Origin of the sequence: Mesorhizobium sp. CO1-1-11 (assembly GCF_020164995.1) — a bacterium.
Lineage (GTDB): Bacteria > Pseudomonadota > Alphaproteobacteria > Rhizobiales > Rhizobiaceae > Mesorhizobium > Mesorhizobium australicum.
Map to the genome: position 1 here is coordinate 113537 of NZ_JAIUHE010000007.1, position 57671 is coordinate 171207.

Consider the following 57671-nt stretch of genomic DNA (forward strand, 5'->3'; position numbering starts at 1 on the left):
ATGTAGCCGCGACAACCGCAAGGCTCCTCCCGAGCCATGACGCCGCGTCCCGTGCCGCCCTTGGCACGGGACGCGGTTCAGATAAATTCCATGACAGAGACGAACGAAGTGACCGAAGCAGGACTGACCATGCTCAATCGGACCGCGGAGACCGTTGCCCGGGCGACCCCGGAACCGTTGGCCCGCAAGGTCCGGGGCATCAGCGACAAGGGCCTCGCCTGGCTGTTCATCTCGCCGACGATCCTGTTGCTGCTCGCCATCAACATCTTCCCGCTGTTCTGGGCGATCTACCTGTCGTTCACCAATTTTCGCGCGAACCGGCCAAACGAGGTGGTGAAGAACCTCGGCTTCGCCAATTACCAGCGCATCCTTGGCGACCAGGACATCTGGATCGCCATGCAGACGACGGCGCATTTCGTGTTCTGGACCATCCTCTTGCAGACGCTGATCGGCTTCACGCTGGCCTGGCTGATCGACCGCAAGTTTCGCGGCCACGCTTTCTGGACGACGCTGATCCTGGTGCCGATGATGCTGTCGCCGGCGGTGGTCGGTAATTTCTGGCGCTTCCTCTACGAGCCGCAGATCGGCCTGTTTTCCTATGTCATCTCGTTCGTGTCGGGCATTCCGCCGACAAGCATCCAGATGCTTTCCAACGTCTCGCTGGCGCCGTGGTCGATCATCATCGTCGATACCTGGATGTGGACGCCCTACGTGATGCTGATCTGCCTCGCGGGCCTGCGCTCGATCCCCGAATATATTTATGAAGCGGCCGAGGTCGACCGCGCCTCCAACTGGCGGCAGTTCTGGTCGATCACGCTGCCGATGGCGCTGCCCTTCATCATGCTGGCGGTGCTGTTTCGCGGCATCGAGAACTTCAAGATGTTCGACATGGTCAACCTGCTCACCGGCGGCGGGCCGGGCTCGACCACCGAAGTCGCCTCGATCACGCTGAAACGGCAGGCCTTCGAGAGCTGGCGTACCGGCTATTCCTCTGCCTTCGCCATCATCCTGTTCGTCGCGGTGTTCGGTCTCGCCAACATCTACGTCAAGGCGCTCAACAAGGTGAAGCAGAGATGAGCCTGACCACAGCCCATTCGGTCGTCGCGCCCTCGTCGAATTCGAAGCGCATCGCCGGCGCCATCATCATCGCCTACGCGTTGATCTCGATCGTGCCGCTCTTGTGGATCTTCGCCACCAGCTTCAAGACGCCGCCGGATTCGATCGCCTATCCGCCCAAGATCGTGTTCCAGCCGAGCATCGAGGGCTACTGCAACCTGTTCACGACGCGCACCAGGCAGACGCCTGAATATATCAACTCGCTCGGACCGGCGACGGGCTTCTGCGACGAGACCGTGCGCAAGCGCAACATGGTGATCGCCGGACCATCCAACTTCCTGCCGCGCTTCATCAATTCGCTGATCATCGCCTTCGGCTCGACCTTCTGCGCCGTCTTTCTCGGGACACTGTCGGCCTACGGCTTCTCGCGCTTCAAGGTGCCGCTGGCCGACGACCTTCTGTTCTTCATCCTGTCGACACGCTTCATGCCGCCGATCGCGGTCGCCATTCCCATCTACCTGATGTACCGCGAGCTTGGCCTGTCGGACACCGCCCTCGGCATGATCCTGCTCTACACGGCGGTCAACGTGTCGCTCGCGGTGTGGCTGCTCAAGGGCTTCATCGACGAAATCCCGCGCGAATATGAGGAAGCGGCGATGATCGACGGTTACACGCGGCTGCAGGCCTTCTGGCGCACCGTGCTGCCGCAGGCGACCACCGGCATTGCCGCCACGGCGATCTTCTGCCTGATCTTCGCCTGGAACGAATATGCCTTCGCCGCACTGCTGACTTCCGGCACGGCACAAACAGCGCCGCCCTTCATCCCGACCATCATAGGCGAAGGCGGCCAGGACTGGCCGGCCGTGGCGGCCGGCACGACGATCTTCCTGGTTCCAATCCTGGTCTTCACCATCCTGCTCCGCAAGCAATTGCTGCGCGGCATCACCTTCGGTGCGGTGCGCAAATGATTAGTGTGGAAGGGCGCGAACTTGATTCAGCCAGGCTCCCTTCCTCTCCCTCTGAGGGGGGGAGAGGTGGCGCTGCGGAGCAGCGACGGAGTGGGGGAACCACCGGGCAACCATCTCTCCCTTTGAACGGGGAAAAGGGAGGACGCTACGCATGACGCGCCCCACCATCTTCAGGAAATCGCGCTGGCCCCGCTGGGCCAGGCGCGGGCTGATGGAAAACATTGCCACGGCGCTGATCGCCATCGGCTTCCTGATGCTGTTCCAGCCCTTCGCGCTGTCGCTCTACACCTATTCCTTCATCACCATGCTCGCCGGCACGGTGATGTTCATCATCGTCTCGAAGTTCCCGGAATAATCATGGCCGAAATTCGCGTCCAACATCTGAGAAAGGCCTTCGGCGATTTCGTCGCCGTCCAGGATTCCAACTTCGTCGTCGAGGACGGCGAGTTCTTCGTCATGCTGGGGCCATCGGGCTGTGGCAAGACGACGACACTGAGAATGATCGCCGGGCTCGAACTGCCGACCGGCGGCCAGATCCTGCTCGGCGGCGACGACGTCACCATGCTCAGGGCCCGCGAGCGCGACATCGCTTTCGTCTTCCAGCTGTTCGCGCTCTATCCGCACATGAATGTGCGCAAGAACATCGGCTTCCCACTTTTGGCGCAAGGCATGCCCTCGGCCGAGATCCGCACCCGCGTCGAGGAAACGGCGAAGCTTCTGCGCATCGACCATCTGCTCAACAAATCCGTATCCGGCCTTGCCGGCGGCGACCGCCAGCGCGTCGCGCTTGGCCGCGCCATCGTGCGGCGGCCGAAATGCTTCCTGATGGACGAGCCACTCGGCACGCTCGATACCGAATTCCGTGACCTCATGGTCCATGAGCTGCGCGAACTGCACAACCGCATCCACGCGACGACCGTGTACGTCACGCATGACCAGATGGAAGCCATGTCAATGGCCGACAAGATCGCGGTGATGAACCACGGCGTCATCGAGCAGTTCGGCACGCCCCGCGAGATCTACGACCGCCCCGCTACCATGTTCGTGGCCGACTTCATCGGCTCGCCGCCGATGAATTTTTTGAAATTTGGCGGTGGACTCACAAAAGGCGCTAAGGAGGTGGTCGTCCAAGGGGCGACAGTGGCAGTGCCAGAGGTGCGCGAGGACGTAGCACCTGCCGACATGGCGCTCGGCATTCGCCCCGAACACATCCGCTTCGACGATACATCCAAGCTGCGCGGCGCCATCTACGGCACCGAATATCTCGGCACCACCCAGATCGTCGCGGTGGAAACGGCGGACGGCATCATCAAGGCGCGGGTGCCGGCCGAAATCCGGCTCAATGCTGGCGACCATGTCGGCCTGACACTGAACGGCGCGCGGCTGTCGCTGTTCGAAAAAGGCTCCGGGCGCGCGGTGAGAACGGCAATCCACGACACCGCCTCTCAGGGGAGAGCGCAGCATGGCTGACGTGCACATCAAAGGCGTGACCAAAAGCTTCGGCGACCATGTCGCCGTCAGCGGGCTCGACCTGCATATATCGGACGGCGAATTCGTCGTGCTCTTGGGGCCGACCGGCGCCGGCAAGACGACCACACTGCGGCTGATTGCAGGGCTGGAACGGCCGGATGCAGGCACGATCGAGATCGGTGGCCACAATGCCACGACCCTGTCACCGGCCGAGCGCGACACAGCCTTCGTCTTCCAGCAATATTCGCTCTATCCGCATCTGTCGGTGTTCGACAACCTCGCCTTCCCACTGCGCTCGCCGGCGCGGAAAATACCGGAAGACCAAATCCGCCGCCGGGTCGAGGAGGTCGCGAAGATGGTGCGCATCCATCACAAGCTTGCCAACCGTTCGACCAAATTGTCGGGCGGCGAAATGCAGCGTGTCGCCATCGGCCGCGCGCTGGTGCGCAAGCCTTCCATCTACCTGATGGACGAGCCGCTGTCGTCACTCGACGCCAAGCTGCGCGCGGATCTCAGGCTCGAATTGAAGCGCATCCAGTCCGAGCTCGGTGCCACCATGCTCTACGTCACGCACGACCAGATCGAGGCGATGACCATGGCCGATCGCATCGGCATCCTCGCCGACGGCGTGCTGGTACAGATCGGTTCACCACGAACCATTTATTCGGAACCGGCAAATCTGCATGTCGCGGCAAGGCTCGGCCAGCCGGCGATCAATCTTTTGCCGACGGGGCTACTTCCCGATAGCGGCGCGCCGGCCGGCACCAGGACAATCGGCGCGCGCACCGAGCACCTGGCGATCGAGAAGGCCGTGAATGGCCATGCTGATGGCGTCGTCGACTGGGTCGAGCATCTCGGCGATCAGAACCATCTGCACGTGACGGTGGGGCCGAAGAAGCTGGTGACGCTGACCGATCCCGACACCGATCTGGCGCAAGGCGACGAGGTGGTGATCCGCTACCGCTCGCCGCTCTATTTCGGCGCCGACGGACAACGATTGATGTGAGCGGCTTCGGCGCCCCCGCCAAGGGGACGCCGGCTTCCGATTGAGATTGCGAATACGGGACGAATTCGATGAAGCACTTTTTCAACCGCAGGGAAACGATCGTCACCGAGGCCCTGGACGGCCTGTTGCGCACCATTGGCTCAGGCGACCTCGCGCGCCTCGACGGGTATCCCGAGATCAAGGTCGTGCTGCGCGCCGATTGGGACAAGTCCAAGGTTGCCGTCGTCTCCGGCGGCGGCGCCGGGCACGAGCCGTCGCATGCCGGCTTCGTCGGCAAAGGCATGCTGACGGCGGCGGTCTCGGGCGAGATCTTCGCCTCGCCGAGCGTCGAAGCGGTGCTGGCGGCCATTCGCGCGGTCACCGGACCAGCCGGTTGCCTGCTGATCGTCAAGAACTACACCGGCGACCGGCTCAATTTTGGCCTCGCTGCCGAGAAGGCGCGCGCCGAAGGTTTTGCCGTCGAGATGGTGATCGTCGCCGACGACATCGCGCTGCCCGACATCGCCCAGCCGCGCGGCGTTGCCGGCACATTATTCGTGCACAAGATATCAGGCCACCTGTCGGAAGCCGGCAAGGACCTGGCATCCGTCGCGGCGGCCGCGCGTGCGGCGGCAAAGGATATCATCTCGCTCGGAATGTCGTTGTCGTCCTGCTCCATTCCCGGCCAGCCGCACGAGGACAGGTTTGGCGAAAACGATGGCGAGCTCGGCCTCGGCATCCACGGTGAGCCGGGCGTCGAGCGCATCGCGGTGCAGAGTGCCGACAAGCTGGTGGCTGTCATGGCGGAGCGCCTCGCGGGGCGGCTCGACACGAAGGCCGATCATGCCTTGCTGATCAACAATCTCGGCTCCGTGCCGCCGCTCGAAATGTCGCTGGTTGCCAATGCGGTGCTTGCCTCACCGCTGGCAAAGACAGTGAAGTTCACAATCGGTCCCGGATCGTTGATGACGGCACTCAACATGAACGGGTTCTCGCTGTCGCTGATCCGGCTCGATGCGGCACGCGAGGCCGCGTTGCTGGCGCCGGTCGGCCCGCACGCCTGGATGCCGGCCAAGCCGCTCGTTGCGCCCGCTGTCGTACCGATGGCAAAAGCAGCCGGACAAAGCACGGCACACAGGGCTAGCCAGGATGCCGGGACGAGGCGCCTGATCGTCACCGTCTGCGAGAAGCTGATTTCGCTCGAAGCGGCATTGAACGGACTGGACGCCAAGGCGGGCGACGGCGACACCGGCTCGACGGTGGCGACCGGCGCACGAAGCGTTCTTGATCGGCTCGACACGCTGCCGCTTGCCGACCCCGCGGCGACCCTAGCTGCAGTGGGCGACATATTGAGCGCATCGATGGGCGGCTCCAGCGGGGTGCTGCTGTCGATCTTTTTCACAGCGGCCGGACGGGCCCTGGACGGTGGCGCCGGTGTGCCCAAGGCCCTGCTCGCCGGGCTTGAACGCATGACCTTCTACGGTGGCGCCAAACCCGGCGATCGCACCATGGTCGATGCGCTGGAGCCGGCCTTGAAGGCCCTCGACGGCAACGGCCTTGGCGACGCGGCGACAGCAGCCCGGCGCGGTGCGGAGGCCACCGCGGCCATGGAGAAGGCAAAAGCCGGGCGGTCCGCCTATGTCGGTGCCGGATTGCAGGGCGTGGTCGATCCGGGTGCTCATGCCGTGGCAGAGGTGTTCGCGGCCGCCGCCACACTGCTTGTCACGGCCTGACGCATGCATCAGTTGTCGAACGACCGTTCTTTCGCTACTGCCGGCAAGGTGCAAACCGGGAATTCGGGCGACATGACGGCGCTGGACCTTTCGAGGCTTATCACGGCCGCCGCGGATGCGATTGCCGCGCACGCCGAGGAATTGACCGCGCTCGACCAGGCGATCGGCGACGGCGACCACGGGCTGAACATGAAGCGCGGCTTCGACGCCGTACGGGCCGAGGCCGACGTGTTCGCCGCGAAGCCGCTGCCGGACGCCCTGAAGGCAATTGGCACCAAGCTGGTGATGACGGTGGGCGGCGCTTCCGGCCCGCTGTTCGGCACGCTGTTCATGGCGCTCGGCAAGGAGATTTCGGCGGAACCCGACCGCGCCAATCTGTCGGTTGCCTTCGGCAAGGCGATCGAAGCGGTGGCCGCGCGCGGCAAGTCGCAGGTAGGACAAAAAACCATGCTCGATGTGCTGCGGCCGGTGCATGATGCCTTGGCCGGGGGAAGGACGGCGGCTGAAATAGCCAACGTCGCCGACGCCGCGGCCGAAGCCACCGTGCCGATGAAGGCACTGCGCGGCCGCGCCTCGTTCCTCGGAGACCGCTCGATCGGCCATATGGATGCCGGCGCGCGCTCGACCGCGCTGCTGGTGCGCACGCTGGCGCAAATCATCGGGGGCAAGGCATGAGCAATGTCGGGATCGTGATCGTATCGCATTCGCCGCTGGTCGCCGAGGGCACGGCCGACATGGTACGCCAAATGGTCGGCGACGAGGTGCCGCTTGCGTGGTGCGGCGGAAACGGCCATGGCGGGCTCGGCACCAATGTCGAGGCGATCATGGGCGCCATCGACAAGGCCTGGTCGGACGCCGGTGTCGCCATTCTTGTCGATCTCGGCGGCGCCGAGACCAATTCGGAAATGGCGGTGGAATTGATCGGCGAGCCGCGTGCGCACAAAATCATCGTCTGCAACGCGCCGATCGTCGAGGGCGCGGTGATGGCGGCGACCGAAGCATCCGGCGGCGCCTCGCTCCGGGAAGTGGTGGCGACGGCGCACGAATTGTCGCCATCGTGAGCGAACGGGATTTTTGAAGATATGTCCGCAACCGCCGAAGCGACCGTCCTGATCACCCACGATGTGGGCCTGCATGCGCGTCCTTCGGTGAAGTTCACCAAGCTGGCCAAGAGCTTTGCCGCCGAGGTGGAGATTGCACTCGCCGCCAACGGCCCATGGTTCGATGCAAAAAGCATCGTCAAAGTGATGGCGGCCAAGGCGCCGAAGGGCACGGTGCTGCACATCAGGGCCAACGGCGATGGCGCCGATGATGCTATCCGGGCGCTGGTCGAACTGGTGCAGCGCGATTTCGACGAGGACGCCGGCCATGTCCGCTCGGCTTGAGGCCGATCCGCGCCTGCGCTCACCCGCTGGGAACGCGTGCCATGCGTATTGAGGGTGTTCCTGCCTCGGCCGGCTATGCCGAGGGACCTCTGTTCGACCTCGGCCAGCCCGCGGGCATTTACGTTAGCAAGGCAAGCTCCGTCGAGGAGAGGACGTCCCTGCGGGCCGCGATCGGCAAGGCGGTGAACCGGCTCGTGGCCATGGTCGGAACCGCCGAGAAAGATGCGGCCGACATACTCGAATTCCACATCGCCATGCTGGAAGACGACGCGCTGAGCGGGCCGGCCTTCGCATCGATCGCTTCCGGAACACCCGCCGACACGGCCTGGCGGCAGGCGCTCGATGCCGAGATCGCCGGCTACGAGGCTTCGGACCAGGATTATTTCCGCGCCCGCGCCACGGACCTTCGGGATATCAGGGACCAGGTGCTGCGTGCCCTGACCGAGGACAGTGACCAAGCCGCGCCGTCCGGCGCCATCCTCTACGGCGAGGACATCGCGCCGACGCGCTTTCTCGAAACCGACTGGAGCCATGGCGGCGGCATCGCTCTGAAGGCAGGCAGCACCGCCAGCCATGTCGCCATGCTGGCGCGCTCGCGTGGCGTGCCGATGGTCGTGGGCCTGCGCGAGCCGCTCACCGCCGTTGCCGACATGGCACTGCTCGACGCGGAGCACGGCAGCATCGTCCTGGCGCCCTCGCCGGCCGAGATCGGCTCGTTCCGGCAGTCATCCTCTTCCTTCACCGCCGGCCAGGGTAAGGCACTGACTTTTCTGGCGCGGCCGGCCGTGACAAAAACCGGCACGGCGGTGCGCGTACAGGTCAATATCGCCGATCCTGGGGATGTCGATGCCATCGACATCGCGACCTGCGACGGTGTCGGCCTGATGCGCACCGAATTCCTGTTCGGCAAAACGCTGCCGGATGAGGAGACGCAGTATCGTGCCTATCGCAAGGTGCTGGAATGGGCCGGCGAAAAACCGGTGACGATCCGTACCGTCGATGCCGGCGGCGACAAGCCGGTGCCAGGCTTCACCGTCGAGGAAGGCAATCCATTCCTTGGCCTGCGTGGCATCAGGCTGTCGCTGGCCAGGCCCGATATATTCCGGATTCAAATCAGGGCATTGCTGCGCGCCGCGCCACACGGCAATCTCAAAATCATGTTTCCGATGATCGCCACATCAGCAGAGTATGAAAGCGCCGCCGCCTTGTTCGCCGAGGAGCGGGTAGCCCTTGCCGCGCGCGGCATCGCGCACAAGATGCCGCCGCTCGGCATCATGGTCGAAGTGCCTTCGGTGGCCATCGCGCCGGAGGCGTTTACCGGCGTCGCTTTCCTGTCGATCGGTTCCAACGATCTGACGCAATATGTGATGGCGGCCGCGCGCGACAATGCCGCTGTGGCACACCTGAATTCAGTCCGCCATCCTGCGGTGTTGAGGCTGATCGCCTCGGTCGCGGCCTTTGGACGGGAGACCGGGATTGCCGTCAGCCTGTGCGGCGATGCCGGCGGCGACCCGGTCTCTATTCCCTCGCTGCTGGAAGCCGGTCTGCGCGATCTTTCCGTGGCGCCGGCGCAACTCGCCATGGCCAAGGCGGCCATAGCCGACGTTCCGGTCTAGGCACGGCAGGCATGGCCGACATCAAACCCGAACCCGGTTCCGAAGAAGCGATCCGCGCCTACAAGACGATCCTGTCGCAGGTTATCGACCAGCGGCCGTCCGGCATGCGCCAGCGGCTCGCCGATGCGCTTGGCAAGCACCGCAGCTTCGTCACGCAGATTTCGAGCCCGAGCTACTCGATTCCCATTCCGTCGAAACATCTGCCGGCCATCTTTTCCGTCTGCCATTTCAGCCAGGCCGAGCGGGACCAGTTTCTTGCCGCCTATCACCAGGCACATCCCGGGAAGATCTCGGTCGCCGCGGGCGCGCGCAAGACAAGGCACGTTTCGCTCATCGTGCCGGATTTCGGCGACGACAAGCAGAATGCGGCGCTCGACCGAGCGATCAACGAATTCATCCAGAAGGTCACCAGCATCACCGGCAAGAGCGGCTGAACGACCCTTGATGCTGGCTATTTCGGGAGGAGACGGCCGTGAAGAAATTCATGAACTCGGTGGACATGGTACTGACCGAGAGCCTTGACGGTTTCGCGGCCGCCCATGCCGACATCCTTGTGCTTGGCGAGGAGCACAAATTCATCCGCCGCAAGATGCTCAAGCCGGGCAAGGTGGCGCTGATCTCCGGCGGCGGCTCCGGCCACGAGCCGCTGCATGGCGGCTTTGTCGGCCGTGGCATGCTGGACGCCGCCTGTCCCGGCCAGGTGTTCACCTCGCCGACACCGGATCAGATGCTGGCGGCCGCGCAAGCCGTCGACACCGGCGCCGGCTGCCTGTTCATCGTCAAGAACTACGAAGGCGACGTGATGAACTTCGAGATGGCGGCGGAGATGTCCGATGGCGTGCTGCAGGTCGTCACCAATGACGACGTCGCCGTCGAGAATTCGTCCTACACAACCGGGCGGCGCGGCGTGGCGGGCACGCTGGTGGTGGAAAAGATCGTTGGCGCCGCCGCCGAGCACGGGGTGGCGTTGCCGGCGTTGAAGGCGCTGGGTGACCGCGTCAACGACGCCACCCGCTCGATGGGCGTGGCATTGACCAGCGGCACCGTGCCGGCTGCCGGCAAACCGACCTTCGACATCGGCGAAGGCGAGATGGAATTCGGCGTCGGCATCCATGGCGAGCCCGGCCGCCGGCGCGACAGGCTGAAAAGCGCCGATGCAATTGTCGAAGAAATCTGCGCTGCGATCCTGGGCGATCTCGACGACAGGGCGAAAGGACCCGCGCTGCTGTTCGTCAACGGCTTCGGCGGCACGCCGCTGATGGAGCTCTATCTGATGTACAACAGCGCCCGCCGGATTTTCGAGCAACATGGCGTGACGGTTACCCGGTCGCTGGTCGGCACCTATGTCACCTCGCTCGACATGGCCGGCTGCTCGATCACGCTGACCTTGCTCGACGACGAACTGACGGAATGGTGGGACGCACCTGTCCACACCGCCGCGCTGCGCTGGGGCGTGTAAGGCTGGCTTCAGCCGCCCTTTTCTGCAACCATTCCGGACAATCCACTTAACGATGGATTTGTCCGGATCGATGCTGCCGTCTCTTACTCCAGCTGAAGAAAAACTGCTGCTGCGCTTCGTCGATCCGGAAGCTGCGGCGGTCGGGGACAATTTATCGGCGAAGGCCCTGTCTGCCCTGCTCGACAATGCCGAATTCCACGGCGTCCTGCCAATCATGCTGCGCAAGCTCGGGGAGCCGTCGGATACTGGCCTGCGGGACAAACTCGACGACCTGCGCCAGAGGGCGACGATCGCCACCGGCCAGTCGATGCTGCTTCAGTACCATGGCGACCGCATCATGAAGGGAATGGCGGCGGAGGGTATTCCGGCGCGGATCGTCAAGGGGCCGGTCTTCGCGCGAAAACTCTATCGCAATGTATCCGACCGGCCTTTCACCGACATCGACATCCTGGTCGAGCCCGCCAACCTTGCGCGGGCAAACCGAGTGATTGCGGCATGCGGCTTCGAGCTTGCCAGCAACGAGGCCGAATCCTACCGGCTGCAGGAATTCAAATGGCTGGAAAAGGAGAATTCCAGCCTGCTGGTCGAGTTGCATGGCGACCTTGTGCACGACATCGGCATGCGGCGGCGCCTGTCGCTGGGTTTTCGCGAGCTTGGCATCATCGATGGCGACGCGACGGATACGCCGGCCGCCCTTCTGACGATCGCCATCGTGCATGCCGCCGGCGGCCACAAATTCCACCGTCTGCAGCTTTGCGTCGACGTGCTGCAAGGTGTGAGGGCGCTGCAATCCCCGGTTTCGGAAACCCGCCTGCTCGACGCCGCGCGCATGACCGGCATCGAACTCGAACTTGCGATCGTGCTCAACGTAACCGGGCGGCTGTTCGACGAACCGCATGCGCTGGCACTCGCCGGGCGAATAAAGCCCGACCTGTCGATCCGACTGGCCAAGAAGCTGATCACGACCAACACGCTGCTCAGGGTCAATTCCCGGGAGAAGATCGGCTCGCGGCTACGCCGCGATGCCTTTCGCTGGATCCAGCGGCTGGCCAAGGCCAGGCCATACGCCGCTTGAGCGGACCGTCAGTCCAGTGATGCCAACCTAGCGCTTATCAGCGCCGCCGCATCGGCCGGACGCACGCCTACTTCCAGGGTAAAGGTCGGCACCGACGACACCAGTCCGCGGATCGCCGTCAACCTGCGCTTCTGCAGCGGCAGCAGACCGGTCGCGCCGGTGCGGACATTGTCCATCGCCAGCGCCACCATCGCGTCGGTCCGGGCCATGGGCGCGAGCCGGGTCTCTTCGTCGCCGGATCGCGCAAGATGCAGGAGCGCTGCGACCGGACGGGCGGTCGGACTTTCGATTTTTACGATCCCACTCAGCTTTTCCAGCGAAACAGCCTGTTCGCCATTGCGGTCCCATGACAGACCGAGGCATGGCGCCACAAGCGGGATCATCCGCGCGGTCTTCTCATGGATCTTGACATGGCGCGGCAAACCCCAGGCGGCAGGCGTGGGGGAAGCGAGATTCAGGATCATGGCGTCGTCGGAGCACAGGCCGAATCCTCGCGTTGCCAAGGCCAGCGATGTGGTGGTCTTGCCGGTGCCGCTCGGGGCATGGACCAGCACGACGGCGTCGCGGCCCGGCAGCGTCAGCCCGGCCGTGTGCAGCATATGCTGGCCGCCTGCGTCGAGTGCTGCGTCCAACACCAGCATCGATGGCGTCCAGGCGGCCTTCGCACCGGGGCGAACCCGGAGTTCGGCCCAACCCTCCTCGTCATTGACGACAACGGCTTGGCGTTCGGGAAAGACGAGATGGACCGTGCCGCCATCCGCGATCATCCGGCAGTAGCCGTCCTCCGGTATCTCGCCCTCGAAGACGAGCGATCCGCCGGGCGCTTCGTCCAGAACGTCCGCCTCTGTGATCTCGAGACGAAAATCCGGCTCGACGGGACCTGTGACACGCAAGGTGCCCAGCATCCCGTCGAAATCCTGCCACAGGCCGGGGCGCTCGGCCGATATGCCGAGGATCTGGCCATTGAGGTCATAGAATACTGAAGGTCTGGTCAAGCGGAGCGCACCTTCGTGGCGGCGGTGGCGGGGTGACGGTAGATCTCGACCATGCCGGGAAGGCTGTCACTGACCACCGGCTTGCCGTCCAGGCACACCCAGCAATGCGCCGCCAGCCGCGACGCTTGCAGCGACTTCGGATCGACGCCGAAACGCAGCTGCGGATCGAAACCGGCAAGGCGCAGGAAGCGATGGCCGAGCAAGCCCTCCCGCAAGCATCTGCGGTCACGCATCAGCCAGGGATGACGCACGGCACGGTTGACGCGGGCGACAATGTAGGGGGCAGGCAGGCCGCGATAGGGCGCCGGCGAGGCGAGCGGCGCCCATTTCAGCACGTCCTCGAAGCTGCGATTGGCAATGAGAATTGGCATCAGCCGCGCGCTTGCCCAGAGATGACAGCGGAACAAGGCGCGCAGGAGAGGACCGTCCACCATCAAGCGGTGCCTTCAGCCATCAAGCCTGGAGCAGCGAGAATGCCTTCCGAGACCAGATCGCTGGCCAGCGCCGCCATGTCCTCGTCAAGCGTGCCCTTGTCGATTTCGAACTCCTCGCAAAGCAGGCCGACGATCTGGCCGAGGCTGCGCGCGCCATCCACCTTGTCGAGAAAGGCTTCGGTCGTCCCGTTGCAGGTATAAAGCTGGCCGCTGCGCGCCAAAAGCACAACCGCGCCGTCGCCGACATGCTGAACCGAGGCATCGTCCGCCAGTCGCAGAACCGTTCCAGAGGCAATTTCCATAACGGACCCCAAAAGCCATGCAAAACCCGGAAATGAGATAGCGCGGTGGTGGGGCGCTGTCTATTGGTCGGCCGGGATGGCTCGCGTGGCTTTATTTTGCGGACATACTCTCGTGAGGCCGCAACATCCATCCAGAGTCGAAAATCGTCCCAGAAATAGTCGCCGGAAAGGCGCGCCAGGCAAGCATGCTGACCGGCGGCACCGTTGCTTTTCTTCCCTGAGATAAGGTAAGAACTCCTCGGGTCTTGGGGAGATAGCGTATGCGTTACAATTGGGAGCGAGCTCCGACGACTTTCGAACGTCATCGAAAAGCTCTGGCGACAGCCATTTTGATCTTCGGCGGCGTCGGTCTCATGCTGGTGGCCTTGCCGATCTAGCGCCGTCGACATTCGCCCAACGAATCCGGCTTGTTAGACGGCAATCGACGAATTGTTCAGCGGGTTGTTCGGTCACCGCTATGAAGCGGCGATCGCACCCTTAAAAAAGCCCTGGCTGAAGCGCTGCACCAGCACGACGATCACCGCCGGCTTGCCGGCCGGTGTTCACAGGATCCGACAGGCTGTAGGAGGTCGGACGGTTCCTCGAGCCTGGCCTCGATCGACCATTGATGGCGCATGCGCTCACATCCTCTCGCTCGATATCGTCGGACAGCGGGCATCCCGGTCAGGACAAGACCGGTTCAAACGAAAATCAGGGAAGACAGCGCCGGAAAAAACAGCATAGGCTGTTTGCAAAGACGGCAAATGGTTTCCGGGAGGGTACGGATGGCTTCACGCTATCACGAGATCTATGACGGCTGGAAACGCGACCCGGAAAAATTCTGGGCCGACGCGGCCGGCGCCATCGACTGGTATTCGCCCTGGAACAGGGTGTTCGATGCCACCGCCGGCGTCTACGGCCGCTGGTTCACCGGCGCGACCTGCAACACCTGCTACAATGCCCTTGACCGGCATGTCGCCGGCGGGCGGGCCGACCAGATCGCGCTGATATACGACAGCGCCATCACCGGCACGGTGAAAAAGTTCACCTATGCCGAACTGAAGCGCGAGGTGGTGGCGCTGACCTCGGTGTTAAAGAACCGCGGCGTCGGCAAGGGTGACCGCGTCATCATCTACATGCCGATGGTGGCGGAAGCGGCCATCGCCATGCTCGCCTGCGCCCGCATCGGCGCCGTGCATTCGGTCGTCTTCGGTGGTTTTGCCTCGCATGAGCTCGCCACCCGCATCGACGACGCCAGGCCGAAGCTGATCATCTCGGCGTCCTGCGGCCTGGAACCCGGCCGCGTCGTCGCCTACAAGCCGCTGCTCGACAAGGCGATAGAGATATCCCGCCACAAGCCGGACGCCTGCCTGATCCTGCAGCGCGACCAGTTGCGCTGCGAGCTCAGGGAAAACTACGACATCGACTATGCGGACGCGGTCGCGCGGGAGCGGGCGGCCGGCGCCAATGTCGACTGCGTTCCGGTGCTTGCCACCGATCCACTCTACATCATCTACACATCAGGCACGACCGGCCAGCCCAAGGGCATCGTTCGCGACAATGGCGGCCACATGGTGGCGCTGAAATGGACGATGGAAAACGAGTTCGGCGTGAAGCCCGGGGAAGTGTTCTGGGCGGCGTCCGATGTCGGTTGGGTGGTCGGCCATTCCTACATCGTCTACGGCCCGCTGCTGCATGGCTGCACCAGCATCCTGTTCGAAGGCAAGCCGATCGGCACGCCCGACGCCGGCACCTACTGGCGCGTTATCGCGGAACATGGCGTGGTTGCGTTGTTCACCGCGCCGACTGCCTTCCGCGCCATCAAGGGGCAGGATCCCAAAGGCGAGTTCGTGCCGAAATATGATCTGTCGAAATTCCGCACCCTGTTCCTGGCCGGCGAACGCGCCGACCCCGAAACCATCAAATGGGCGGAGCAGAAGCTGAACGTGCCGGTGGTCGATCATTGGTGGCAGACCGAGACCGGATCGCCGATGACCATCAACCCCGCCGGGCTCGGCCTGCTGCCGGTGAAGTACGGCTCGCCCGGGGTACCGATGCCCGGCTACGACATCCGCGTGCTCGACGATGCCGGCCATGAGGTGCCGCGCGGCACGCTTGGCAATGTCGTGGTCAAGCTGCCGCTGCCGGCGGGCTGCCTGCCGACCCTGTGGAACGCCGATGCCCGCTTCCGCCAGGCCTATCTCGATGAGTTCCCCGGCTTCTACAAGACGGCCGATGCCGGCATGATCGACGAGGACGGGTATCTCTACGTGATGGCCCGCACCGACGATATCATCAACGTTGCCGGCCACCGATTGTCGACGGGCGCCATGGAAGAGGTGCTGGCCGCCCATCCCGATGTCGCCGAATGCGCCGTCGTCGGCATCGCCGATGCGATGAAGGGCCAGATTCCGCTCGGCTTCGTGGTGCTGAACGCCGGTGTCGCGCGCGACGGCGCCGCCATCGAGAAGGAGGTCGTCGCGCTGGTGCGCGAGCGCATCGGCCCGGTGGCCGCCTTCAAGACCGTGGTGACGATTAAGCGCCTGCCCAAGACGCGCTCGGGCAAGATCCTGCGCGGCACCATGCAGAAGATCGCCGACAAGGAAGCGTGGATGATGCCTGCAACCATCGACGACCCCGCCATCCTCGATGAGATCACCGCTGCCCTGACGGAGCGCGGAATCGGCGTCTAAGGAGCACTGCCGGGACCTGACTGGAGCTACCGTTGCGCGATGTTGCGACGCGGCGAACTTTGTGATGACCGCTGGGCGCAATCGTAGATTGTGCGATGCAACATTCCGCCCTACAGTTCCCGCGGGGGGCCATTCGATTGGATCGCATGGCTCAGAAAAAAATAACCTTTGGCGGTATCGACATCCTGCGGTTTCTCGCCGCCGTGCTGGTCATGGTCTATCACTACGGCTTCTGGGTGTGGGCCTATCCCGACGGCATCTCGGCGCAAGCGACTGGTGGCGTTCCGGCGCAGCCTGGGGTCGGCGCCTGGGTCGGGTCTGGCTGGGTCGGCGTCGAGATCTTCTTCGTCATCAGCGGTTTCGTCATTGCCTTCAGCGCCGAGAATTCGACGCCGCTGCGGTTTTTCGAGGCAAGGGTCAAAAGGCTGGCGCCGGCGGTCTGGATTTGTGCCCCGATCACCACGGCGCTGTTGCTGCTGATCGGCTTGAGCTGGCCGACCGATGCGGTGGTTCGGCTCGTGCGCACCGGCCTGTTCGCGCCTTATGGTCCCTGGGTGGACAGCGTCTACTGGACGCTCGGCATCGAAATCGCCTTCTACGCCATCGTCTGGATCCTGCTGCGGCTCGGCCGTTTCAACCTGATGGAAAGGGTTGCCATCGTCATCGGCATGGTCAGCACGCTGTTCTGGTGCCTTTATTATCCGCTCGGCTGGTCCGCCTTCGCCGAGACGCGGTGGCTGCAGCTCGTGCTGGTGCATCATGGCTCATTCTTCGCGGTCGGCGTGCTCATCTGGCTGATGCGGTTCAAGGCGGTGACGGCGTCTCGCCTTGGCTTCTGCCTGCTGTTCCTCGGCGGTGGGGTGCTGCAGATCGCCAGCTCCGTCGACGTCCATAGCATCAAAGTCGGAGCCGTGATGCCGTACGGGCCGCCAATCTTGATCTTCCTCGCGGCCATCGCGCTGATGGCGTGGTCGCTCACGCTTGATCTCAGATGGAGCGGCTGGCGCCGGATCGGCCTGATGACCTATCCGCTCTATCTGATCCACGACGTCATCGGCGCGGCGATGCTCGGCGCCATGGTGCGCTCCGGGCTGCCTTATTTCCTGTCGATGGCAATGGTCGGCGCGACCATGATCGCGGCAAGCTGGCTGGTGGCAACCGAGGCCGAACCGCGCATCCGGCTGCTGCTCGACCACACGCTTTTCCGTTACCGGCTGAAGGCGGCATAGCCTCGACCTATACGCCGCTCCGCCTCATGTCCGGCCGCATGAACGGCGGCCGGACGGTGCCGAAACTTTGTGCGATTTCGGAATGAGAACCGCTGCGCGGGTTCAAGACATGATGGCAACGGCCTTATCTCAGACCGCCGCCTTCGAACGCACTTCCGACTTGTCGAGATAATAGCTCGAGTACTTGTCGAAGAATTTCTCCGACGCGCCGAACGACCCGTATTTGGCGAGCTTCTTCAGGTCGACCTTGTTCAGCACCGCGCCGACGATCTTGTTGGCGACATAGGGCTCGGATTCCAGCATCGAGCGCACCATGGCGCGCGGCGTGCGGCCCCATTCGGTGACGAGCACGAAGCCGTCGACCAGCGGCGCGAAGGCCTTGGCGTCGACCACCGGGCCAAGCGGCGGCAGATCGACGACGATGTATTCGAAGGTCTCCTTGGCGTTTTCGATGAAACGACGCATGCCGGCCGAGGAGAGAAGCTCGCTGGTGTGCGAGAAATGGCCGCGCAGCACAGCCGGGATGATCGCCAGCTTGGTCTGCCTGTCGATCTTGCCGACGGACTGCCAGGTCTGGCCGCTCACCACCGCTTCCATCAAGCCTTGCTCGGCTTCCATGCCGAGGCTGCGGCTAAGGCCCGGATTGCGCAGATCGCCATCGATGAGCAGCGTCCTGGAGCCATTGGCGGCGAGCAGCCCGGCGAGATTGGCCGCGACCGTCGACTTGCCTTCGCCGGGCAGGACCGAGATCACGCCGATGACGCGGCTGCCTTGCCCTTCCATCACCACATCGAAGGCGATCTTGGCGCTGCGCAGCGTTTCGGAGAACATCGATGCCGGAGCGTCGATGCTCACCCGCATCCGTGCGCGCCTTTCGATCGCGGCCGGCGATCTGGCGACCTTGAGATCGGGTTCGGCTGGCTTGTCTTCCTTGCTCGGTTTGCTGCCGATGGTCGGCAGGTAACCGAGGAATTTGAGGCCGACGCGGTCGCGGACCTCCTCGCCGGTCCTGAAGAACCGCTCGTTGAACTCGTTGAGGCCGCCGAAGCCGGCGCCCATCAGAACCCCGAGCACCAGCGAAAGGCCGAGCACGATGACTGTGCGCGGGCTTGAGGCGGCAAGCGGCGTCGACGCATCCGAGATGATGCGGATCTTGCCGACCGGGAAGGATTGCTGCTGCGCGGCTTCCTCGTAGCGTCCGAGGAACGTCTGGTAGAGCGTGGAGAGTGCCGTCGCCTTCTGATCGAGATCACGCAATTGGACCTGCGACTGGTTGTCGATCGAACTCTTGCCCTGCGCGGCGGCGACATTGGCCCTGAGCGCGGTCTCGCGCGCCAACGCCACCTCATACTCGTTGCGATAGCTTTCGGTGAGCTGCTTCAGTTCGCCGAAGATCTGCGTCGAGATGTCGGCCTTCTCCTTGGCGAGCGCCACCGCCTGCGGATGCTGCGGGCCGAAATTCGCCTCGACATCCTGCTGCCGTTTGGCGACCGTGAGATAGCGGGTCTTCAGCGCCGCAATGACCGAGCTGGCTGGCTGGTCGCTGGATATGGCGGCATCCTTGAAAGCGTTGTCCGAGCCGCTGTCGACGATCGACTTGTATTGCTGGTAACGGGCGCTGGCACGCGCGGTGTCGGCCTGCGCGACGATGAGCTGGGCGTTCAGGTCGGCGAGCTGCTTGTCGCTCATCAGCTGGCCGTCGCTGTTGGCGGACAGGCCGTGTTCGGCCCTGAATTTCTCGACCGCCAGCGATGCCTGCTGCGAGCTCTCGCGCAGCTCCGTCAATCGGCCCTGCAGCCAGACCGCCGCGCGCTCGGTGGCGTCGAAGCTGGCATCGAGCTGGTCGGCGAGATAAGCGTCTGCATAGGCCTTGGTGATGGCCTTCGCCAATGCCGGATCCGTCGCCTGGTAGCCAAGCGCGATAACGTAGCTTCGCCCGACGCGATCCGCCCTGATCTCGTTCTGCAGCTTGAGGATAGCGTAGTCGCGGCGCGACGCGGCGATCAGCGCATCGCGCGCGGCGGGGTCGAGCTTGGTGATATCGCCGACGCCCGGCATGACCGGGCTGCTCGGATGAACATACTGGATCAGACCGCGGATCAGGCCAACGCCCTGGGCAAGGGCCGACTGGGGCGGGTTCATGAACGTGTCGTTCTGGTCGAGCTTGAGCTTGTCGACGACCACGGCGGCAAGCCGCGTCGAGGTCAGGATCTCGATCTGGCTCAGAATCGCGGAATCGGTCTGCATCGTCGTCGATGCCGCCGAGATGTCGTCGACGATCTTGTTCAGACCTTCATCGATCAACACGCTGGAAACCGACACGAATTTTGGCGGCGTGGTCTGCAGATAGAGCATGCCCAGGAAAAGGCCGATGATGGCGCACACGCCAACCACCTTGGCCTGCCGTGCGGCCATGCCAAGCAGCCGCTCGATGTCGATGAAGTCGTCGCCGTCTCCTGCTTCCGAATTCGGCAATGGCATCCTCTTGTCGAGAGGAAAATTGGCATAATTCATCTTCGGTCCAATTCTGGCTTGTCTCGCTCGCAGGCCCCGGAGAGATCGGGAGCATTGGCAGGCGCGACACACGCTTGGTGCCGGACAGCGCGGAGCCGGCCGGCGCCTCCGCCGTCAGCCACCCGACAATACTCCCGAAAGATGGGCATTATGCGGCTTCTTCCTGGCGTTCATGCGTCCGGACGAACTCCCGGAGCATCTCGAAAACCGGACCCTTCATGTCGTCGCGCGCCAGCGCGAAGGCGATATTGGCCTGGATGAACCCTTCCTTGGACCCGCAGTCGAACATGCGCCCCTTGAAAGGCTGGGCAAAGAATGGCTGCTCCTGCGACAGGCGAACCATGGCGTCGGTCAGCTGGATCTCGTTGCCGGCGCCGCGCTGCTGGTTGCCCAGAAGCTGGAATATCTCGGGCTGCAGGATATAACGGCCATTGATGTAGAAATTCGACGGTGCGTTGGCCGGCGCCGGCTTTTCGATCATGGCCGTCACCTCGAAACCGCCGCCAATGTCGGCGCCACGGCCGACAATGCCATATTTGTTGGTCTCGGTGGGATCGCAACGCTCGACGGCGATGACGTTGCCGCCGGTCTGTGCATAGAGGTCGGTGATCTCGGCCAGGCATCCGCGCCCGCCGAAGGAGACCATGTCAGGCAAAAGCAGGGCAAAGGGCTCGTTGCCGATGACCTCGCGGGCGCACCAGACGGCATGGCCGAGGCCTTGCGGCGACTGCTGGCGGATGAAGGAGGTGGCGCCGGCCACCGGCAGCATGCTTTCGAGCGCCTCCAGCTGAGTCTTCTTGCCAGTTTGCTCCAGGGTTCCGATCAATTCCGGATGCAGGTCGAAATAGTCCTCTATGACCGCCTTGTTGCGGCCGGTGACGAAGACGATGTGCTCGATGCCGGCCTCGAAGGCCTCGTCCACCGCATATTGCACGACGGGCCTGTCGACGACGGGAAGCATTTCCTTCGGCATCGACTTGGTCGCCGGCAGGAACCGCGTTCCAAGCCCCGCCACCGGTATCACGGCCTTCCTGATTTTCTTCATCGCAAATTCCTTCTGAGGAGATCGACTACAGTCCATTCACAGGCCACGAAAAATCCCTCCATGTGCCTGCATCTTCACCTCCCCGCCCCGACGGCAAACTGTGCCGCTACTCTTCGCAACCGCACGGCGATCGGCATGCCCATATGCCTGACCGCCGCCGGGTCGCTGAGCGCCGTCCGGATCGCCTTGAGCGGGGACCGCGCCTTGATGTGCTGGACCATCGCCAGGAACGAGGCCGCCTTGCGCAGGCTGCGGCCGCGCCGGGCGAATGCCGCCTGCGCGGCCGCGTCCATCGAATGGGTTTGAGCGAAAATCTCGTCGGCCTTGCGCATCGCCTCGACATGATGAGGCTCGAGCACGCGCGAGATGGAGCCGCTGCGGATATGATAGGCATAACCGATTTCAGGCTCGACCACGCATCTGCCGCCCATGGCGAGGGCTTCGGCAAACAGGATGTAGTCCTCGCCGATCCTCAGCTTCTCGTCATAGCGAAGCCGGTTTTCGTCGAGGAACCGGCGCAGGAAGATCGGCTTGAGATAGCCAAGATTGAACTTCGATTCGAAGAGGACGTTGCCGGCGATGTAGGTGGCCAGCGAAATCTCGCGCAGGCCTTCCAGATACTGGCGCGGGAACATCGCGTCCTCGACCACGCCGTCCTCACGGACGACCTGGAGATTGTCGACGGCGATCTCGGCGCCCGCCTTTTCGGCGCGGCCGATCATGGCGGCGACGCGTCCGGGAAAGACGGCGTCGTCGGCATCGAGAACCGCTATCCACCTGCCGCGGGCGGCGTCGAGCCCGGCATTCCTGGCCCCTCCGGGGCCCCTGTTCTTTTCCAGCGCCACGACGCGCACGACATGCTCGGGATAGGCCCTCGCCACATCGAGCGTGGCGTCACGCGACTTGTCGTCGACGACGATGATCTCAAGGCTGACGCCCTTCTGGGCGATGGCGCTGGCGACCGCCCTATCAAGTGTTGCCTCGGCATTGTAGGCGGCGATCACAAAAGAAACATCGGGTACGGACGAAACGTCAGGCTGCACGCTTGCCTCCTTCCCCTGGTGAAGGCTGGCCATAGAGGCGCAGTTCGCGGACACCGACAAGACCGCTGACAACGCCGACATGCATGATGCCGCGCAACACGCTGCGGTTCCTGCGGACCGGACTGGCTGCAACCGGAAGTGCCGCGGCGAAGCAAAAAGCGGCCTTTGCCGCGGCAAGGCCGGCCTGCTTTACTCGCGCGATGCCGCTGGCGCCGCGGCCCAGGAGATGACCGTGAGTCTGGCCAACCCGGAAGCGGCGGCGGCTGAGCCAGTCGAATGCGGCCCTGGCCCTCGGCACCGCCTCGTCCACCCATGCCTCCGGCGCAAAGGCGATCCGGCCGCCTGCCTTGTGCATCTGGTCGAAGAATTCGGTGTCCTCGCCGCCGGTCTGGCCGCGCGCCAGGCTGAAGCGGCGGCCGCGCAAGCTGTCGGATGCCATGCGCAGCAGGACGTTGCAGGTGTAGCCGGTGCGGATTTCGCCGTGCACGCGGACCGGCAAGGTGGAATGGAAATCGCCGCGGCGCATCCATTCCGGCGCATCCGGACGATAGAGCGCGCGCACCGGGCCGAGAACCGCGGCGGCGCCGCTTTTTTCGGCCGTTGCCACCAGTTCGGCGAGCCAGTGGGCCGTAGCGGTCTCATCGTCGTCGATGAAGGCCAGGAAATCGGCCTCGCTGGCCTCGAGACAAGCGTTGCGAGCGATCGAGATGTTGCGGGCCGGGCAATGCCGGTAGCGGACCGGCAACTTCAATTCCTGCGACAGCACCGTCACCAGGTCCCTGGCGCTCGGCGTGTCGTCATTGTCGGCGACGATGACGCCGACCTCGAAGCCGTCAGGCATGGCCAGGGCGGCAAGCGAGCGCAGCGTGTCGGCCAGTTCCGGCCGCCGGAATGTGCACACGCCGATGTCGATGCTGCGATGCTTGACCTCAACCGCCATCACGCCGCCCTCCGCCGCGTGCCGAGGCCGAGAAGCTGCAGCCAGAAGCCGACGGACCAGCCGAAATGCATGACCATCGCCGAGACGCCGGCAAGCGCGATATCGGCATTGCGCTGGCTGATGGCCGCCACCAGGCCGTAGCCCAGGCAAACCGCCACCCACAGCACCAGAGGCAGCGCCGCGATCCAGTGCAGGAAGGAGAAGGCCGCCAGCAGAACCACCGGGAAGACCGCCAGCGGCACCATCTGCCTGACCTTCGGGATCACACGATGTTTCAGCACATTCTTGGCGCGGCCGCGGCCATAGCCGAGATACTGGACATAAAGGCCGCGCAGCGAGGTCCGCGGATAATAGACCATCTGCGTCCTGCCGCTCATCCAGATCCTGTAGCCTGCCCGCCTCAGCCGATAGTCGAGTTCCGCATCCTCATTGTGGCTGAACGTCTCGTCATAGCCGCCGACGGCCTGGAAGGCCGATATCCGCATCAGTGCGTGATGGCCGTGGTCGACCCACTCCCCGGCGGAGAGATGGCGATGCTTGGAGCCGCCGGTGCCGAGCTTGGAGTTCTGCGCCGCCGCCGCCGCTTTCTGCACCGTGCCGCTGCCGCTGGTCAGCATCGACACCACGACCGAATCCGCGCCGGTGGCCAACGCCTCCTCGACCAGTCGGTCGCAATAGTCGTCGGGATAGCCGCCATGGGCGTCGATGCGGATCAGATAGTGCGCACCCTCGCCGAATTTGGCCACCGCCAGGTTGATCGCGGCGCTCTGGATGCGCTTTTCGTTGTGAAGCAGGATGATGCGAGGGTCGTCCCTCTGGCGCTCGCCGACAATGGCCAGCGTGCCGTCGGTGCTGCCGCCATCGGCAACGACTATCCGCGCGCCGAGCCGTTCCGCCGCCGGGCAAAGCTGGTCGAGCAGCGCTCCGATATGAGTCGCCTCGTCGAGACACGGGATCACGATCAGGGTGGAGGCAAGCGCTTGCGTCATCGGGCGATGTCCATCCTATGCCAGGGCCTCGGTCGCGAGCGGCCCGCGCACTGTGGTCAGGCGGCGCAGTTTTTCGACCAGGGCGCCGCAGTCGCTGCGATCGTAGCTCCACATCCTCGGATTGTGGGCCAGCACGCGCGCCTTCAGCCTGCCGAAGCGGTGCTGTTCCATCCCGCCAAGCGCGGTTTCGAGCGCTTCGGGCGTGGCCTGCGGCAGCAAAACGCCGATCTCGCGCTGCCGCAGGAACCGTCCGGTCTCGGTGTTGTCCATCGAGATCGGCACCGCGCCGAAGCGGCAGCCTTCATAAAGGCGGTTGGGCAGCAGCCATTCGGAGTTCTGTCCCTCCTCGAAGAAATCGATTGCCCAGGAGAAATGGACGTCGTGATAGATCGCCGCCATGTCCTCCGGGTTGCGATACGGCCCGCGAAACGACATGTAAGGTTCGGCATCGACGAAGGCATGGAAATCCGGGAACTCGGAAAGTGCCGGACGGCCGCGCAAGACGATTTCGAACCGGCCTTCCATGTGACGCGTGAAACCGGCCAGCAGTTCGAGCGAGCGGCGGCACCGAAGCGCCCCGAACCAGCCGATCCGCCACGGCGGGGCGAGAGGTCCTTCCACCGCCTCGCGCTCGGCCGGCAGAATCGCCGCCGCCTCGAAATATTTGTTCTCGACCAGTTCCACCGGCGCCGCGACCTGGCGGAAAGGCTTGAAATAATTGGCGATGAAGGCGGGCGAACTGGTCACCAGCAGCCGCACATCCCGCGCCAGATGACGCTCGGTGGCGCGCAGCGCCTTGCCCAGGACATCGTCGCGAAGCACCAGGCGGTGAATGTCGAGACATTCGTAGACGATCGGGACAGCGGCGCCGAAAGCCGACCGGGCGCGGCGGGCCAGCGCCAACATTTCCAAGTTACGCGCGATGATGATGTCGGGCTTCGGCACGTCCCTGAGCTTCGAACCTATCGAAACCGCTGTTTTTGCCACCGCCGCAAGCCGCTGGGCGAATCGCCCGTCGCGCGTCGCGCCAAGGTCGATTGGCCGCATGCCTTCGATATCGGCAATCGGAGTGGCGGCGCGGCGGAAGCCCGCCAGGGTAACCCGGGCGCCACCTGTCCTGAGCATCGTGATCCGCCGGCGAACCGCCGGGTCGGAAACATCATGTACCAGGTACAAGACATGCAGCATGAAAACTCGACCGCTGTTTGACCCACCCAGGGGAAGCCTAGTACAGCTCTTGCTGCATCGCAACATTTTTGGCGCGCCGTTCCACGTTTTCTGTTGCACTGCAAAATTATTGCCGTAGTTTGTGGTCGGCGGCGGTTGTGGATTTCGGGGCTCCGAAATCCGCGCAAAGATCAGGAATCCTGAATTTGGAAGCCAATCCATTCGATCCGCCGGAAGGCTCACTGCGCAAATCGGTCGGCCGCGGTGCCGTCGTGACCGCAATGGCGCAATCGGTGCGGGTCGCTACGCAGATCATTTCCGTCATCGTGCTGTCGCGACTCCTGTCGCCGCAGGATTTCGGCGTCGTGGCCATGTGCGCTCCTGTGCTCGCCTTCATCGCCCTGTTCCAGGATTTCGGCCTGACCCAGGCGACCATCCAGAAATCGGGCATCCGGCATGAGGAGGTGAACTACCTCTTCTGGATCAATGTCGCCGTCAGCGCGGTCCTCGCCTGCGTGCTCGCGGGCGCGGCACCCCTGGTCGCAGCCTTCTATGGCGAGCCGCGCGTCGCCGGTCTGGTGGCGGCACTGGGATTGCAGATCCTGGCTTATGGCCTGGGAGCCCAGCATCTGGCGCTGCTGACCCGTCGCATGCAGTTCGGCCGCCTGGCAATCATCGACGTCGCCGGGGCCGTCGCGGGGCTGGCCGTCTCGATCGCCTGGACTTTCATCGACCGTTCCTACTGGGCGCTGTTTGCCGGCACGCTGACCGGCGCGGTGCTGCCGACGCTGTGCTACTGGGCCAGCTCGCGCTGGCGCCCAGGCATGCCGCGCAAGGTCGCCGGGATCAGCGAGCTGATCAATTTCGGTGCCGGGATCACCGGTTTCAATTTCGCCAATTTCTTCGCCCGCAATCTCGACAACGTGTTGATCGGCAAATACTGGGGCGAGGCCCAGCTCGGACTCTACGACCGCGCCTACAAGCTGCTCCTGTTCCCGCTCAGCCAGATCACCAATCCGCTGTCGAAGGTGATGGTGCCGGCGCTGTCGCGACTGAAGGACGAGCCGGACCGCTATCGCAGCGCCTATCTGCGCGTGATGCCGCTGATCCTTCTGGTGGCGCTGCCCGGCGTCGCTTTCGCCACCGCGATGTCGGATGTGCTGATCCCCTTCGTGCTCGGCGAGCAGTGGCGCGCCAGCGCCTCGATCTTCCTGGCGCTCGGCTTTGCCGGCCTGCTGCAGCCGCTCAACAATCCGGCTGGTTGGCTTTTCGTCAGCCAGGGCCGGTCCGGCGACTTCATGCGCTGGGGCATCATCACGGCGGTGACCTCGGTGCTTGCCTTCGCGCTCGGCCTGCCCTACGGCGCGCTCGGCGTGGCGGTCGCCTATGCGGTCAGCGAGTATCTGCGCACGCCCTTCCTATGGCTCTATGTCGGCAAGAGCGGACCGCTGCGAGCCAGCCATGTGCTGCGCACGGCAGCGCCGTTCGTGATTGGCGCGCATCTGGCGCTTGGGGCGGTCTGGCTGGTCAAGCCGATGCTGCCGCAGCAGCATGTCGTCGCCTTGGCAAGCGGCGTCATCCTGGCCTACGCGATCACCATCGTCGTCGCGCTGACCTTCGCCGCCGGGCGCGAAGCCTTGCGGGAGGCCTTGAAAATGCTGCCGGCAAGGGCGCCGGGGGCGACGCCGCGCGAGGCGCAATAATTTCGGCGCCTTTGTCGTCTATTCCATATCCCACCCGAGCATCAGGCCTGATCCATGCACTACCGATCGATCTCCGACATGAACGACGCCATCGTGAGCAACCTTCACCGGCTGCCACGCGACATCGACTTGGTGGTCGGCGTGCCCAGAAGCGGCGTGCTGGCGGCGACGCTGGTCAGCCTTGCGGCCAACATTCCGATGACCGACCTGGACTCCTTCCTCGAAGGCAGGGTCTACACGTCAGGCATCACCAAGCGCCGCGCGGCCCTGGACCGCAAGGTTTCGGACATGCGCAAGGTGCTGGTGATCGACGACAGCATCGCCGGCGGTAATGCGATGCGCGACGCCCGTGCCCGCATCAAGAGCGGCGGTATCGAGGCTGACTACACCTTTGCCGCCGTCTTCGGCCTGGAGCCGGAGCATCAGGAGACCGATCTGGTGTTCGAGGTCGTGCCGCATCCGCGCATGTTCCAGTGGAACTTCATGCATCACAAATTCCTGGCGCAATGCTGTGTCGACATTGACGGGGTGCTGTGTCTCGATCCGACCGAGGCCGAGAACGACGACGGGCCTGCCTATGAAAAATTCCTCAGCGAGGCGCGGCCGCTTCATGCCGTGACCCACAAGATCGGCTGGCTGGTCACCAGCCGGCTCGAGAAATACCGTGCATTGACGGAGGCGTGGCTCGCCAAGCACGAGATCAAGTACGACAAGCTGATCATGCTCGATCTGCCGAGCAAGGCGGAGCGCCAGCGGCTTGGCGCGCATGGCAGTTTCAAGGCCGATTTCTATCGCAAATCCGACGCCATCCTGTTCATCGAAAGCGAACATGCCCAGGCGCTGAGGATTGCCAAACTGTCGGGGAAACCGGTCCTGTGCGTCGAGACGCACATGGTCAGTTTTCCCGATGCGCTGTCGCTGCCAGCACTTGGCCAGGCCGCGCGAAACCTGCCGGCGAGGCTGCGCCAGGTCAACTCGCAGGAGGGCCGCAAGAGCGCCGCCAAGACCATTGCCCGCGCCCTGCTCGGTGCACGCGGCTATGAAACGCTGAAGAACAGGGTCAAGCGCCCAGCCTGATGCAGAACCGATCGGGTCGCTGCTTGGCTACGCGGCCTGGCGTGCGCGCTGCTGCACCGCTCTGTCCAGTATCGAGAAGAAGGTGACGAACTGACGGTCGGGGTCGAGTTCCGGCCGGCCGGCGAAGCCGCGCGCGAGGGCCGAGACCCGCTGATATTCCTTGTTGTCGTTCCACAAGAGCCTGACGGCCGCGACCCATTCGGCGAGCGGGGCATCATAGTCGAGCACCGTGCCGCCAGGGCCGACCGCTTCCGGCAAGCCACCGCGGCGCGAACCGACGACCGGAATGCCGCTGCAATGGGCTTCCGAGGCAACCCGCCCCCAGGCCTCCTCCCATTTGCTGGGCGCCAGCAGGATCCGGGTGCGGCCATAGACCGTCTTCATGTCACTGGTGCGGTTCTCCAGCGTGACATTGCCGAGCGGCGTGATCGTCTGTTCGATGCGTGCCCGGTGATCGTCCGCCAGCTTCCAGCTTTCGACGAACAGGAACGGGATTTCGGGGCACGCGGCGGCGATCCGCACCGCAAGCTCGAAGCCCTTTTCCTCATAAGGGTTGATCAGGGTGACGAACTGGCCTGAAGTCGGCGTGCTGTAGTGGGCCGGATTGATGGTCGGAGGGATCACCGCCGCCTCGATGCCGAACTCCCTGGCGTAGGTACGCGCGGTGAATTCGGAATTGGCGATATAAAGCGCCGAATGCAGGTCGCGCAGGTCGCCCCCAAGCTCGTGAAACTCGACGTTGCGGAGGTAGACGACCAGCGGCACGCCCTTGGCCTGCAACGCCTTGCCGAGTGGAACCGACTTGTGACACTGAACCACCGCCACATCCGGCTTGACCCTGTTGACGGCGAAGGCCGCCGCCTCCCACGGAAACCACGCCCGAATCACTGGGTAGCCGGGAAAACTGTCGACGACCGCCGGCTGGCGCAAAAGCTTCATCTTGGCACGCGCCTTGAAGCCGAAGACACCATCGCCAAACAGCGCGGCGAGCACCGCGGCCTCATGCCCATGCTCGATCAACTGCTCGGCCAGATGATGAGTGCTCGACTGGACGCCGCCGCTGAACTCCGGTGGGTAGCCATTGCCGCCTGCAAAGAGAACTTTCATGGTCCTGGCTCCTCGTCTATCGCGTTTCAATGCCCACGGCCGATGAACGGCAGCGTCAAGTGCAGCCTCACGCAGTCTTTGGCGGATCAAGCGTCGCGAACGGATTTGTGCATGGCTGCCATCCGGTGAACCGGATGGGATCACTAGGCGAACTGCGCGAGGCGTAGTCCGTCAACATGTGAAATTCGGCCACGACCCAGCGGTCGAAATGCCGGAGGTCGCGCTGCTTCCGCTTTGGCAACAACTTGCGTGCCTGGCCGAGCTTCACCGTCTCGAGCAAAGTGACGGCGTCGCCCAGTTTTTCGCTGGGAAACAGCCACGGATTGCGGTTGCGGAACTCCAGCACGAACTGCTGCAGGTGCTCGATGCGCATGTTCAACCCGCCGAGGTATTTTTCGAGCGTGACGCGAACCAGGTCCTCGTCCGAAAACGAAGACACCGCCGCGAAGGCCACGCCAGTCGATGCAACTCCACCAGCCATGATGGCCAAGACCGAGCGCCGTGAGATTTCCATCATGGGTTACCTCCTTCCCTTCCCGTCACGCCATCCGGCTCGCCGCGCGCAGGGACAAAGCTGCCGCGGTCAGGCTCGGGTTGGCGCAGGAGCAGCTTGGATAGGTGCTGGTGCCGACGACGACCAAGTTTCTCAACCGGTGATGGATCATGTTGCTGTCGATCACCGAATCAGCCGGGCCGGTGCCCATCCGCAATGTGCCCTGGACGTGCGATTCCGTTGGCCGGATGCCGCGGTCGAAGAGCCGTTCGACAGGCAACGGGGCAAGCAGTCCGGGCAATTTGTCCAGCGCCCGGGCCATGCCTTTGACGGCATAGTCCGACGGCGCCTTGAAGGAGACGAAGGCGTTGTCATCCTCGTCGAGGGTGACGAAATTCTCGTGATCGAGCAGGTTCTCGGTGACCACGACCAGCGGCAGCGCCTGGCGCAGCCGGCCCTTCTCTGCGCGCATCCCGTGCTGCCAGCGGTTCTCGAAATAGACGAGGGCCGCCGCGTGCTCGGACCGGTGCGGACCGTCATAGAGGCCGAAATTCAGGCCGGTGGTGATGGTGCTGCCGTCGAAATTGTCGACGCCGTCGAGATAGACCTCGAAATTCCAGCCATAGGATTCATGCAGGCCGCGCCCGACGAATTCATCGCCCAGGCCCGAGCGCAGCATGATCGCCGCGCTCTGGATGGCATTGGCGCCGAGAACGAAGAGGTCGCCGCTGACCTGATATTCCCTGCCCTCATGCACGAAGGCGACCGAACGGACCGTGCCGCCGACATGGTCGAGCCGCCGCACTTCGGAGCCGAGGCAGACCGAAACGTCGGGATGCTCGAAGACATGCATAAGGCCGTTATTGGCCGTGAACTTGGCATCGACCGGGCACAGCCAGCAGCGCAGATTGGCGCAGCAGGAGCTGCGTTGCGCGGTCGGCACGCGCGCCCGTGCGGTCGGCATGACGAAATGCTGGTCGGGCTGGGCCGCCTTCATCATCCTGTCCGGCGTCGACATGCGATGCGGTGGCTGCGGAAAGGGCTTCGAGCGCGGCAGCATCGCCGCCATGTCGGGATCGCCGGAGATCGACATGATGTCTTCGGCGTCGCAATAGAACGGCTCGACATCGTCGTAGCTGATCGGCCAGTCGTTGCCGACGCCGTAGGTGCTTTTCAGCCTGAAATCATTGGGGTGGAATCTTGGCGTCTGCGCGAACCAGCAATTGGTCCCGCCACCCAGCCCGATCGTGTAATTCCACGGCTTGTCGGAATTGGTGCTGTAGGTCGTCTCGTCGTCTATGTCGGTGTTGACGTTCTGGTCAAGCTGCCATTCATGCGTGTTGTGGCGACCCCACTCCAGAACCAGGATGCGCGCCTTACGCCGCCTGGCGAATTCATGCAGGAAGAAAGCCGAACCGAAGCCGGAACCGATCGCGACAACATCGAAATGATCTTTGGTGGCTTGCTCGGGCTTTACGTCCAGCACCATCAGCTACAATTCCTTCTACGCCGGGCGTTTGGCCCGATCCTGCTTTCGGCTCTCCGCGCCCGATCTCATGCCGCCATTCTGCCGATCGAGTGATATTCGATGCCGTGGCGCGCCACGACCTTGGGATCGTAAAGGTTGCGGCCATCGAAGATGACCGGCGTGGTCAGCGCATCCTTCAGCGCATCGAAGGACGGTGCGCGAAAACTCTTCCATTCGGTGGCGATCAGCAGCGCATCGGCGCCGCGCAGAGCCGCCTCCTTGGTGCCGCACAACAGCAGGTCGTCGCGCAGCCCGTAGATGGCCTGGCATTCCTGCATGGCCTCGGGATCATAGGCCTGCACGGCCGCGCCGGCGTTCCAGAGCGCCTCCATCAGCACGCGCGCGGGCGCCTCGCGCATGTCGTCGGTGTTGGGCTTGAAGGCCAGGCCCCACAGCGCGAAGGTCTTGCCCTTGAGGTTACCCTTGAAATAGCGGTGCACCTTGTCGAACAGAACGGATTTCTGGTCATTGTTGCGCTCCTCGACGGCGCGCAGCAGCTTGGCGTCGTACTTGACGCCCTCGGCGGTCTTGATCAGGGCACGGACGTCCTTGGGAAAGCACGAGCCGCCATAGCCGAGACCCGGATAGATGAAGTGATAGCCGATGCGCGGGTCGCTGCCGATGCCCTGGCGCACTTCCTCGATGTCGGCGCCGAGTTGCTCGGCGAGGTTGGCCATCTCGTTCATGAAGCTGATCTTGGTCGCCAGCATGCAATTGGCGGCGTATTTCGTGAATTCGGCGCTGCGCACGTCCATCACGATCATCTTCTCGTGGTTGCGGTTGAAGGGCGCGTAGAGTTCGCGCATCACCGCCTCGGTTTCCTCGCTCGACGTGCCGACGATGATGCGGTCGGGCTTCATGCAGTCGGCGACCGCGGAGCCCTCCTTGAGGAATTCGGGATTGGAGGCGACGTCGAAGCTCAGATCCTCGCGGCCCCGCTTCTTCAGCGTCTCGGCGATCCTGGCCTTCACCTTTTCGCAGGTGCCGACCGGCACGGTCGACTTGCCGACGACGATCTTGGCGGTATCCATCTCGCGGCCGATGGTCTCGGCGACCGCCAGCACATATTTGAGGTCGGCCGAACCATCTTCGCCGGGCGGCGTGCCTACCGCGATCATCTGGATTTCGCCGTGCCTGACGGCGGCCGCCGCATCGGTGGTGAACTTGATGCGGCCGGCGGCGTGATTCTCCCTGACGATGGTTTCAAGACCCGGCTCGAAGATCGGAACGAGGCCCTGATTGAGCCGCTCCACCTTGTTTGCGTCGATATCGACGCAAACAACCTGGTGGCCAACCTCGGCAAGCACCGCCGCCTGCACCAAGCCGACATAGCCAATTCCAAACACCGTCAAGTTCATTCGGTTTCATTCCCATCCAGGGCAGCGGACCGCTTCTCGGCCCTGCCGGTTCAATTCGTCTTTCCCAGCTCTTTTACACTACACACCAGCGATTCCGGAAATTGGCAGGGCTGACCCAGCGCGGTGAACGCGACCCGCTCGACCTGCAGCGAAAGCTTGCGGCCCGGGTCCGCAAACGCTCCCATCCAGCCCTTCATGGTGTCGCTACCCCAAAGGCTGAAGAAGATCTTCTGCGCATGGCTGGGCAGCTTCGCGGGATCGGTGATGGTGTTCACCAGTTGGCCGTTGAGATACCAGCGCAGGCTATCTTTCTCCCAGACGAAGGCATAGTCGTTGAAGGCACTGTCGGTGCCGCCCGGCACGTCGACCAGCTTCTCGTTCTTGCCCTTGCCGGCGATATAGGCGTTGACCTGCACCTTGGAGGTGTCCTTGGTCAGGATCTCGAAGTCGATCTCGTCCCAGGGCTGTTTGTCGGATGGGCCGATATAGGAGAAGAAAGCCGCGTTGAGGCCGGGGCCGGTGTCGGTCTTCATCCGCGCCTCATAGGTACCATAGCCGAAACGCTGCTTGGTCTGGATCTCGCCGCAGGCGAACTCGCGATCCTTGGTCTTCTGCTTCGCGAATCCGAGCGAAAGAACGCCATCGGAAAGCTTGACCAAGCCTTTCGACCAGGTGCAATTCTGATGGCTGCCGTTCGACCAGCCGTCTGAAACGTACCAGCGCTCGCGGTCGAAATTCTTGAAATCGTCGACGAAAGAGGGCGCGGACTGGATATCCTGCGCATGAGACGGGGTTGCCGGCAGGCTGCCAAGAGCGACCAGCAGCAAAGCGACCGCCAGACCAGACCGCCGCCAGAAATGCAGGGCTGAAGGGGCGTCTATTGCTGTCGTGGACATGGTCTTTGGATCCGAATTCATGAGTGACTCACCTTTGCGCTGTGTCCCCAACCCAAAGTCGACGTTCGAACCGCTTCCAAACGGGCCAACCTTGACCTTTTCAATCACCCTCCCGACGTCCAGCCTTGCATCACCTTCGCCGTAACGGTCCCGCGCCGCCGCCTTCAATTTCGGCCGGCTCCCGCCTGCCTGGCGGGGTCGACCGCCGCCGGATCGGTGCTCGTATTCTCGTCGAAGACCACGTCCAGCGAATGACGGAGCTCGCGCATCCTACCGCCCTGGCGCGACAGCGCAGCGATGCGGCGCTCGCTGTTCAGGATCGACTGCGTCAACGCGCTGACTTCGGACGAGCGGCGATCGGAGGCGGAGCCGTTTTCCATGGCTTCGACCAGAAAGGCCGCGTTGGTCGCCTCCTTGCGGTAGCGGCTCTCCAAGCCGGTTTTCTCCGCCTCGATCTCGGCGGCGATCTGCTCGAACAGCTTCGCCAGCCGGTCCAGGCGCGCAACGTCGGTCTGCCTGTCGCGGGCCGGATCCCTTGATCTGAAGCCGAATATCGAGGCCATGAACTTAAATTCCCGTCATCGCCGGCTTCCTGGACCGGCTTTCAGGCCAGGCCACTGGCCGATCCCCGCAACCGGGGCTGAAAACTCGTAACCGCGTCGCCCAACTCCTCTGACGAAGAGAGACTTCGCACCAGTCCGATCGGGGGCCAGTTCGGCTGGTCGTTTAATTTGTTGCACCGCAACATAGACTGCCATCCCCAGAGCCGCGAGGCAACCACCCAATTCGTAAACTCATAAATCCGATGGAAATGGTTGCGTGGCGGCCTCGCGGTCGGCAGGTAACACCGCGCCTTACCGTCCTTTGCCGGTACTGGTTCCAGCCATCAGGAAACGGAGCGGCGGCACGTGCTTGTTCCTGGAGACCAGGCCAACACTGCGAAACAGCGCCTCGATCTTGTCGGAGGCCACGCCCTGGACGATGGGGACGAGGTTGGATTGGCTTGCGAAGGCGTAGGCCGCGGCAGAAGCCAGGCCCCGCTCGGCCTTCACGTCGAGGAAATTGCGCAGCCGGTATTTGTCGCGCACATGCCGCTCGTGCCGCCGTAGCACTGCTTTCGACCCTTCCGGCAGGCTGTCGATCGCCAGCAGCGCCAGATCGGCATCGGCCAGCCGCTTCAGATCCTGCGTCTTGTGGCGGCCGCTGAGTGAATCGGCGCGGACGATGGCGCCGTAGCCGCAGGAACGGATGACCTTGAACCGTGCCCCGTGGGCGACCGCTCGCGCGTAAAGCTCGTAGTCCTCGCCTAGCCGCAGGCTCTCGTCATAGCGCAACCCGTGGCGGTCGAGAAAGGCACGGCTGATCACCGGCTTCAAGAAGCCGAGTTCGCCTCTTTGGACGCGGCGCCTGGAGATGTTGCCTTCTACGAATCCTTCGAAATCGAGGAATTCCGGATCGGCGGCAAAATCCGGGGCGACGATTTTGGTTGCATCGCCAGCCGCGTCATCCCTGATGAGCATGATGTTGTCGGCGGCGAAATCCCAATCGGCGCCGACAAACAGGTTGCGAAACCGGCCCTCGAGAAAGAAATCGTCGGCGTCCAGAATGCTGATGAACGGGGCTCGTGAACCGGCGATCGCCGCATTGCGGGCAAAAGAAGGGCCGCGATTGACGTCGAGGCGCATCACCGCAAGCCGGCCGCTGCCATCGTCGGCGGAGCGTGCGACCTCGGCCGTATTGTCCGTGGAGCCATCGTCGACGACGACGACCTCCCCGACTTCCGGTTCGCGCAACGCGGACGCGATGGCGACGGCGATCGTTCGCGCCGCGTTTTTGGCCGCGATGATCACGCAGACTTGGGATTTCGTCATCGACATGGAATTGCCTCTTGCACAGGTTCCGATCTGCCCTCGCCCTGTACGCGTTCGATATTCGCCGCCTTCACGGGCCGGCTGGCCGTTCGAAGATGCGGCGGCTGATGTCCGCCGACGCCGCCCAACCGGCCTCGGAAAGGTAACGGACCGGAGCCCGGCCGCACAATTCCCACAACACCGTGCGTCGCTGCGGCCCGCGCAGCGACGACAGCCATGGCGCGATGACCATGTTGAGCAGGTCTTCATTGCCGATGCGCGACAGGATCGGCTTGGCCCGCTCCGACAGAAGCGTGCCGGTGCCGCCGAGCAGCACATCGGCGGAACGCAGGCCGAGCAGCAGCGTGTCCTCCAGCCCCTGGCTCACCGCCGCATCGAGCACACGCTGCTGATCGGCGTGGCCGAGACGGCTGGCGCTGGCCCTGATATCGCAGACGTAGCCGGCGCAAGGCTCCCGGTTGAACAGTGCCTTGGCGACGCTGATGCAGGCCAGCATCAGCGTGTCGGCAGCCGACGTGAACGGGACTTCGGCGCCGGTGATCTCGACCAGCCGCTTTCGCCGCAGGAACCCGTCGGCATCGCGCGGACTGGGCGAGCCGGGCTGCTGAAGCCGGTAATGAAGGTCGACAGTGGATGATTTCGACCCATTGCCACGGATCATGTGCTGTTCGCCGAGGAAGCGGACCCACCAGACCGAACGCGACTTGCCCGATACTTCGTAGCCGATCGAGCGTAACGCTTCGCGTGCCTTCAAGAACCCGGCAGGCGAAACCAGAATATCGATATCGCCCGAGGGTTTCATGAAATGATCGTCGTAAAGCAGATGCTGCTGGAACGGCCCTTTCAGGAACACAAAATCAATCCGCCTGTCGAGCAGCGCCTCGTGAATGGCGATCGAATCCATCAGGCAGGCGGCGTTCATCGACACCGTCCTCCTGCGATAGGTTTCGAGCCACTGGAACAGTTCGGCCGGCCTCTCATGCGCCGGCGTACGCGACAGCGCCTTCAAGACGAAGGTACCGACCTTGTTCAACCTGGCGATATCAGTGACGACAGCGTCGGAAAGGCCCGGCGTCCACGTTTCACCGGCCGAGGCGGCCGGCCCCGCGAAATATAACCGTAAGCAGGCCCGCACATAAGCGATCTCGTCGGCGCAGTCGGTGGCGCGCAGTCTTTCATAGGAGCTTTCCGGCAAGGCCATTGAGCGCACAGTCTCCAAAAAGCGGTTTGCGCGAAGCGCATGCTGCAGCTGCTAAGCAAAGCATCGTCAAAAACGGCGGCGCCGTAAAGCCCTTCCTTTCGCAGTGCGAAATTTTACAACCATAGCGTTTGCCGGCTTCGCGGAAGGGGATGAGATGTATGGACGAATTCCTACCCTAGCGCAGCGCTTCGGCCGGGCCATCGATGGGATCAGCTGAAAGTTGAGTATCTTTCGGCGTTGTCCAATGGCAATGGCCAAGCATGGCTTCCTCTTGTTTGTGCAAAATCAATGGTTTACGGAATCTCCTGTGACGAGGGGCAATCACACCCGGCTTCATCTCGAAAGAGGTGGATTTCTTACACGCGGGGTGACGTCCGCAACCCATAATTGATTAACGACCGGTAAATCAGGCTTGACTCATAAATGTTGCTGTGCAGCTATTGCGATGCAGCATGAAAGTGCTGACGGCAATCGACAGGCCGTTTCCAGTCCTTATGGAGAGTAAAATGGAACAGAATGTTGAAAAGCATGAGTACGAAACGCCAAACCTGACAGTACATGGTTCAATCGAAACCATTACCCAAGGCGGTGGTGGCAGCACGGCAATCGACGCGTCGTTTCCCGCGCACACCCCGATTGGCGACCTGACGTTCTCCTGAGACCAGCCTGATTCTGGAGGAATGACGTTGGGCCTCCGGGATCGAAGACAATGAAATGGAGCCGGGGATGAAAATCCCCGACTTTCCATTGAACCTGATGACGCGTAGACCGTGTGTTGCAAACGAGGTTTTAGGATGAACTGGAACCCATCCGAGCACGATTGCGTAAAGGCCACCAAGGACGCCGTTGCTTGCGAATTCGGCGATGGCCTCGCGCTTCTCAACCTGAAGTCCAATATCTATTACAGCCTCAACGGTGTCGGCGCCTTCATCTGGGAATTGATCCAGGAACCCAAGCCGATCGCGGACATCCGCAGCGCCGTCCTCGCTCGCTACAATGTCGACGCCGAACGCTGCAAGGCCGACGTCGACGCATTGCTGAAAGGCCTGGCGGAAAACGGGCTTGCGAGGCTTGAGCATGAGGCACTCGTCTAGGCAGGCGTCGCAGAAGGCCATGGCTGTGCGGCAAAGACCTGTGACGCAGAGAAATCCCCGGCCGATGAAGCAGCGACCTGGCAGGCGCAGCCTGGCCAGGATCTTGTCGTTGAGTGGCTCGGAAGCGCTTTTCCTGTGCCGCTGTCTGCTGGTGGTCACGACCGTCCGGCTCGGGCTGACATTGTTCTCCTACAACCGCGTGCGCGGGATGGTGACGCGGCTCAACGCGCACCAGTGTGCCAGCATGGGCGAGTTGCGGCTTGTCGCCTGGGGGGTTGCGGCCGCCGCACGGTTCGTTCCGGGCGCCACCTGCCTGACCCAGGCGCTGTCGGGCCAATACCTCCTCGCGCGCCAGGGCAATGCGTCGAACATCCGCATCGGCATCGAGCGCGGCACGGGCGAGCAATTGAAGGCGCATGCCTGGCTGGTCAGCGATGACCACATCGTGCTTGGCGGATCCGTCGATGGTTTCGCCCACCTGATCGACCACGGCAGCCGATGAGCGGCGTAGCCGGAATCCTGCTGCGACAAGGCCCCGCGCCGGCTGAAGCGGCGAGCGACATCCAGCAGATGCTGGCGCGCATGCGCCATCGTGGTCCCGACGGAACCTCGTGGTGGCAGGACAGCGGCGTCGCGCTTGGCCATGCCTGGCTCAACACCACCGACGAAGCCGGCCCCGGCCCGCTGACCATGGCCGGCGGCAAGCTGGCCATCACCGCCGATTGCCGGCTCGATAACCGCGACGAGCTGCTCGCAAGGCTCGGCATCAGGGACAACTCAGTCGCCGATGCGGCGTTGCTGATGCGGGCCTATCTGCGCTGGGGTGAAACGTGCCCCGTGCATCTGCAAGGCGACTTCGCCTTTGCCATCTGGGATGCCGAGCGGCAGCTTTTGTTTTGCGCGCGAGACCATTTCGGGGTCAAGCCTTTCTATTACCACGCAGCGGAACGCCGCTTTGCCTTTGCCTCCGAGATCGGGCCAATGCTCGGCCTCGACGGGGTCGGTGCTCGACTCAGCGAGCACCGGATTTCGGGATTCCTGGCCGGGCTGCCCGATGACCCGCAGTCCACGCCCTACAGCGACATCTTCGCCCTGCCGGCGCGTCACAGCCTCACCGTCACCGCGCAACGTCTGGTGCTGCGCCGGTACTGGCAGATCGAACCATCACAGCGAGCGCCGCAGCCGGATGCCGCGGAGGAATTCGCCCATCTGTTCGCGCAATCGGTCCGCAACCGCATGCGAGGAAGTCCGTCGATCGGCGCGATGCTGAGCGGCGGCCTCGATTCATCCTCGATTGCCTGCGTGGCGGGAGTGCAAAATGCGGCCGAGCGCAAGCCGAGGCTACCGACCTTCTCGCTCGTGTTCGAAAAGGGTTCCTCGATGGACGAGCGCCCATTCATCGATGCCGTGCTCGATCAGCGGAAAGCCGATCCGACGTTCATCCCAGTCGGCAATTATGCGCCCTTCGCTGAATTCGAACGGGTGCTGGAGGAACAGGAAGGCACGTTCCTGGCGCCGGGCCTGACGCTGACCCGCGGTATCTATCGAACGGCCGGCGCCAAGGGCATCAAGGTGCTGCTCGACGGCCATGGCGGCGACGAGGTCGTTTCACAGGGACATGGCCATCTGCACGAGCTTGCCAATGGCGGCAGGTGGCTGGACCTTTGGCGCGAGGTCCGCAGCGCCTCCAACACCTATGGCGACAGCACGCTCGGCCTCTATTTCCAGTTCCTGACCATTTACGGGCCGGCCTGGCGCATCGCCAGGCTGAGACAGCTGGGGAACCGAGCCTTGAACAGGATGCGCAGGCCTGCCCGATCGAAGCGTGGCCGCAGCTGGCGCGACCTGATCAATCCGGACCTTGCCAGGCGAACCGAGCTCATCGACCGGTTCCATCGGGCTGGCTACATGCCGCCCGGCGTCCAAGCCAGCGACGCGCTCAGCCACCGCTGGATCCTGTCCAACGGCTATGTTCCGCACTCTTTCGAAGTTTTGGACAAGGCCGCCGCCAATTTCGGCGTCGAGCCGCGGTATCCCTTCTGGGACAAGCCGCTGGTGGAATTCTGCCTGGGGCTGCCGGGCGAGGAGAAGCTCCGTCATGGGTTTGGCCGCTACGTGCTGCGCCGGGCCATGGAAGGCATCCTGCCGGCGGCGGTACAGTGGCGGCGCGACAAGATCGATTTCACCGCCAATCTGGTCAACGGCATGGTGCGCAACCATCGCGACCTGCTGGAGCAGTTGCTGGTCGGCGATGCGGGTCGCATCGCACCCTATGTCAACCTGCCGGAAGTAAACGCCGCCTATGCGCGGCTGCTGCGCCAGCCGGACCAGGCGGCACCGCTCGATGTCCAGTATGTCTGGCGCTCGGCGTCGCTGTCGCTGTGGCTGCGGCAGGTCCAGCATGGCGGGAGCCCCGCATGATGTCTCGCCATGAGCCGTTCGCCGGCGATCTCGACCGTCTTCCCAACCGCGACAGGACAGCGGGAGAACGAAGTTACTACCGCGCCTACGGCCTGCTCATCGCGTCCGACGTGTGGCTGCCCGAACTGGAGCCGGCGGACCCGGCAACGGCCGACATCGAGATCGTCATCGGCCCGATCGATATGCCCAAGCCTTCGGCGAAGGCAGCGACCGTCTTCCGTTTCGAGCCTGGCCGGCAGTATCTGGCCTGGGAGGCCGTCGGCGCATTCCTGATCAGCGACGCCCGCCGCATCGATGTCCAGCCGGCGCCCGGCGTCGACGACGCCTTGCTTGCCTTCCCGTTGCTGGGGCCAGTGCTGGCGCTGCTGCTGCACCAGCGCGGCCTGCTGGTGCTGCATGCCAGCGCCATCGCGGTGGCCGGCAGGGGCGCCATCTTCATGGGCGACAAGGGCGCCGGCAAGTCGACGACGGCAAGCGCCCTGATCCGGGCCGGACACGACCTGCTCACCGACGACGTCGTGGCGCTCGATCTCACCAACCCGGACGAACCGATGATCGTTCCGGGATTTCCGCAGATCAAGCTTGCCGCCGATGCCGCGGCGGCAATCTCGCTTGGGCAAGCGCAAGTGCGACCGCAAGTGCATCCGGCAATCGAGAAGATGCAGCATCGCCTGCACGGCGCCTTCTCCGGCAACAAGGTGCCGGCGGCCAGGATTTACATCCTCGAGCGCGGCGAAGGGGCGGGGATCACCCTCCTGCCTCAAATCGCCGCCTTGCCAGCCATCATCAAATTCTCCTACGTGACGCGGTTTGGCCGCGCGGCGCTCTCCGGCGATTTCGCGGCGATGCATCTTCGCCATTGTTCAGCGATCGCTAACCATGTCGGCGTGTGCCGGCTGGACGTTCCGACGGGCATCGACAGGATCGGCGAGGCTGTGGCGCTGATCGAAAAGGAATTGGCTGGCGATGCCTAGGTCATCGGTCTTCAGCCTGTCGCTGTTTCGCGATGTCGCGGCATTCGGCGCGGTCATTGCCCGGATCGGTGGACGACGAACCTGGACGGCGCTGCTGTTCCTGATCCTCGGCAGCCTGACGGAAGGCGTTTCCATCCTGCTGCTGGTGCCGCTGCTGCACCTGGTCGGCCGTGCCGACCAGGATTTCGCGGTAAGGCTGCCCAATATCGAGTTTGTGCGCTGGCTGGTGCCCGGCGGAACGCTGCAGCTGACGACGGTGCTTTGCGCGCTGGTCGGGCTTGTTGCCGTGCAGGCAGCCTTCAACCGCTTCAAGTCGGTGTACATGGCAAGGCTGCTCTTCGATTTCATCAACCGCTTGCGCATGAACCTGTTCGAGAGCATCGGCAAGGCGCGCTGGGGCGTGTTCACGCGCATGCGCGGCTCCGATCTCGACCATGCCCTGACCGGCGACATAGACCGTGTCCAAGGGGCGGCTTTTGCCCTGCTGATGCTGGTGCAGATCGCGGTGCTGCTGGCGGGCTATCTGGTGATTTCCATGTTCATCTCGCCGGTCATGACGGCGTTTGCCGTCGTCATCGGCATCGTCATGTTCATAGCGCTGCAGCCATTTCGCTCGCGAGCCACCGCCTTCGGCCGGATCCTGACGACCAATCGCCAGGACCAGTACCGCACGGTCTCGGAATTTCTCGGCGGCATCAAGGTGGCCAAGAGCCTGAACGTCGAGGCCAGCTATTTCGCGCAGCTGCGGGTCACGCTCGAAAAGATGAAGGCCGACAATATCGCCTATGTCCGCAACTCTTCGATCGGCACCGCCGTATTCCAGGTGGCGAGCGTCGTAGGCTTGAGCGTCTTCATCTATGTGGCGTTGGTCCGCTTCCACCTGTCGCTGGCCGAGATCGTCGTGCTGCTCCTGGTCTTCATGCGCATCGCGCCGCGCTTCATGGACATGCAGACGCAGGCCCAGCAGGTGCTGATCAACCTGCCCGCCTATACGGCAATGCGCAACCTGCAGGCGCGTTTCGACGCCGAACGGGAGCCTGGCCACGTCGAATCCACGGATGCCCGCAAGCTGACCCTCGATACGGGGCTGAACATTCGCGACGTCTCCTTTGTCTATGACGACGGCGCCGGCAAGGCAGTGGTGAGCGACATCACCTTCGGCCTTCCGGCCGGCAAGGTCACGGCGCTCATCGGCCCGTCCGGGTCAGGCAAGAGCACGATCGCCGACATGCTGCTCGGGCTGCTCGAGCCGACCACCGGCAAGATCCTCGTCGACGGCGTCGAGCTCGATGCCGGCAATCGCCGCCGCTGGCGCGATCAGGTGGCCTATGTGCCGCAGGACGTGTTCCTGCTGCATGACACGATCGCAGCGAACCTGCGCCTTGCCGCGCCCCAGGCCAGCGAGGACGACTTGTGGAAGGCACTGCGCGCCGCTCACGCCGGCGACTTCGTGGACCGACTGGACCTGAGGCTGAATACCGTGGTCGGCGACCGCGGCGTGCGCCTCTCGGGTGGCGAGCGCCAGCGCATCGCGCTGGCACGCGCGTTGCTGCGCAAGCCGTCACTGCTCATCCTGGACGAGGCGACAAGCGCGCTCGACTGGCAGAACCAGTCGCTTATCGCCCGGTCGATCGACGGCCTGCGCGGCGCAATGACGATCCTGACCATCGCGCACCGGCCGTCGATGATCGCCTTCGCCGACTGGGTGGTGGCGATGGAGGATGGTCGTGTGGTGGAGGTCGGGCAATATCAGCGGTTGAAGGCGAAGCCGGGGAGCCGGTTGTCCCGGATGCTGTCGGGAGAACAGTCGGAGACCGAACCCGCCGATGTGGCCTGAGGACGATGATGTCCCCGTGGATCTAATGCAGCCCCCGCCGGACGCTGCCCAGCTTCTCGCCCTCGGGCACTTCGGTGGAGTTTTGCTTTCTCTCGGCTTCGCGCAGCCTGTCGGCCGGCGTTGGCGCGCTCCTGGCGATCATGGCATAGACGACCGCGAAATAACCGGCCTGGATGACCACCGCGCAGATGATGACACGCAGCAGTGTCGTGCCAAGCGAAGCTCCACCCAGCCAGGACCAGGCGACGACGATCGCGAGCGCGAACAGCATCCCAACGATGAATTTTGGAAGCGACATACCCAACAGCCCATAAACCGGCTCGGGTATATCCAACGATAGCCCCACCCGAGCGCCGTCCCTTGTGATGCGGGCTTGTTAAACCACCCGCTCTCGACCGGTTGCTTCCGGCCTTTCAACCTGTCGCCACCGTGACAGGTATAATTTGCAATTCTATTAAGGCGAGCAGAAGGCGGCAAGGGCAACCGCACATATTTTTGATTGAGCTTACGCGTTCGACTCTGCCATGCTGCAACGCACCCGGCCGCATTTCACTCAACCTGCAGCCATTGTAAATCTGGAGTACAACGCGTAATATTAGATGGTATTTTAGGTGAATAGTCCAGAATATAGCATCGTCATTAAGGACTCGTATGCTCCGGATCCCGACAATGGGAACGCGTCGCCCACAAAGCGCCCCAAAAACGTCTGAATTTTTTTATGCTTGCCCATTTATTGTCACAAATGTGCTAAACATTTCGAAATTTGTGCAGCGCGAGCTTATTATTTAGTCAATTCATGACGCGACTATTTCAGCGGCGTGGGAAATTGTGTGTTGCGCTGCAGCATTTTTTTGGTATCGTGCGGTAAACCATTCGTTCAACGCATGGAGTTTCCGTATGAGGGATATTGCCAAGTCGGCCACGGCGGGGTTTTCGCAGGCCGACACCGACTTTCCGCCGCCGATCGGCGGCCTCATCAAGCGGAGTTTCGACATCGTCGGTTCGCTGGCTGGACTGATCGCGCTCAGCCCGCTGTTCATCATGATAGCGCTGCTCGTCAAATTCTCCGATGGCGGATCGGTTTTCTACGGTCACCGCCGAATCGGGCGCGGCGGACGGCTCTTCTCCTGCCTCAAGTTCCGCACCATGGTTCCGGACGGCGACAAGGTGCTGGCGGCCTATCTCGCGACCAATCCAGAGGCCAATGCGGAATGGATAGCGACCCGCAAGCTGAAGAACGATCCACGCGTCACCCGCGTCGGAACGGTGCTGCGCAAGCTGAGCCTCGATGAATTGCCGCAGATCATCAACATCCTCCAGGGCGACATGAGCCTTGTGGGGCCTCGCCCGGTGGTCCGGGACGAACTGGAAATCTATGGCAGCGCGGCTGTCTATTATCTGAAGTCCCGGCCCGGCCTGACCGGCCTATGGCAGGTCAGCGGCCGCAACGACGTTTCCTATGACAGCCGCGTCGCGTTCGACCGCCACTATGTCGAGAACTGGTCGCTGTTCGAGGACGTTCGCATCATCATCAGAACAGTGCCGGCCGTCTGGATGTCGCGCGGCTCTTACTGATCGGCCGGCAGGATCAAGGCATCCGGCGGCAAGCTCATCGGGCGATGGGGCTAAAACGGATCGGAACGCTCAGTTGAAGATAGACATTTTCGAAGCCTTTGGCAGCGGCCCGTTTTCCGGCCGCTCGCGGCTCCTGGCGACCTGCCTTGCGATGTCGCTTGCTTTTCCCCAGATGGCCGCCGCCGACGATTACCGTCTGGGCTCCCAGGACAAGCTCACCATCCGCATCGCCGAATGGCAGACCGTCGAAAGCACGTTCCGCGACTGGTCGTCGGTCAATGGCCAATATACGATCGGCCCGGCAGGCACGCTGTCGGTGCCTTTCGTCGGCGAGTTGCCGGCGGCCGGCAAGACCACGGCGGAGGTCGCCGCGGCGATCGGCGAGGCGCTGCAGCACAAGCTCGCTTTGTCGGACAAGCCCGAAGCCTCGGTCGAAATGGCACAGTTCCGGCCCTTCTACATTTCGGGCGAGGTGCAGAATCCCGGGCAATTTCCCTTTGTGCCCGATCTTACGGTGCTGAAAGCGATCAGCGTCGCCGGAGGCATCAGGCGCAACGCCGACTACGGTCCCCAGCTCGGCAAGGACCTGGTCACCGCCAAGGGCAATTTCGATATCTCCGACGACCAGCGCGTTCGGCTGATCGTCAAGCGCGCCCGCATCGACGCCGACATGGCCGGCAAGACGAGTTTTGAGGCACCCAAGGAGGTCGAAGGCGATCCGCGGCTGCCGACCATCGTCGCCGACGAGATGACAATCCTTACCGCCGACCAGAAGGCGCTGAAGCTCAAGCTCGAGGCGCTCGACGATCTCAAGGGTGTGCTGCAGGCCGAAATCGAATCGCTGCAGAAGAAGATCGTCAACCAGCAGAAGCAGGTCGACCTGGCCCAGCAACAGCTGGCCAGCATCGGTCCGCTGGCCCAGAAGGGACTGGTGGCCAATGCCAGGCTTCTGGATTCGCAGCAATCCGTTACCGACCTGCAGGGCAAGATCCTGGACTACGAGACAGCCATCCTGACCGCCAAGCAGGCGATCAGCAAGGCGACGCAGGACGCCATCGACGCCCAGAACACCTTGAGTTCGAGCCTTGCCGCCGATCGCCAGCAGACCGAAGCCGACCTGAACGAGGCCGCGCTGAAGGTGAATATGCAAAAAGGCCTGATAGCCCAGGCCACGGATCCGGCGACGACGGCCGCCATCACCAACGACCAGCAACCTACCTTGCTCTATTCGCTGGTGCGCAATGTCGACGGCAAGACCAGCGAAATCGCCGCCAAGGAAGACACACCGGTGCTGCCTGGCGATGTGATCAAGATCAAGCTGGCGCCGCTGGCCAGCCAGTAGAAACGCGGAAGATCGCGGGCTCGCCGCGTTCTATCCATAGCGCAAGACTTTGAGCCTCAGCCAAGCCTGCTTGGCGGAGGTTTTTGCTGATAGATTTTCAGCACCGGAAAATCAGAATGGCTGTTGACGCAATCCCGAACGGAACCGCTACGCGGTTTTCCCGCGATGGCTTTAGACTAGCGGACTCTCATCATTACTCGGCTGCCGCGGGACGGTGAGGCCAGGCTGCCTGTCCGGCCTTGGCATCCCCCGGCTCGAAAGCCGGTGACCATCGCGTGCGGGTGACCGGCAGCCTCGCCAGCTTGAAGAAGCTGAAATACATCAGGAATGAACCCATGATGTAGGGGTTGAGTATCTCGACCTCGACGAAGGAGCGGATGAGCAGCAGCACCATCACGCCGATCAGAACCACCGATTCGGCCTGCCATGTCTTGAAGACCACCGCCGCGATGTGGCCGAGGAGCGTGCGCAGCATGATCAGCGATATCAGCACCGCCCCGGTGAAGCCGAGTTCGACAAGGGCTTCCACATAGGTGTTGTGGAAATGAAAGCCGGTGCGGGTGCTGATGTAGAATTCGTTCCACAGCCGCTCCGCCTCGGCAAAGCCCTGCACCCAATAGGCGGCATAGCCGACGCCAAGGATCGGCGATCGCATCGCGGCGTTCCAGCCCTGCTCCCACAGATAGGTCCGCCCGGTGAGCGTCGAATCCTTGCCGAAGATGCCAAGCACGAAGTCCATGAGCCCGAGATTGAGGGCGACGATGGCCACCACGACGATCATGCCGGCGCCGACCAGGAAGATCACCCGGCGGTAGCGTCGCGACAAAAGCTTGCTCATCGCAAGAAGCGCCACCAGCGCCAGAACCGCCGGTATCGAGGCCATCGAGGTGGCGGAATGCGAGACGACCAGCACATAGGCCGACAACAGCACGACCGGCACGGTCAGCATGAAACTCAGCCGGCCACGCCGAAGGAAAGCAAGGAACACGACCGAGAAATAGATGCCGAGCGAGCCGACGAAGCCGATCTGGTTCTTGGAGGCGAAGGCGCCGACGAAATTATAGGTGCCGTCGAGGACGTCCTCGGAATAGGCGCCGACTTTCAGCGAATAGAGCAGGACGAAGAATATGCCGACCAGGGCGCCTATTGTCAGGGTGCGCACGCTGACGGTGCGTGCGGCGACATAGGCGCAGGCGATATGGGACAAGTACTGGACCGCCGTTCTGGCGGTGACGCCGGGCGCCTGCGACCAGAATATGGAAAAGCAGACATAGGCCGCAAAGAGCAGCGGCAGCCAGGCGCTGGACAGTTGCCGCAGGAAACGCCGGTAGTCGACCAGGATAAGCGGAAGCCAGACGGCATAATAGGCCAGGATCAGCACCTGGCCGAAAATGACGGAATAGGAGAACGCCCAGATCGAAACGGCAACGGCAAAGCTGCCATAGACCGAATTCTTCTCGGGATCGACGAGCAGGGATTTGGGAATTTTCATCTCACGGTCCCGTCGACACGACCCAGGACCGGCAGGCCGCAAACCAGCCGGCATATCCGCAAACAGGGTCGTACAAGAAACGGCGCCTCCATTGTGCAGTGCAATATAACCTATCGCACCCCGTGCTCAATGGCAAATCCGGTCACCTTGTCTTACAGCGCGGCGATCGCCGAGAGATCTCGGCCGTGGACGGGCCAATCGGTCATGTGCTCCGACTGCCCATCAGGAACGAGGCGCGTCCCTTGAGGTTTCCTTAGTCCATGCGCATGCCTATATCGGCCTCGCCGTGGTGGGTATGGTGGAAGCGCTGCGCGACCAACTCGAATGAACCGCGCCATAATCCGGCCGATTGGCCCAGACGATCCGGCCGCATGCCGGCTTGAACTCGGTCGGCGGTCACCTCACAGTCCCAAGACCGGCCAGCACGCGGGGCGGCTTCAGCCAACATGACCAGGGGGAACACATGCCAATGAATTTCGCGGGGCGCTTCTCAGGCCGGTCGGCGGTCATCACCGGGGGTGCCTCGGGCATCGGACTGGCGGTCGCGCAGAGGATCGCCGACGAAGGCGGGCGCGTCTGCGTCTGGGATCGCGATCCCGCACAGATCGAGCAGGCGAAAGCCATTGTTCCCGGCCTGCGTGGAGTGACGTTGGACGTTGCGGATGCGGCAAGTGTGGAGGTCGCCGCACGATCGACGATCGACGCCTTCGGCGCGGTCGACATACTGGTCACCAGTGCGGCCATCACCGGCCCCAACATGACCACCTGGTCCTATTCGGTCGAGGACTGGCGTGGAGTCATCGACATCAACATCAACGGCGTCTTCTACTGCAACAAGGCGCTGGTGCCACACATGCTCGAGCGCAACTATGGCCGCATCGTCAACATTGCCTCGATCGCCGGCAAGGAAGGCAATCCCAACGCTTCCGCCTACAGCACCTCGAAGGCGGCGGTGATCGGCCTGACCAAGTCGCTCGGCAAGGAACTCGCCAAAACCAAGGTGACGGTCAATTGCGTGACGCCAGCCGCCGTGCGCACCGCGATCTTCAAGCAGATGAAGCAGGAGCACATCGATTTCATGCTCTCCAAGATACCGATGGCGCGGTTCGGCGAGGTCGAGGAAGTGGCGGCGCTGATCTCATGGATCGCCTCGGAGGAATGCTCGTTCACCACGGCCGCTGTGTTCGACGTCTCGGGCGGCCGCGCCACCTACTGATGCACTACAAATCCGCGTGAGCAGGCAACGATATGCGATCGCCGACGTATAGTCGGTGATGGAAGGTGTAGAAACGGCAAATATTTCAGACAGTTCCACGGGTGTGACCTTTCGCTGCGATCTCGGCGTTCAGGGAGAGGAATTCCCCCACTTCTGGGAACATACGGTCGGCAGCGGCCACGCGACACTCGCCCTGCGCGCGGACTGGCAGGCGCAGATGCGCCGGGCGCATGACGAACTCGGCTTTCGCCATGTCCGTTTTCACGGGCTGCTCGATGACGACATGGGCACGCTCATCGACCAGGACGACAAGCCGCTCTATTCGTTCTTCAATGCCGATCAGATCTTCGATTTCCTGCTGTCGATCGGCATGCGCCCCTTCGTCGAGCTGAGTTTCACGCCGACGATGCTGTCGTCGTCCGGAAAGATCGTCTTCCGCTATCGCGCCAATGTCAGCGCGCCGAAGGACTACGACCAGTGGTCGACGCTGATTTCGAAGCTCGTCGCTCACTGGGTTGATCGCTACGGCCTCGACGAGGTGCGGCAATGGTTCTTCGAGGTCTGGAATGAACCCAATCTCGAGGCGTTCGGCAGCGGCAAACAGGAGGACTATTTCAAGCTGTATGCTTACACGGCTAGAGCTATCAAATCCGTCGACACGCAGTTGAAGGTCGGCGGACCAGCCACAGCCGACAATGCCTGGGTCGATGAGTTCATCGCATACTGTGGCCAGAACGGTCTTCCCGCGGACTTCGTCAGCACGCACCATTATCCGACCGATGCCTTCGGCCAGCCTGGCGACGACACCGAAGCCCAGCTCTCGGAAAGCACTCGAAGCGTCCTGCGCGAGGAGGCGCGCACCGCGCGACGGCAGACAGGCGACCGTCCGCTCTACTACACCGAATGGTGCACATCGTCGAACCCGCGCGATCCCATGCACGACGAGCCCTATGCCGCCGCCTTCATCGTCAAGACGGTCATGGAGGCGAGAGGGCTGGTTCAGGGCTACAGCTACTGGACCTTTTCGGATATTTTCGAAGAGAATTATTTTCCATCCCTGCCCTTTCATGGTGGTTTCGGCCTGATGAACCTTCACGGCGTCGCCAAACCGGCTTACCGTGCCTTCGAAATGCTGCATGGCCTTGGAACCGAAATCCTCTCGACTCAAGGCAATCATCCCACCGTCGACAGTTGGTGTGTGCGCGACGGAAATTCGTTGACCGTGCTGATTTCCAACTTCGCCTTGCCGCGGCATCCGATCGCGAACGAGACCGTGCAGATTCAACTTGAGAATGCACGGCGGCCCGACATGGTAACCATCCGACGCGTCGATGCGGCAAATGCCAACCCCAAGGCGCTATGGGCGACGATGGGAAGTCCCGATTACCTGAGCCGAGCAATGGTAGAGCATTTGCATGCGGCCTCGGCGATGCCGAAACAGCCGCAAGCGATCGCCTTCAGCGATCATACCCTTCTGTTCGATGTCACCGTACCTGCGCAGGGCGTTGCTGCCATCAGGCTGGAGTTTTTATCGATTGCTTAGAGCAGATCCCGCCGCGCTGGCCGATGACGAACTGCTGGACCGCTGTCAACGCGCCGCGTTCGGCTATTTCCTGGAGAACGTGAACCCCGACAACGGGCTGGTCGCCGACACGTCGCGGCCCAATTCGCCGTGCAGCATCGCCGTCGTCGGTTTTGCCCTGTCCTGCTATCCGATCGGCGTCGAACGTGGCTGGATAACGCGCGACGCGGCTGCCCGCCTGACCCTTGCGGCGCTACGCCTTTTCCACACCAGCACGCAAGGCAGCGGTCACGACGTCACCGGCCACAAGGGTTTTTACTACCACTTTCTCGACATGAGGAGCGGCTTGCGCGTTTGGCGCTGCGAACTGTCGATGGTGGATACCGCCCTGCTGATCGCCGGCATGCTGGTGGCGAGCGCGTATTTTTCCGACGACAATGACGACGAAGCCGAAATCCGCCTCCTGGCCGAGGCGCTCTACAGGCGCGTCGACTGGCGATGGGCGCAAGGCAGCAGCCCGACGCTCCGCCAGGGCTGGAAGCCGAGGAGCGGCTTTCTGCATTATGGCTGGGAAGGCTATAACGAGGCGACGATCCTCTATGTGCTGTCGATGGCTTCTCCGGACCGCCCGACCTCGGACGACAGCTACGAGGCCTGGACGGCGACCTATCAATGGGAAAACATCTACGACCACGACGTGCTCTATGGCGGGCCGCTGTTCATGCACCAGTTCTCGCATGCCTGGATCGATTTCGCCGGCATCCGCGACGCTTTCATGCGGGAGAAGAATTCGGACTATTTCGAAAACAGCCGCCGCTCGACATACCTTCACCGCGACTACGCCCGGCACAACCCTTACGGCTTTGACGGCTACGGCGAGAATTTGTGGGGTCTTTCGGCCGGAGACGGACCGGGCGGCTTCCGCGCCAGCGTGGAGCGGCGGCCCCACCGGTTTTCCGGCTATGCCGCGCGCGGCGCGCCTTTCGGACCGGATGACGGGACAATCGCGCCATGGTCCTATCCGGCGTCGCTGCCTTTCGCGCCGGACATTTGCCTGGCGGCGCTGCGTCACCTCGTCGATCGTTATCCGGAGGTTCTCGACGATTTCCGCCTGCCGAGCGGTTTCAATCCGACATTGGCCAACCGCCGCAAATTCGGCCGCAACGGCTGGGTCTCGGAAGGCCATTACGGGCTCGACCAGGGCATCGCGGTGATGATGATCGAAAACCACCGTTCCGGACTGATCTGGGGGCTGATGCGTTCCAATCCCCATATCCGTCGCGGCCTGGGCAAGGCGGGTTTCACCGGCGGATGGCTGTCGCGGCCGGTATCCGGAGGGCTCGATGTCGCGTGAATCGACGAGAGCCGCCGTGTTCCCCGTCGACAGCAACGACGTCGAACTGATCAGGGGCGCGCATCCCGCGCACTGGAAGAACCCGACCGCGAACGGCCCCTACAATCTCGTTGTCATCGGGGCCGGGCCGGCAGGGCTGACCGCCGCGCGTGACGCCGCGAGCCTTGGCGCGAAGGTCGCGCTGATCGAACGCGGGCTGATCGGTGGTGCCTGCGTCAATGTCGGCGGCATCCCGTCGAAGTCGATTATCCGCACGGCCAGGCTCTATGCCGATATGCGCGATGCCGAGAGCTTTGGCGGCGACCCGCCAGACCACCTTCGTGTCGACTTTCAACGGGCGATGACACGGATGCGGCAGATACGGCAGCGGATCAGCCGTGCCAATTCGGCCGTTTCCGTCGCAGCCGAGGGCATCGACCTCTATTTCGGCGAAGCGCGCTTCGCCGGACCGGACACCGTCGTGGTCGCGGACAGGACCCTGCATTTCAAGAAGGCATTGGTCGCGACGGGCGCGCATGCGAGCGGGCCCGCGATTCCGGGGCTTGCCAAGGCCGGTTATCTCGACAACGAGACCATGTACGATCTTACGCAATGCCCGCCGCGGCTCCTCGTCATCGGCGGCGGGCCGCTCGGCTGCGAGACGGCGCAGGCTTTCTGCCTGCTCGGCGCCAAGGTCATCCTGGCGCAGAGCGATCCGATGTTCCTGCCCGGCGAGGAGCGCGACGCCGCGCAGATCCTTTCGGATGCGCTGGCGCGCGAGGGGATCGAGGTGCGGCTGAACACCGAAGTGGTGGCGGTGCGGATGGAGGGCGAGAAGAAGGCCGCCGACCTGATGCGGGATGGCGACACGACGACGATTACGGTCGATGAGATCATCACTGGCGTCGGCCGTTCGCCTAACGTCGATGGCCTGGGCCTCGATGAAGCCGGCGTGGCCTATGACGCCAGCGGCATCAAGGTCGACGATTATCTGCGATCCACCAACCCAAATGTCTACGCGGCGGGCGACGTCTGCCTCGAATACAAGTTCACCCACACCGCCGAGGCAACAGCGCGCATCGTCGTGCGCAATGCCCTGTTTCGCGGCCGCGAAAGGCTCAGCGAACTCGTTATCCCTTGGTGCACCTATACCGATCCGGAGATCGCCCATGTCGGTCTCTATCCCCTGGAGGCGCGGCGCAACGGCATTCCAGTCAAGACCTATACGGTCCTGATGCACGATGTCGCCCGCGCCGTGATGGACGGCGAAGAGGAAGGGTTCGTCAAGATCCACGTCAGGGAGGGATCCGACCGCATCCTGGGAGCGACGGTCGTCGCCAGCCATGCCGGCGAGATGATCAATGCCGTGACCCTCGCTATCCGTTCGGGGATGGGATTGCATGCGTTGGCCGATGTCATCCATCCCTTCCCGACACAGGCGCAAGGCATCAAGATGGCGGGCGACGCTTACCGACGGACACGGTTCACTTCATTGCGCAGGCGCCTGGCGGCCCGCTGGCTGGCCTGGTCCAGGCGATAAGCCTTTGCGCTCGGTCCCAGCCGGATCCGCATTGCGACCGATCCGCAAGGCAAGCGCGCCGGGCATCAGACTGTGATCCAGCGCTTGACGAAAGCACGGTTCGGCTAAACAAGTCGAAGCTGATTTCTGTGGCTGCGGGGGCCTCGTTAATGTCGTCCGAGAAAGAGCTTGCGCAACTCCTGGCGCGAAGCGTCGGGCGTCCGCCTTGAGCGCGCGGCCCAATGTCGACATGCCGGCGCGCGGCAGCGGGCGACGCGTGCTGATCGTGTGCCATGAGCCGGCGTTTCCGCCGACTTCCGGCGCGGATCTGCGCAACTATCGCAATGCCGTGGCGGCGGCCGCGTTCGGACCGGTCTGCCTGGCCTCGGTGCGGCCCAGGGCCATCGCCATGACCGCGCCCAATCCGCTGATCCGCACCGAGGCGCTGTCGATCGAGGGAGAGCCCCGGACGGCTTCCATCGGATGGTGGCGTATAAGGGAGGAGCATCGCGTTTCGCGCGCGGCCCTGGCGCGGCTGGAAGCACTGATCCTCGAATTCCGCCCTGACACCGTGGTGGTCGAGAGCATCGGCCTGTTCAAGCTGCTGCGGCCTTTGCGATCGCTGGCAAAGCAGCTCATCCTCGACATGCACAATGTCGAGTCCGACTTGTCCGCGCAGATGAAACGCGCCGAAGCGACCGCATCGCGCCTTTCCGTTGCCGCATCGGTGCCTGGCATCAGGCATCTCGAAAGAAAGGCGCTCGCCCTTGTCGACAGGGTCTGGGTCTGCTCGAACGAGGATCGCGAGAAGCTGATGCGCTTTGGCGGGCGCGCGATGCCCATCGATGTCGTTCCCAATGGGATTCCTAACGTCGAGGCGATTCCCGATGTGCTGCCCCCGGAACCGTCGGCCAATAGCGGCTTTCCGGTGATCCTTTTCATCGGTCATCTCGGCTATCCTCCAAACGTCGACGCCGCCGTGCGATTGGCCCGGACCATATTGCCCCGCATCCGCCAGGCCTTGCCCGGCGGGAAGCTGGTTCTCGCCGGACGCGGCCCGGAACCGGCCGTGCTGGCCCTGCGCGGGTTGCCCGATGTCGAGCTCGTTGAAGATCCCGAAAGCGTGGGTCCGCTCCTGTCCAGCGCGCATCTCAGCATCATCCCGCTCAGGGCGGGCGGGGGCACGCGCATTAAGATTCTGGAGGCGATGGCTTGGGGGGTGCCCGTGATCGCGACACCGCTCGCGGCCGAGGGCCTGGGCCTGGTCGAGAACGACGAGGTGCTGCTGTCGGCCAGCGACGAAGGCCTGGCCGCCATGGCCATCCAACTTTCACGCGACGCCGGGCGCCGGGCAAGGCAGCGCGTGCGCGCCCACCAGGCCGTATGGGCAAGGTTTGGCCCGCAGGCGATCCGCGATGCCGTCCGTGCCGGGCTGGCCCTGGATAATGACGGCGATGACGACCAGCCGTCTCGGATCACCCCATGAGCTGCCGATTATCCCGCCGATCCTGCACCGGGCGTGGAAGACGGATAGCGTTCCCGAACGCTTCCAGGCCTATGCCGAGAGATGGAAGGGCCTTGGGGCCGCAATGTCCTACCGGTCCGTTCGCACACGCCACGCGGAGCCCGGTTGCCAGGATCAGTCGTGTAGATCCCGCGCAATCGGCGGACCGACCGAAAATCCGGAGAACGTGACTTCGAAACCTTCACGCTGCGGCGAACAGCACATCAACCCGACATCGACCATCTTCGAGGTCGGGAAATAGGCGAGCCGCACCGGCTTCCAATGACCGTCGGAAGCGTCGAGATACTGGACGCGGACCGCCTCGCCGTGGCGGGTCAGGCGGATCCTGACGCCGTCAGGGCCGGCGGCAATGGCCACCAGCGACCAGTCCGAGGTGTCGTTGGTGACGACGACGGAGAAATAGGCAAGGCCATCGGTGTATTCGATGCCGGCCTTGATCCAGTGCGTTTCGCTCAGCCGGACCATCAGCCCGGCCTGGTCGTAAAGCACCTCGTAGTCGCCCTTGACGGTCACTTCGGCAGTGAAATCGCCCTCGACCCGCCGATACAGGAAGTGGCCGTTGTCGCGCCAGAAACCATAGAAGGTCTCACGCCAGAAATCGGCCTCCTTGCCGGTGCGCACGCGCACGCTATCACCTTCGATGGCATGATGCGGCGGCGGGTTGAGCCAGGTCAGGTCCTGCAATGTCATCCCTTTGCACCGGTCCGTTTCCAGAGGAGGCGACGGTCCGCCGGCGGTCGGCCGGCGCGCCAGGTTATCCCGCGAACGTATAGGCGGTCTTTACCGTGGTGTAGAACTCCATGGCATAGCGGCCCTGTTCGCGCGGACCGAAGCTCGAACCCTTGCGACCACCGAAAGGAACGTGGAAATCGACGCCCGCCGTCGGCAGGTTGACCATCACCATGCCGGCTTCGGAGTTGCGCTTGAAATGCGTGGCGTGCTTGAGGCTCGTGGTGCAGATGCCCGAGGTCAGGCCGAACGGCGTGTCGTTGGCAACGGCAAGCGCCTCGTCATAATCCTGGACGCGGATGACACTGGCGACGGGGCCGAAAATCTCCTCGCGCGAACTGCGCATGGCGTTGGTGGCCTCGGTCAGCAGCGCCGGCTTGAGATAGAAGCCCGGCGTCTTGCGGTCGAGCCGTTCGCCGCCGAAAGCGAGCGTGGCGCCTTCGCGGACGCCGATGGCGATATAGTCCTCGTCCTGCTTGAGCTGGGTGGCGTCGACGACCGGGCCGATCTGGGTCTGCGCGTCGAGCGCGTCGCCGATCACCAGCTTTTCCATGCGCTCCTTGAGCGCGTCGACGAAACGGTCGTGGATGCCTTCGGTGACGATCAAACGCGACGAGGCCGTGCAGCGCTGGCCGGTCGAGAAGAAGGCGCCGTTCAGCGCGCAATCGACAGCCACCGCGAGATCGGCATCGTCGAGCACGACCAGCGGATTCTTGCCGCCCATTTCAAGCTGGAACTTGCGCATGTGCTCGACGCTTGCCGCCGCGACGCGCTTGCCGGTTCCCACCGAGCCGGTGAAGGAGATGGCGTTGACGTCGGGGCTGTCGAGCATCGCCTGGCCGACCACCGAGCCCTTGCCCATGACGAGGTTGAGCACGCCCTTGGGCAGGCCGGCGCGATGCAGGATGTCGACGATGGACCAGGCGCTTTCGGGAACGAGCTCGGCCGGTTTGAAGACGATGGTGTTGCCGTGGGCCAGCGCCGGAGCGATCTTCCAGGCGGGAATGGCAATAGGGAAATTCCACGGCGTAATGATGCCGACCACGCCGACCGCTTCGCGCGTGATCTCGACGCCGACGCCCGGCCGCACGCTTGGCACCACCTCTCCCGACAGGCGCAATGTTTCGCCGGCAAAGAAATCGAATATCTGGGCGGCGCGGATGGTCTCGCCAATGCCCTCGGCCAGCGTCTTGCCTTCCTCACGCGCCAGATTGCGGCCGAGTTCATCCTTGCGCGCCATGATCTCGTCGGCCGCCTTTTTCAGCACCGCATGGCGCGCCAGCGGACCGGAACGGGACCACGCTGGAAACGCCGCCTTGGCCGCCGCTATCGCCTGGCCCGCCTGTTCGACCCCCGCCGAAGCATATTCGCCGACGACGTCGCCGGTATCCGAGGGGTTGATGTTGCGGGAGCCGGCATCGCCGACCCATTCACCATCGATGAGGTTTTTTCGAAACGCTGTCATGTCCTTGCCTTCCTGGCTGTTGGCCGCGCGGCGGCATCTGTCTGAAGTGGTATTTGCCAGACAATTGCCTTGCGGGAAAGCACGCACTGGGCCTGGAGACCGCGACAAAAGTCCCCGGGCTGCACCCACGCCTTCGCGGCAGCGGCGACGGAGCCGCGTCGCCAAGCAATCCGGCTAACATGGGCGGGCAGCGCTCCGGGTCAAGGCCGGATCGCCTGTACAGGCATGTCCACAATCTTGATTTGCCTGGTGTGGCGTGTCATGCGTCGTCAAGATGGCAGCAATCGAAACGACGATCCAGCGCGCCGGCGCCACCGGCAACGTCAAGGCTACCCGCGAAGACTGGCTGAAGCTGGCGCTTGAAACCCTGATCTCGGACGGCGTCGAACGCGTCCGTGTGCTGACGCTTGGCCAGCAACTCGATGTCTCGCGCTCGAGCTTCTACTGGTATTTCAAGAGCCGGCAGGATCTGCTCGACCAATTGCTGGACCACTGGCGGCAGACCAATACCCGATTCATCGTCGAGCGTGCCACACGCCCTTCCACGACTGTCATTCGCGGGGTGATGAGCATTTTCGAATGCTGGGTGGACGAAAAGCTGTTCGATCCCCGGCTGGATTTCGCCATCCGGGCATGGGCTCGCCGCTCCCCCACCATCCGGCGTGCGCTCGACGAGGCCGACGAAGAACGCGTCACTGCCATCCGCGGCATGTTCTTGCGTCATGGCTATGAGGAGGAAGACGCGTTCGTTCGCGCTCGCGTGCTCTATTTCATGCAGATCGGCTACTATTCGCTCGAACTCAACGAGCCGATGAGCAGTCGCCTGCCGCATGTTGCCGCGTATCTGCGCAGCTTCACCGGCCAGGAGCCTTCGGCTGCGGATGTCGAGGATTTTTCGCGCTACGTCGCGAAAGCGGTCTCCGGCGGCCGGTAGCCCGAAGACTCCGAACTCGTGATCCCAATAGCGCTTCGCCATGGAACGAAGAACAGGCGGCGATAGGATGGTAGGTTCCGGCTAAAGCGTAAACGACCAGAACAGGCAGGCCAGCGTGGCGGCGGCAAAGATCACGAAAAACAAGCTGCGCAGCAGTACGTTGTGGCGCAACTCGTTCATGACGAAGTGGCAACCGACGACCGCCACGGCAAACAGGAACCGCCAGTTCAACAACGCCAGAAGAGCGCTGCCCTGACCGAATGCCCATCGGGCGAGCAGGCCGCCGACGATGGTGGCGAACAGCACAATGACAGTCCAGAAGATCGCATCGGCGGCATGGAGGAGGACGATACTGGCCGCGCGGATCGGCAGGATCATCATC

The 57671-nt window shown here is 63.3% G+C and carries 54 protein-coding genes (2 of these 54 running past the window's edge); 32 read left to right on the top strand and 22 right to left on the bottom strand.

Features of this window, described 5'->3' with window-relative positions:
• The 14 genes from LB554_RS09995 to LB554_RS10060 all read left to right on the top strand — a co-directional run.
• Window positions 1-6, top strand: partial view of an ABC transporter substrate-binding protein gene (locus tag LB554_RS09995; RefSeq protein ID WP_224524241.1) — the 3' end only. It extends 1326 nt beyond the left edge of the window; 6 of the gene's 1332 nt are visible here — the last part of the coding sequence; its start codon lies off the left edge, out of view; it ends in the stop codon at window positions 4-6.
• Window positions 7-129: 123 nt separating this feature from the next.
• The gene (locus LB554_RS10000) at window positions 130-1077 is read left to right on the top strand and encodes a carbohydrate ABC transporter permease (protein ID WP_041163577.1); all 948 of its coding nucleotides are present in this window, start codon (window positions 130-132) and stop codon (window positions 1075-1077) included.
• Window positions 1074-2024 carry a carbohydrate ABC transporter permease gene (locus tag LB554_RS10005; RefSeq protein ID WP_015314192.1) on the top strand — a complete coding sequence of 317 codons (951 nt, stop codon included), beginning with the start codon at window positions 1074-1076 and terminating at the stop codon, window positions 2022-2024. The genes LB554_RS10000 and LB554_RS10005 overlap by 4 nt, the downstream gene beginning before the upstream one ends.
• A gap of 151 nt (window positions 2025-2175) precedes the next feature.
• Window positions 2176-2379, top strand: coding sequence for a hypothetical protein (locus LB554_RS10010; RefSeq protein ID WP_224584317.1), 204 nt, complete (start codon window positions 2176-2178; stop codon window positions 2377-2379).
• 2 nt (window positions 2380-2381) lie between these two features.
• Window positions 2382-3494 (top strand): ABC transporter ATP-binding protein, encoded by a 1113-nt coding sequence (locus LB554_RS10015; protein WP_224584319.1) that lies wholly within the window; start codon window positions 2382-2384, stop codon window positions 3492-3494.
• Window positions 3487-4500 (top strand): ABC transporter ATP-binding protein, encoded by a 1014-nt coding sequence (locus LB554_RS10020; RefSeq protein WP_224584320.1) that lies wholly within the window; start codon window positions 3487-3489, stop codon window positions 4498-4500. The genes LB554_RS10015 and LB554_RS10020 overlap by 8 nt, the downstream gene beginning before the upstream one ends.
• Before the next feature lie 68 nt (window positions 4501-4568).
• Window positions 4569-6212, top strand: coding sequence for a dihydroxyacetone kinase subunit DhaK (locus tag LB554_RS10025; protein ID WP_224584321.1), 1644 nt, complete (start codon window positions 4569-4571; stop codon window positions 6210-6212).
• Between the two features lie 72 nt (window positions 6213-6284).
• On the top strand, window positions 6285-6887 hold the full coding sequence (gene dhaL, locus LB554_RS10030; RefSeq protein ID WP_041163578.1) for a dihydroxyacetone kinase subunit DhaL: 603 nt from the start codon (window positions 6285-6287) through the stop codon (window positions 6885-6887).
• The gene (gene dhaM / locus LB554_RS10035) at window positions 6884-7273 is read left to right on the top strand and encodes a dihydroxyacetone kinase phosphoryl donor subunit DhaM (protein ID WP_015314198.1); all 390 of its coding nucleotides are present in this window, start codon (window positions 6884-6886) and stop codon (window positions 7271-7273) included. Before dhaL ends, dhaM begins: the two co-directional genes overlap by 4 nt.
• 21 nt (window positions 7274-7294) lie before the next feature.
• Window positions 7295-7597 (top strand): HPr family phosphocarrier protein, encoded by a 303-nt coding sequence (locus tag LB554_RS10040; protein WP_015314199.1) that lies wholly within the window; start codon window positions 7295-7297, stop codon window positions 7595-7597.
• A 41-nt stretch (window positions 7598-7638) separates the two neighbouring features.
• The gene (gene ptsP / locus LB554_RS10045; RefSeq protein ID WP_224584322.1) at window positions 7639-9213 is read left to right on the top strand and encodes a phosphoenolpyruvate--protein phosphotransferase; all 1575 of its coding nucleotides are present in this window, start codon (window positions 7639-7641) and stop codon (window positions 9211-9213) included.
• 11 nt (window positions 9214-9224) lie between these two features.
• On the top strand, window positions 9225-9647 hold the full coding sequence (locus tag LB554_RS10050; RefSeq protein WP_015314201.1) for a hypothetical protein: 423 nt from the start codon (window positions 9225-9227) through the stop codon (window positions 9645-9647).
• Window positions 9648-9685: 38 nt separating this feature from the next.
• Complete coding sequence (dhaK, locus tag LB554_RS10055; protein WP_224584323.1) at window positions 9686-10672, top strand: dihydroxyacetone kinase subunit DhaK; 987 nt, start codon at window positions 9686-9688, stop codon at window positions 10670-10672.
• 70 nt (window positions 10673-10742) lie between these two features.
• Window positions 10743-11747: a nucleotidyltransferase family protein gene (locus LB554_RS10060; protein WP_224584324.1), complete on the top strand. Its 1005-nt coding sequence runs from the start codon at window positions 10743-10745 to the stop codon at window positions 11745-11747.
• 8 nt (window positions 11748-11755) lie between these two features.
• Here LB554_RS10060 and LB554_RS10065 read toward each other — a convergent pair whose 3' ends face one another.
• The 3 genes from LB554_RS10065 to LB554_RS10075 are packed head-to-tail and all read right to left on the bottom strand — an operon-like array spanning window position 11756 to window position 13478.
• Window positions 11756-12742 carry a serine kinase gene (locus tag LB554_RS10065; RefSeq protein ID WP_224584325.1) on the bottom strand — a complete coding sequence of 329 codons (987 nt, stop codon included), beginning with the start codon at window positions 12740-12742 and terminating at the stop codon, window positions 11756-11758.
• Window positions 12739-13176 carry a lasso peptide biosynthesis B2 protein gene (locus tag LB554_RS10070; protein WP_140614927.1) on the bottom strand — a complete coding sequence of 146 codons (438 nt, stop codon included), beginning with the start codon at window positions 13174-13176 and terminating at the stop codon, window positions 12739-12741. Before LB554_RS10070 ends, LB554_RS10065 begins: the two co-directional genes overlap by 4 nt.
• Complete coding sequence (locus LB554_RS10075; protein WP_015314206.1) at window positions 13176-13478, bottom strand: PqqD family protein; 303 nt, start codon at window positions 13476-13478, stop codon at window positions 13176-13178. Before LB554_RS10075 ends, LB554_RS10070 begins: the two co-directional genes overlap by 1 nt.
• A 764-nt stretch (window positions 13479-14242) precedes the next feature.
• Between LB554_RS10075 and LB554_RS10080 the strand changes: the two genes are divergently transcribed.
• Entirely contained in the window at window positions 14243-16150 is a 1908-nt protein-coding gene (locus tag LB554_RS10080; protein WP_140660515.1) for a propionyl-CoA synthetase, read from the top strand.
• Between the two features lie 146 nt (window positions 16151-16296).
• The gene (locus LB554_RS10085) at window positions 16297-17379 is read left to right on the top strand and encodes an acyltransferase family protein (protein ID WP_224584326.1); all 1083 of its coding nucleotides are present in this window, start codon (window positions 16297-16299) and stop codon (window positions 17377-17379) included.
• Between the two features lie 129 nt (window positions 17380-17508).
• On the opposite strand, the gene LB554_RS10090 is transcribed toward LB554_RS10085, so the two are convergent.
• The 6 genes from LB554_RS10090 to LB554_RS10115 form a co-directional block, all read right to left on the bottom strand.
• Complete coding sequence (locus tag LB554_RS10090; protein WP_224584327.1) at window positions 17509-19893, bottom strand: polysaccharide biosynthesis tyrosine autokinase; 2385 nt, start codon at window positions 19891-19893, stop codon at window positions 17509-17511.
• Between the two features lie 148 nt (window positions 19894-20041).
• Window positions 20042-20938 (bottom strand): UTP--glucose-1-phosphate uridylyltransferase, encoded by an 897-nt coding sequence (locus tag LB554_RS10095; protein WP_224584328.1) that lies wholly within the window; start codon window positions 20936-20938, stop codon window positions 20042-20044.
• 74 nt (window positions 20939-21012) lie between these two features.
• The gene (locus LB554_RS10100; protein WP_224584329.1) at window positions 21013-21981 is read right to left on the bottom strand and encodes a glycosyltransferase family 2 protein; all 969 of its coding nucleotides are present in this window, start codon (window positions 21979-21981) and stop codon (window positions 21013-21015) included.
• Window positions 21971-22921, bottom strand: coding sequence for a glycosyltransferase (locus LB554_RS10105; RefSeq protein WP_140875672.1), 951 nt, complete (start codon window positions 22919-22921; stop codon window positions 21971-21973). The genes LB554_RS10100 and LB554_RS10105 overlap by 11 nt, the downstream gene beginning before the upstream one ends.
• The gene (locus LB554_RS10110) at window positions 22921-23910 is read right to left on the bottom strand and encodes a glycosyltransferase family 2 protein (RefSeq protein WP_140614931.1); all 990 of its coding nucleotides are present in this window, start codon (window positions 23908-23910) and stop codon (window positions 22921-22923) included. Before LB554_RS10110 ends, LB554_RS10105 begins: the two co-directional genes overlap by 1 nt.
• A gap of 15 nt (window positions 23911-23925) precedes the next feature.
• On the bottom strand, window positions 23926-25098 hold the full coding sequence (locus LB554_RS10115; protein WP_224584330.1) for a glycosyl transferase family 1: 1173 nt from the start codon (window positions 25096-25098) through the stop codon (window positions 23926-23928).
• Window positions 25099-25283: 185 nt separating this feature from the next.
• On the opposite strand from LB554_RS10115, the gene LB554_RS10120 reads away from it, so the two are divergent.
• Both LB554_RS10120 and LB554_RS10125 read left to right on the top strand, forming a co-directional pair.
• Window positions 25284-26780, top strand: coding sequence for a lipopolysaccharide biosynthesis protein (locus tag LB554_RS10120; protein WP_224584331.1), 1497 nt, complete (start codon window positions 25284-25286; stop codon window positions 26778-26780).
• 54 nt (window positions 26781-26834) lie between these two features.
• On the top strand, window positions 26835-27857 hold the full coding sequence (locus tag LB554_RS10125) for a phosphoribosyltransferase family protein (protein ID WP_015314216.1): 1023 nt from the start codon (window positions 26835-26837) through the stop codon (window positions 27855-27857).
• Between the two features lie 27 nt (window positions 27858-27884).
• Here the strand turns inward: LB554_RS10125 and LB554_RS10130 are convergent, their stop codons facing one another.
• The 8 genes from LB554_RS10130 to LB554_RS10165 form a co-directional block, all read right to left on the bottom strand.
• Window positions 27885-28964, bottom strand: coding sequence for a glycosyltransferase (locus tag LB554_RS10130; protein WP_140821600.1), 1080 nt, complete (start codon window positions 28962-28964; stop codon window positions 27885-27887).
• A 67-nt stretch (window positions 28965-29031) separates the two neighbouring features.
• Window positions 29032-29481 carry a hypothetical protein gene (locus LB554_RS10135; RefSeq protein WP_224584332.1) on the bottom strand — a complete coding sequence of 150 codons (450 nt, stop codon included), beginning with the start codon at window positions 29479-29481 and terminating at the stop codon, window positions 29032-29034.
• A 22-nt stretch (window positions 29482-29503) separates the two neighbouring features.
• Entirely contained in the window at window positions 29504-30946 is a 1443-nt protein-coding gene (locus LB554_RS10140; protein WP_224584333.1) for a GMC oxidoreductase, read from the bottom strand.
• Between the two features lie 65 nt (window positions 30947-31011).
• Window positions 31012-32343 (bottom strand): UDP-glucose dehydrogenase family protein, encoded by a 1332-nt coding sequence (locus LB554_RS10145; RefSeq protein WP_015314220.1) that lies wholly within the window; start codon window positions 32341-32343, stop codon window positions 31012-31014.
• Between the two features lie 50 nt (window positions 32344-32393).
• Window positions 32394-33260, bottom strand: a complete 867-nt coding sequence (locus LB554_RS10150) for a family 16 glycosylhydrolase (protein WP_224584443.1) — start codon at window positions 33258-33260, stop codon at window positions 32394-32396.
• A 143-nt stretch (window positions 33261-33403) separates the two neighbouring features.
• Window positions 33404-33802 (bottom strand): hypothetical protein, encoded by a 399-nt coding sequence (locus LB554_RS10155; RefSeq protein WP_140660027.1) that lies wholly within the window; start codon window positions 33800-33802, stop codon window positions 33404-33406.
• Between the two features lie 291 nt (window positions 33803-34093).
• Window positions 34094-35116 carry a glycosyltransferase family 2 protein gene (locus LB554_RS10160; RefSeq protein WP_015314223.1) on the bottom strand — a complete coding sequence of 341 codons (1023 nt, stop codon included), beginning with the start codon at window positions 35114-35116 and terminating at the stop codon, window positions 34094-34096.
• A gap of 64 nt (window positions 35117-35180) precedes the next feature.
• The gene (locus LB554_RS10165; protein WP_224584335.1) at window positions 35181-36311 is read right to left on the bottom strand and encodes a nucleotidyltransferase family protein; all 1131 of its coding nucleotides are present in this window, start codon (window positions 36309-36311) and stop codon (window positions 35181-35183) included.
• Window positions 36312-36817: 506 nt separating this feature from the next.
• On the opposite strand from LB554_RS10165, the gene LB554_RS10170 reads away from it, so the two are divergent.
• The 6 genes from LB554_RS10170 (at window position 36818) to LB554_RS10195 (ending at window position 42637) form a co-directional block, all read left to right on the top strand.
• Window positions 36818-36970, top strand: coding sequence for a lasso peptide (locus LB554_RS10170; RefSeq protein WP_015314225.1), 153 nt, complete (start codon window positions 36818-36820; stop codon window positions 36968-36970).
• A gap of 135 nt (window positions 36971-37105) precedes the next feature.
• The gene (locus LB554_RS10175) at window positions 37106-37405 is read left to right on the top strand and encodes a PqqD family protein (protein ID WP_015314226.1); all 300 of its coding nucleotides are present in this window, start codon (window positions 37106-37108) and stop codon (window positions 37403-37405) included.
• A 109-nt stretch (window positions 37406-37514) separates the two neighbouring features.
• Window positions 37515-37907: a lasso peptide biosynthesis B2 protein gene (locus LB554_RS10180; RefSeq protein ID WP_224584338.1), complete on the top strand. Its 393-nt coding sequence runs from the start codon at window positions 37515-37517 to the stop codon at window positions 37905-37907.
• Entirely contained in the window at window positions 37904-39826 is a 1923-nt protein-coding gene (locus LB554_RS10185) for a lasso peptide isopeptide bond-forming cyclase (protein ID WP_224584340.1), read from the top strand. The genes LB554_RS10180 and LB554_RS10185 overlap by 4 nt, the downstream gene beginning before the upstream one ends.
• Window positions 39823-40800 carry a serine kinase gene (locus LB554_RS10190; protein ID WP_140614941.1) on the top strand — a complete coding sequence of 326 codons (978 nt, stop codon included), beginning with the start codon at window positions 39823-39825 and terminating at the stop codon, window positions 40798-40800. The genes LB554_RS10185 and LB554_RS10190 overlap by 4 nt, the downstream gene beginning before the upstream one ends.
• Window positions 40793-42637, top strand: a complete 1845-nt coding sequence (locus LB554_RS10195; protein WP_224584342.1) for an ABC transporter ATP-binding protein — start codon at window positions 40793-40795, stop codon at window positions 42635-42637. The genes LB554_RS10190 and LB554_RS10195 overlap by 8 nt, the downstream gene beginning before the upstream one ends.
• A gap of 22 nt (window positions 42638-42659) precedes the next feature.
• Here the strand turns inward: LB554_RS10195 and LB554_RS10200 are convergent, their stop codons facing one another.
• Window positions 42660-42935, bottom strand: coding sequence for a hypothetical protein (locus LB554_RS10200; protein ID WP_015314231.1), 276 nt, complete (start codon window positions 42933-42935; stop codon window positions 42660-42662).
• Between the two features lie 599 nt (window positions 42936-43534).
• On the opposite strand from LB554_RS10200, the gene LB554_RS10205 reads away from it, so the two are divergent.
• Complete coding sequence (locus LB554_RS10205; RefSeq protein ID WP_015314232.1) at window positions 43535-44212, top strand: sugar transferase; 678 nt, start codon at window positions 43535-43537, stop codon at window positions 44210-44212.
• An 85-nt stretch (window positions 44213-44297) separates the two neighbouring features.
• Window positions 44298-45554, top strand: coding sequence for a polysaccharide biosynthesis/export family protein (locus LB554_RS10210; RefSeq protein ID WP_181172928.1), 1257 nt, complete (start codon window positions 44298-44300; stop codon window positions 45552-45554).
• Window positions 45555-45747: 193 nt separating this feature from the next.
• Here the strand turns inward: LB554_RS10210 and LB554_RS10215 are convergent, their stop codons facing one another.
• Complete coding sequence (locus LB554_RS10215; RefSeq protein ID WP_015314234.1) at window positions 45748-47046, bottom strand: O-antigen ligase family protein; 1299 nt, start codon at window positions 47044-47046, stop codon at window positions 45748-45750.
• Between the two features lie 463 nt (window positions 47047-47509).
• Between LB554_RS10215 and LB554_RS10220 the strand changes: the two genes are divergently transcribed.
• The 5 genes from LB554_RS10220 (at window position 47510) to LB554_RS10240 (ending at window position 54122) form a co-directional block, all read left to right on the top strand.
• Window positions 47510-48262 (top strand): SDR family NAD(P)-dependent oxidoreductase, encoded by a 753-nt coding sequence (locus LB554_RS10220; protein ID WP_224584344.1) that lies wholly within the window; start codon window positions 47510-47512, stop codon window positions 48260-48262.
• Window positions 48263-48365: 103 nt separating this feature from the next.
• Window positions 48366-49805, top strand: coding sequence for a GH39 family glycosyl hydrolase (locus LB554_RS10225; RefSeq protein ID WP_224584346.1), 1440 nt, complete (start codon window positions 48366-48368; stop codon window positions 49803-49805).
• Complete coding sequence (locus LB554_RS10230; RefSeq protein ID WP_224584348.1) at window positions 49798-51138, top strand: glucoamylase family protein; 1341 nt, start codon at window positions 49798-49800, stop codon at window positions 51136-51138. Before LB554_RS10225 ends, LB554_RS10230 begins: the two co-directional genes overlap by 8 nt.
• Window positions 51128-52657 (top strand): mercuric reductase, encoded by a 1530-nt coding sequence (locus LB554_RS10235; RefSeq protein ID WP_224584349.1) that lies wholly within the window; start codon window positions 51128-51130, stop codon window positions 52655-52657. Before LB554_RS10230 ends, LB554_RS10235 begins: the two co-directional genes overlap by 11 nt.
• Window positions 52658-52862: 205 nt before the next feature.
• Complete coding sequence (locus tag LB554_RS10240; RefSeq protein WP_224584351.1) at window positions 52863-54122, top strand: glycosyltransferase family 4 protein; 1260 nt, start codon at window positions 52863-52865, stop codon at window positions 54120-54122.
• 153 nt (window positions 54123-54275) lie between these two features.
• Here LB554_RS10240 and LB554_RS10245 read toward each other — a convergent pair whose 3' ends face one another.
• On the bottom strand, window positions 54276-54851 hold the full coding sequence (locus LB554_RS10245; protein ID WP_224584352.1) for a DUF1349 domain-containing protein: 576 nt from the start codon (window positions 54849-54851) through the stop codon (window positions 54276-54278).
• A 64-nt stretch (window positions 54852-54915) separates the two neighbouring features.
• A complete protein-coding gene (locus LB554_RS10250; RefSeq protein WP_015314241.1) occupies window positions 54916-56355 on the bottom strand; it encodes an aldehyde dehydrogenase family protein in 1440 nt (479 codons plus the stop codon).
• 274 nt (window positions 56356-56629) lie between these two features.
• Here LB554_RS10250 and LB554_RS10255 point away from each other — a divergent pair, with 274 nt between their 5' ends.
• Entirely contained in the window at window positions 56630-57289 is a 660-nt protein-coding gene (locus tag LB554_RS10255) for a TetR/AcrR family transcriptional regulator (RefSeq protein ID WP_224584354.1), read from the top strand.
• An 81-nt stretch (window positions 57290-57370) separates the two neighbouring features.
• Here the strand turns inward: LB554_RS10255 and LB554_RS10260 are convergent, their stop codons facing one another.
• Window positions 57371-57671: the 3' portion of a hypothetical protein gene (locus tag LB554_RS10260; RefSeq protein WP_318013199.1), read on the bottom strand. The gene runs 185 nt beyond the window's last position; only the last 301 of its 486 coding nucleotides appear in the window; its start codon lies beyond the right edge, outside the window; it ends in the stop codon at window positions 57371-57373.

Bases quoted from the DNA above. Each gene is read 5' to 3' on its own strand.
- LB554_RS10000 (WP_041163577.1), top strand. From the start codon at position 130: ATGCTCAATCGGACCGCGGAGACCGTTGCCCGGGCGACCCCGGAACCG.
- LB554_RS10005 (WP_015314192.1), top strand. From the start codon at position 1,074: ATGAGCCTGACCACAGCCCATTCGGTCGTCGCGCCCTCGTCGAATTCG.
- LB554_RS10010 (WP_224584317.1), top strand. From the start codon at position 2,176: ATGACGCGCCCCACCATCTTCAGGAAATCGCGCTGGCCCCGCTGGGCC.
- LB554_RS10015 (WP_224584319.1), top strand. From the start codon at position 2,382: ATGGCCGAAATTCGCGTCCAACATCTGAGAAAGGCCTTCGGCGATTTC.
- LB554_RS10020 (WP_224584320.1), top strand. From the start codon at position 3,487: ATGGCTGACGTGCACATCAAAGGCGTGACCAAAAGCTTCGGCGACCAT.
- LB554_RS10025 (WP_224584321.1), top strand. From the start codon at position 4,569: ATGAAGCACTTTTTCAACCGCAGGGAAACGATCGTCACCGAGGCCCTG.
- dhaL (WP_041163578.1), top strand. From the start codon at position 6,285: ATGACGGCGCTGGACCTTTCGAGGCTTATCACGGCCGCCGCGGATGCG.
- dhaM (WP_015314198.1), top strand. From the start codon at position 6,884: ATGAGCAATGTCGGGATCGTGATCGTATCGCATTCGCCGCTGGTCGCC.
- LB554_RS10040 (WP_015314199.1), top strand. From the start codon at position 7,295: ATGTCCGCAACCGCCGAAGCGACCGTCCTGATCACCCACGATGTGGGC.
- ptsP (WP_224584322.1), top strand. From the start codon at position 7,639: ATGCGTATTGAGGGTGTTCCTGCCTCGGCCGGCTATGCCGAGGGACCT.
- LB554_RS10050 (WP_015314201.1), top strand. From the start codon at position 9,225: ATGGCCGACATCAAACCCGAACCCGGTTCCGAAGAAGCGATCCGCGCC.
- LB554_RS10060 (WP_224584324.1), top strand. From the start codon at position 10,743: ATGCTGCCGTCTCTTACTCCAGCTGAAGAAAAACTGCTGCTGCGCTTC.
- LB554_RS10070 (WP_140614927.1), bottom strand. From the start codon at position 13,176: ATGGTGGACGGTCCTCTCCTGCGCGCCTTGTTCCGCTGTCATCTCTGG.
- LB554_RS10075 (WP_015314206.1), bottom strand. From the start codon at position 13,478: ATGGAAATTGCCTCTGGAACGGTTCTGCGACTGGCGGACGATGCCTCG.
- LB554_RS10080 (WP_140660515.1), top strand. From the start codon at position 14,243: ATGGCTTCACGCTATCACGAGATCTATGACGGCTGGAAACGCGACCCG.
- LB554_RS10085 (WP_224584326.1), top strand. From the start codon at position 16,297: ATGGCTCAGAAAAAAATAACCTTTGGCGGTATCGACATCCTGCGGTTT.
- LB554_RS10090 (WP_224584327.1), bottom strand. From the start codon at position 19,893: ATGAATTATGCCAATTTTCCTCTCGACAAGAGGATGCCATTGCCGAAT.
- LB554_RS10095 (WP_224584328.1), bottom strand. From the start codon at position 20,938: ATGAAGAAAATCAGGAAGGCCGTGATACCGGTGGCGGGGCTTGGAACG.
- LB554_RS10105 (WP_140875672.1), bottom strand. From the start codon at position 22,921: ATGGCGGTTGAGGTCAAGCATCGCAGCATCGACATCGGCGTGTGCACA.
- LB554_RS10110 (WP_140614931.1), bottom strand. From the start codon at position 23,910: ATGACGCAAGCGCTTGCCTCCACCCTGATCGTGATCCCGTGTCTCGAC.
- LB554_RS10115 (WP_224584330.1), bottom strand. From the start codon at position 25,098: ATGCTGCATGTCTTGTACCTGGTACATGATGTTTCCGACCCGGCGGTT.
- LB554_RS10125 (WP_015314216.1), top strand. From the start codon at position 26,835: ATGCACTACCGATCGATCTCCGACATGAACGACGCCATCGTGAGCAAC.
- LB554_RS10130 (WP_140821600.1), bottom strand. From the start codon at position 28,964: ATGAAAGTTCTCTTTGCAGGCGGCAATGGCTACCCACCGGAGTTCAGC.
- LB554_RS10135 (WP_224584332.1), bottom strand. From the start codon at position 29,481: ATGATGGAAATCTCACGGCGCTCGGTCTTGGCCATCATGGCTGGTGGA.
- LB554_RS10140 (WP_224584333.1), bottom strand. From the start codon at position 30,946: ATGGTGCTGGACGTAAAGCCCGAGCAAGCCACCAAAGATCATTTCGAT.
- LB554_RS10145 (WP_015314220.1), bottom strand. From the start codon at position 32,343: ATGAACTTGACGGTGTTTGGAATTGGCTATGTCGGCTTGGTGCAGGCG.
- LB554_RS10150 (WP_224584443.1), bottom strand. From the start codon at position 33,260: ATGAATTCGGATCCAAAGACCATGTCCACGACAGCAATAGACGCCCCT.
- LB554_RS10155 (WP_140660027.1), bottom strand. From the start codon at position 33,802: ATGGCCTCGATATTCGGCTTCAGATCAAGGGATCCGGCCCGCGACAGG.
- LB554_RS10160 (WP_015314223.1), bottom strand. From the start codon at position 35,116: ATGTCGATGACGAAATCCCAAGTCTGCGTGATCATCGCGGCCAAAAAC.
- LB554_RS10165 (WP_224584335.1), bottom strand. From the start codon at position 36,311: ATGGCCTTGCCGGAAAGCTCCTATGAAAGACTGCGCGCCACCGACTGC.
- LB554_RS10170 (WP_015314225.1), top strand. From the start codon at position 36,818: ATGGAACAGAATGTTGAAAAGCATGAGTACGAAACGCCAAACCTGACA.
- LB554_RS10175 (WP_015314226.1), top strand. From the start codon at position 37,106: ATGAACTGGAACCCATCCGAGCACGATTGCGTAAAGGCCACCAAGGAC.
- LB554_RS10185 (WP_224584340.1), top strand. From the start codon at position 37,904: ATGAGCGGCGTAGCCGGAATCCTGCTGCGACAAGGCCCCGCGCCGGCT.
- LB554_RS10190 (WP_140614941.1), top strand. From the start codon at position 39,823: ATGATGTCTCGCCATGAGCCGTTCGCCGGCGATCTCGACCGTCTTCCC.
- LB554_RS10195 (WP_224584342.1), top strand. From the start codon at position 40,793: ATGCCTAGGTCATCGGTCTTCAGCCTGTCGCTGTTTCGCGATGTCGCG.
- LB554_RS10200 (WP_015314231.1), bottom strand. From the start codon at position 42,935: ATGTCGCTTCCAAAATTCATCGTTGGGATGCTGTTCGCGCTCGCGATC.
- LB554_RS10205 (WP_015314232.1), top strand. From the start codon at position 43,535: ATGAGGGATATTGCCAAGTCGGCCACGGCGGGGTTTTCGCAGGCCGAC.
- LB554_RS10215 (WP_015314234.1), bottom strand. From the start codon at position 47,046: ATGAAAATTCCCAAATCCCTGCTCGTCGATCCCGAGAAGAATTCGGTC.
- LB554_RS10220 (WP_224584344.1), top strand. From the start codon at position 47,510: ATGCCAATGAATTTCGCGGGGCGCTTCTCAGGCCGGTCGGCGGTCATC.
- LB554_RS10235 (WP_224584349.1), top strand. From the start codon at position 51,128: ATGTCGCGTGAATCGACGAGAGCCGCCGTGTTCCCCGTCGACAGCAAC.
- LB554_RS10245 (WP_224584352.1), bottom strand. From the start codon at position 54,851: ATGACATTGCAGGACCTGACCTGGCTCAACCCGCCGCCGCATCATGCC.
- LB554_RS10250 (WP_015314241.1), bottom strand. From the start codon at position 56,355: ATGACAGCGTTTCGAAAAAACCTCATCGATGGTGAATGGGTCGGCGAT.
- LB554_RS10255 (WP_224584354.1), top strand. From the start codon at position 56,630: ATGGCAGCAATCGAAACGACGATCCAGCGCGCCGGCGCCACCGGCAAC.